This window comes from Hymenobacter sp. HDW8 (assembly GCF_011305775.1).
GTDB classification, from domain to species: Bacteria; Bacteroidota; Bacteroidia; order Cytophagales; family Hymenobacteraceae; genus Hymenobacter; species Hymenobacter radiodurans.
In genome coordinates this window covers 1,153,429-1,211,099 of record NZ_CP049907.1, presented here as the reverse complement: position 1 = coordinate 1,211,099, position 57,671 = coordinate 1,153,429, and the positions used below count along the sequence as shown (strand labels likewise).

Below are 57,671 nucleotides of genomic sequence, written 5' to 3'. Positions count from 1 at the left end.
ACCAGTTTTCATTGGCGTGGTGGCTCCAGACGGGCAGCATGTGCTCCGCACTTTGATTGAAATGGGCCAGCATCGACTGTACCATATCCGCGTTGCGCTTGGGCTGCAAGAGGTTGAACAGTGGGTGCAAGGCCCGGTAGGTATCCCAGAGCGAGAAAGTAGAATAGTTGGTGAAGCCCTCCGCCTTATGCGTGTTCTGGTCGAGGCCGCGGTACTGGCCGTCGGTGTCCTGATAAGTGGTGGGGCTGAGAAAGGTGTGATACAGCGCCGTGTAGAAGTTCTCCTTGTCCGCCCGCTTCGGCGACTGTATCGTCACGCGACTCAGCTCCTGCTGCCACTGCTGCTGCCCTTGGCGCTTCACCTGCTCGAAGTCCCAGCCTGGCGCTTCAGCACGCAGATTTTGCAAGGCCCCGGCCGTGCTCACCGGTGAAATGGCCATTTTGAGCTTAATCTTCTCGTTAGCCTTGGTCTGAAAATCGAAGTAAAGGCGCAACTGCTCGCCGGCTAGTTCGGGGAAGTTTTTAGTCTGGTCAAACCGACCCCAGAAGCCGCGGTACACCTGTTTGGGGGAGTAATTGCGGTGGCCGTACTGCTGGAAGGGCTTGGAAAACTGGAGGGCAAAATACAGCGTGCGGGTGCGGGCCCAGCCGTTGGTTTGGCGGTAGCCGGTCACGAGCGAATCGTTTTCCACCCGCACAAACGTCCAGACGTTTTTATCGGGGTAATTGTAAATGCCCGCCATCATATCCAGAATAATATGGGCCTGATCGGACTGGGGAAAGGTGTACTGGTGGAAGCCTACGCGGTTGGTGGCCGTCATTTCGGCCAGGATGTTATGGTCTTCAAGCTTCACTTTGTAGTAGGCGGGCTCAGCCACCTCCGTCTGGTGCGAGTAGGCGGAGCGGTAGCCACTCTGGGGCTTGTCGGCCGTGCCGGGGTTGAGCTGTAATGGCCCGGTGGTGGGCATCACCAGAAAGTCGCCGAGGTCGGAGTGGCCGGTGCCGCTGAAGTGAGTGTGAGAGAAGCCGACGATGGTTTTGTCGGCGTATTGGTAGCCCGCACAGTACTTGTACACATCGGGGTTGTACTTGCCGTTCTGCTCGTAGCTCAGCGTGTCGGTATCGGGCGAGAGCTGCACCATGCCAAAGGGCACCGTAGCCCCCGGAAACGTATGCCCCATCTTGGCTGTGCCCACCAGCGGCTTAGCATACTGCACCAGGTTTTCGGTGGGCTTAGGCTTTTGGGCGAGGGTTGGAAGGAATGCGAGGAGGAACGCGGCGAGAAGCGGAAGTTTCATGTAGTTATTCGTGGCGGGGGGCAAATATGCTGGAAGGTAAGCAAGGGGCGCAAAGCAGGCATTTGCCCTTATTTCAACTTCCGCGCTTCTACACCTGCGGTAGTAATCTTCACGGGTTGGATACGGCCTTGAGCGTCGAAATACAGGCGGTCGATGCAGGTGACGCGGTGATCCCGGCCGGTGTCGCCCAGCGGGCGGCGGTGGTAAACGATATACCACTCATCCTGGCCCGGCACCTGAATGACGGAGTGATGCCCGGCCCCGGTGGCTACCTGCGGGTCTTGTTGCAGGATTCGGCCCACACGCTCGAACGGGCCCAGGGGCGAGTCGGCCACGGCGTAGGCCACTGAGTAGTCGGGACCGGTCCAGCCGCCCTCCGACCACATGAAGTAGTACTTGCCGTCCTTGCGGAACATGAAAGGACCTTCTACGTAGCCCTGGGGGGTAATTTCTTTGTACACAGTGCCATCGGGGAAGGGCACGAAGCCTGTGAAGTCATCCTTCAGCCGCGCAATATTGCAGTGCGACCAGCCGCCGTAAATGATGTAGTAGGCGCCGTCCGTATCCTGAAACACAAATTGATCAATGGGCTGAGCACCATTGTGGATCTGCCCGATCAGGGGCTTTCCCAGGTGGTCGCGGAAGGGGCCTTCCGGGCGGTCGGCTACGGCCACACCAATACCGCCGATTTCGCCCTCGTGCACGTCGTTGGCGCTAAAGAAAAGGAAGTATTTACTGCCCTTTTTAATCACAGATGGGGCCCACATGGCTTTGCGGGCCCATTTAATGGCGGCAGTGTCGACAATGCGCGGATGCTTGGTCCAGGTGACCAGGTCGGGCGAGGAGAAGGCATCCAGGTGTACCTGCTGCTCGTAGCGGGCCGAATAGGTAGGGTAAATCCAATACTTGTTATCGAAGATGACAGCCTCCGGGTCGGCGTACCAGCCGGGAAACACCGGGTTGCCAGCACGCGCCAAAGCCGCTTTAGTTTTGGGCGCAACTTTGGCTTTAGGGGCGGGCGTGGCAGATTGCGCAAACGCGGTGGGCGCGGCCAAGCTAAGCACAATCGCTAGTGTAAGAAGCTTTTTCATTGCAGGAGAGAGGGATACGCGATATTCTCAGACTAGATTAATTTAAAGAACACTCTATTGCTGGTCATGCAGAGCAGAGCGAAGCATCTCGCGTGTTTAGTGAGAGTACTAACCTTACTACCGCGAGCGAGATGCTTCGCTCTGCTCGGCATGACCGCCTTAGTAAGGAAAGAAAAAGCCCCCAGCTGCGCTTTAGGCTAAGAGCTGCGGCTTTTGCTGGTACACCTGCCAGAGGAATTCCCCAAAAATAGTGTTGGCCCAGGCAAACCAGGCGCGGGTAAACTTGGCGGGATTGTCTTTGTGAAACGACTCGTGCATGTAGCCCGTGCCGGCGTGGGTGCTCTTCAAACTCTGCACGCAAGCCCGGATTTCGGCGTCGTTGGTGCTGGTCAGGCCGCGCATCGTGATAGCAATGGGCCAGATCATGTCCTGGCCTACGTGTGGGCCGCCGATGCCTCCGGCCGCTGTACCCTTAAAGAAAAACGGGTTGGCCTGCGAGAGCAAAAACTTGCGGGTATTCTGGTACACGGCGTCGGTGGCGGGCACGGCGCCGAGGTAGGGCAAAGACAGCAGGCTGGGCACGTTGGCGTCGTCCATGAGCACGTGACTGCCGAAGCCATCCACTTCGTAGGCGTAGAGCTTGCCGTGCTCGGGGTGAGTGACGACGGCGTACTTGCGCAGAGCAATTTCTACTTCATCGGCCAGCGCGTTTAGTTCCGCGGCGGTTGTATGGTCATACGCCAGGCTAGTCATCATCTCGCGGGCCTGGCGCAGGCTGACTACGGCGAAGAAGTTGCTGGGTACTAGGAAGGAATAGAGCGTGGCGTCGTCGGAGGGGCGGAAGGCCGAGCAGATGAGGCCCACCGGCCGCACGGGGTAGCCGTAGCCGCTCATGGATTGCGTATCAGTAGCCACGGCCGTTTCGCGCTGAAACTTGTAGGGGCCCAGTTCAGTCTTGCGCTGCTGCTCCCGAAACGTTTGCAAGGTGGCGCGGATGGCCTGTTGCCACTGCCCGTCGAAGGGCAGTGAGTCATTGGTTTTCTTCCAGTAATGATACGCCAGCCGAATGGGGTAGCACAGGGAGTCGATTTCCCACTTGCGCTCGTGCACGCCGGGCTGCATCTTGGTCAGGTCCGATTTCCATTCCCCCACCTTGGTATCGTCGCCGTAGAAAGCGTTGGCGTAGGGGTCCTTGATGATGCAGCGGGTCTGGCGGTTGATGACGCCTGCCACCAGCTGCCGCAACTCGGCATCCTTGTCAATAAAATTAAGGTAGGGCCACACCTGCGCCGAGGAGTCACGCAGCCACATGGCGTCGATGTCGCCGGTGATGACGTAGGTATCGGGGCGACCCTGGCGGTTGGTATGCGTGACGGTGGTATCGAGTGTGCTCGGAAAGCAGTTATTAAACAGCCAGCCTAACTCCGGGTCTTTCACTTTCTTCTGAAACTCGGCAATAGCCGCCTCCACGGAGCGGCTGGTAAACCGTCGCTGGGCCACTGCCGGGCGCACCAACGGAAAGGCCAGCGCCCCACCAGCGAAGGAGTAGTGCCGAAAGAATACGCTGCCGGTGAGCAGGGAGAAGCTCTGAACAAAGGCTCTACGGTTCATAGACAAGGGAATTGTGGGCGGGAAGCGTCGCTTCGTGGGGGAGTACTTAAGGTGATTTATTCTAAAGACTAGGCGGTCATGCAGAGCGGAGCCGAAGCATCTCACGTGCTGATGTTGTTTCGTTGTCATCCTGACGAAGGAAGGACCTTCTCACCCTTAAACGAGTCGTAGTAATACTAGTCGTTCAACTGCCATAAGGTCCTTCGCAAGCTTAGGATGACAGATGATTTATACAGTTAGCTTGGCAACCTCAGCACGCGAGATGCTTCGGCTCCGCCTCTGCATGACCGCCTTTTGAAGGTTTTGTGCTACTTCGCCTTCGACATAGAAAAAGGCGCGGCGTCGGGCTTGGTGCCGCGGTTTTTGTTGGGTGTGACGCTCATGTCAAAGCCGAGGGTGGCGCCCTGCATCAGCTCCGTGTGGCTGAGCCAGTTTTTCTCGTAGGGCTTACCGTTAAGCGTAAGCTGGCGCACGTAGCGGTTCTGAGCCGAGTTCTGGGGGGCATTTAGGACGATGTCCTTACCCGAGGGCAGGTGCAGTGTGGCCTTGGGGAAGAGCGGCGCGCCGAGCACGTACTGATCGGTGCCGGGGCAGACGGGGTAAAAGCCTAGGGCCGAAAACACGTACCAAGCCGAAGTTTGGCCGTTGTCCTCGTCGCCGCAGTAGCCGTCGGCGGTGGCCTGGTACATGCGGTTCATGGTTTCGCGCACCCAATACTGCGTTTTCCAGGGCTGACCGGCGTAGTTGTAGAGGTAAACCATGTGCTGGATGGGCTGGTTGCCGTGGGCGTAGTTGCCCATGTTGGCGATCTGCATCTCCCGAATTTCGTGGATCACGCTCTTGTAGTACGACTCATCGAAGACCGGCGGCAGGGTAAATACCGTGTCCAGGGTGGCCACGAACTTCTTTTTGCCCCCCATCAGATCCACCAGCCCCTGCACATCATGAAATACCGACCAGGTGTAGTGCCAGCTGTTGCCCTCGGTGAAGGCATCGCCCCACTTGAAGGGATTGAAGGGCGTTTGCCAGCTGCCGTCGGCGTTTTTGCCGCGCATGAGGCCGGTTTTCTTATCGAAGAGCTTGCGGTAATTTTGGCTGCGCTGGGCGTAGAGGTCGATTTCTTGCTTAGGCTTCCCCAGGGCCTTGGCCAGCTGATAAATCGTGAAATCGTCGTAGGCGTATTCCAGAGTGCGGGCGGCGCTTTCGTTGATTTTCACGTCGTAGGGTACGTAGCCTAGCTTGTTATAGTGCTCCACGCCCGCGCGGCCCACGGCCGTAAGCGGTCCGGCGTTGTTAGCGCCATGGGTCAGGGCCTCATACAGCACGTTCATATCCTGGCCCCGAATGCCTTTCAGGTAAGCGTCGGCCACGACGGAGGCCGAGTTGTTGCCCACCATCACGTTGCGCAAGCCGGGGCTGGCCCACTCCGGCAGCCAGCCGCTTTCCCGGAAGTCGTTGGCCAGGCCCTGCTGAATTTCGGCGTTCACGTCGGGGTAGAGCAGGTTCAGGAAGGGAAACAAGGCCCGGAATGTGTCCCAGAAGCCCGTATCGGTGTAGAGGTAGCCGGGCAGCACTTGCCCGTTGAAGGGACTGTAATGCACAATTTTGCCCCCCGCGTCCACCTCATAAAACTTGCGCGGAAACAGCAGGGAGCGGTACAGACAGGAATAAAAAGTGCGTTGTTGATCGGAGGTGCCGCCCTCAATATCGATGCGCCCCAGGGCCTTGTTCCAAGCTGCTCGGCCCTGCTGGCGCACGGTTTCAAAATCGTTGCTACCAATTTCCTTCAGGTTCAGCTCGGCCTGCTCAGCGCTAATAAACGAGGAAGCTACTCGCGCCTGCACCTGCTCGCCCTTGCGGGTTTTAAAGCCCACCACGGCCCCGGCATGATTCACCTGAGCCTCCAGCGCGGCCGCGTCCAGCACTTTGTCTTTATACACGGCCGTGCTCGTGAACGCGTGGTCGAACTCGATGACGAAGTAGTTCTTGAAGTTCTGAGGTACGCCGCCGCTGTTGCGGGTGGTGTAGCCGATGATTCTGCGCTGCTGAGGCAGCACCTTCACGTAGGAACCCTTGTCGAGGGCATCTATTACCACGTAGGCACTATCGGTTTTCGGAAATGTGAAGCGGAACCGAACGGCGCGCTCAGTGGGGGCCATTTCCGTCGTCACGTCGTGGTCGGCTAAGTACACGCGGTAGTAGCTGGGCTCGGCCACCTCGGCCTTGTGCGAAAACCAGCTGGCCCGCTCGTCCTCGTCAAATACGCGCTTGCCCGTAATGGGCATCAGGACAAACTGCCCGTAGTCGTTCATCCAGGGCGAAGGCTGGTGAGTCTGCTTGAACCCCCGGATCTTGTCGGCCGAGTACTGGTAGGCCCAGCCGTTACCCATTTTGCCGGTCTGCGGCATCCAGAAGTTCATGCCCCAAGGCAGCGCAATGGCTGGGTAGGTGTTGCCGTTGGACAGGCTGGGCTTGGAGTCGGTGCCGATGAGCGGGTTCACCCACTGCGCGTAATCTTTCGGGGCGGCTGACTGGGCTAGGGCAGAAGCGGCCGTCAGCAAGAAAGCGGTAAAAGCAGGAAAGAATCTGGGCATTCAGTTGGGGAAAGGAGAGCGAATGGCAGGGGATGTGGGAAAATGTCCGGAAATATTTTTACTTAACCAAAATAAGCTAAAACCTTTTAGCTTATTTGTCTAAGCGGTTTTAATTTGGAGCTTCACCGGCGCCGTAGTAACGGCGCTTGGTGCGAGCTCCGGGCTGAGCAGAGCGCTATCAGCCCCGCTTGCTTCCATGTATACTTCAAGCTATTGTCTTCATGCCTTCATCCTCTACCCATCTGCCCCGCGAAGCCCCGCGGTTTTTGTTGTGGCTGTTTAGCTTGCTCTGGTTTGGGACCGCCACTCTGCCCGCCACAGGCCAGCGCCTGACCTCCCACGTCGACCCGATGATTGGCACGGGCGGGCACGGCCACGTTTTTTTGGGGGCTAATGTGCCCTTTGGGGCAGTGCAGCTCGGCCCGCAAAACATCTTTAAAGGCTGGGACTGGTGCTCGGGCTACCACTACTCCGATAGCTTGATGATCGGCTTTTCGCACACCCACCTGAGCGGCACCGGCGCTTCCGATCTGGGCGACGTGCTGATAATGCCCTACACCGGCCCGATCAAAACGGATAAGGGCCAGCAAAAAGCCCCCCACGGGGGGTACCTGTCGCGCTACTCGCACCAGCGCGAAACTGCCAAGCCCGGCTATTACGCGGTGACCCTGGATGACTATGATATTCGGGCCGAGCTGACCAGCACCGAGCGAGTAGGCTTTCACCGCTACACTTTCCCGACTGGTGGCAAGCAAGCCCACGTTATCATCGACCTGAAAGAAGGCATTGACGACAAAGCCACCGACACCTACATTGAACAGGTTGACCCGCAGACGTTTGTGGGCTACCGCTTCTCCAAGGGCTGGGCCAGCGACCAGCGCGTGTACTTCGCCATCAAGACCTCGGTGCCCATCCCGCAATTTGCCGTGTACGAGGAGGCGCAGCTACTCACCGGCAAAAAAGGGCAGGGGAAGGCGATAAAGGGCCTGTTCAGCTTTGCTAAAGCCCCAGCTACGTTGCAGCTGAAGGTGGGCATCTCACCGGTTAGCTCGCAGAACGCGCTGGCGAATATTGCGGCCGAGATTCCCGGCTGGGATTTCGGGGCAGTGCAGCAGGCGGCCGATGAAAAGTGGAATAAGGAGCTCAGCAAGATGACCATTGAAACCAAGGACCCCGCAATCCGGCGCATCTTCTACACCTCCATGTATCACGCCCTGTTCGCGCCGGCTTTGTTCAACGACGTGAACGGCGACTACCGCGGCACCGATAAGAAAGTGTACCCCAAGGCGCCCTTTGTTAATTACACCACGTTCTCGCTCTGGGATACGTACCGCACGGCTCACTCGCTGTTTTTGCTGGCCCAGCCCGAGCGGGTAAGCGATATGATGCGCTCCATGCTGGCTATTCAGGAGCAGCAGGGCAAGCTGCCTATCTGGCATTTGATGGGCTCCGAAACCAATACGATGGTAGGCTACAGCGCCGTGCCGGCACTGGCCGAAGCCTTTCTGAAGGGTACGCCCGGCCTCGACGGGAAGCGGGTGCTGGCCGCTATGAAAGCCTCCAGCACACGCGATGACCAGGGGGTAAACTATGTCAAAACCTTGGGCTTCATTCCGGCCGATAAGGAAAATGAATCGGTAGCCAAGGCGATGGAGTACGCCATCGATGATTGGAGCATTGCGCAGGTAGCCAAGAAGTTAGACGACAAAGAGGCGTACGCTACTTACAGCAAGCGCGCTAAGTACTACCAGCGCTACTTCGACCCGAAAACCCGGTTTATGCGTGGCGTCACCGCCGATGGCAAATTTCAATTGCCTTTTAACGCGTTTCAGTCCATTCACCGCCAGAATCCTTACACCGAGGGCAACGCCTGGCAGTACACCTGGCTGGTGCCCCACGACGTGCCGGGGCTCATCCAGCTATTTGGCTCCGATGCGGCCTTCACTCAGAAGCTCGACAGCCTGTTTATTGTGCAAGGCAACCTGGGCGAAAGCGCCTCCCCCGACATATCGGGCCTTATTGGGATGTATGCCCACGGCAACGAGCCCAGCCACGCCACCACCTATTTGTATGCCTACGCCGGTCAGCAGTGGAAAACGGCCGAAAAGGTGCGACAAGTGCTGCGGGAGATGTACAAAGACAAGCCCGACGGCATCAGCGGCAATGAGGACTGCGGACAGATGAGCGCCTGGTACATTCTCTCGGCCCTGGGCTTTTACCCCGTTAGCCCCAGCAGCGGCGCCTACGTGCTGGGCAGCCCCATCGTCGACAAGGCTACCTTGCAGCTGCCGGGGGCAAATCTTTCGTGCTGGAGGTCAAGAATAATGCCCCCAGAACCTCTACATTCTGGCAGCCACGCTCAACGGTAAGCCTTACCCCAACAGCTACCTGCTCCACCGCGACATCGTGGCCGGCGGCAAACTCCAGCTAACGATGGGCCCGCAGCCAAACCAGAGCTTCGGCGCGGCGGCGGCTCACCGGCCGAAAGAAGTGTATGAGTAGCGGCTTAGATAATCAACCAGCTTCGGCAAAATTATTTCGCATTGAAAAAGAAAATCCTGATTCACGACATCGCTAAGCACCTGGACGTGTCCATTGCCACCGTGTCGCTGGTCTTGAACGGGAAGGCCAAGGACAACCGCATCAGTGACCAGCTGGCCGAGAAAGTGATGCAATACGTGCAGGAGGTTGGCTACAAGCCCAACCAATTGGCCAAAAGTCTGCGCACGGGCAAAACCCACGTCATTGGCCTGATGGTTGAAGATATTGCCAATCCCTTCTTCGCCACGGTGGCGGGCTTGATCGAGAAAAAAGCGCTGGCACGCGGTTACCGCATCATTTATTGCAGCACCAACAACGACCCAGCCAAGACCCGCGACCTGCTGACCATGTTTCAGGAGCGGCACGTGGATGGCTACGTTCTCGCCCCACCCGCCGGAATTGGGCCCGAAGTAAGCGCCATCGTGCGCAGCGGCAAACCCCTGGTGCTGTTCGACCGCCTGCTGCCGGATGTGACGGCTAATGCCGTGGTGGTAGATGGAGCCACGGGCATGTACGAAGCTACCCGCCACCTGCTCACGCAGGGGTTCACGGCCATTGCGTTGGTTACGCTGGGCTCGGGGCAAATGCAGATGACAGCGCGCCGGGAGGGCTACGCTCAGGCACTGCGGGAGCAGCAGCTACCGGAACTCGTGCTGGAGGTAGAGTTTCAGCAGGAGCCCGAAGCCATTATTACCCAGATGCAGGCTTTTTTTCAGGCACATCCGGCCTGCCACGCCGTGCTGTTTGCCACCAATTATCTGGGCGTGTACGGCCTGGAGGCGCTCAGCCGCCTGAACTACCGCATCCCGGAGAACATGGCCGTGGTTTCCTTTGACGACAACGATTTGTTTCGGCTCTATTCGCCCCCCATCACCGTAGTAGCCCAACCGATGGAGGTGATATCGGAAAACGTGATTGAGACCCTCCTAAAGGCACTGGAAGGCGCCCAGGAAAGCGACCATATGACCCAGCTGCAGCTAGTGCCTCAACTTATTATCCGGCAGTCGTCCATCCGCGCGGCGTCGTCGGACACGGGTCAGTAAGTTGGTTTGATTGACCTGGGGGGGCTTTTTTAACGTAACAGCGCCCGTTCTGTGGTCTACAGAACGGGCGCCGTTTGCTTGTTGCTGGTGGGGGCAAAATTTACGCTGCCTCCACCCGACGACTGCCGCGCAGTCCGTACCACATGATATACACGTAGCAGACCACAGGTAGCAGCAACGCCATGCGCAGCCCACTCTGATCGGCCACGAAGCCGAACAGCATTGGCATCAGGGCCCCGCCTACCACGGCGGTACACAGTAGGCCGGAGCCTTCCTCGGTGTGCCGACCCAGTCCAGCTAGCGCCAGCGGAAAGATGACGGGCCACATAATGGAGTTCATCAGGCCCACCGCCAGCAAACTCCACATAGCCAGTTCGCCTGTGCTATTGATGGAGATAAGCACCAAAATGACCGCGCCCACGGCGTTGAAAGCCAGTAGCTTACTAGGCGAAAATTTATTGAGCAAATAAGCCCCCGCAAATCGGCCCACCATGGCCGCGCCCCCATAAAAAGTTACTCTTTCGCCGGCTTCCTTCGCCGACAATCCCATCACATCAGGCAAGGCAAAATAATTAACCAAATGCGAGCCAATAGCCACTTCAGCACCTACGTAAGCAAAAATACCAACGACGCCGAGTACTAAGTGCCGATGATGCCAAGCGCGCGTTTTGTCTATAATTCCTTTTGTTTCAATTACCTCGTGTTTGATAACTGGGAGATTGATTCTACTAAGCATGAAGCTAATGATCAGTAGAAGACTTCCGATAGCTAAGTAGGGTATTTGAACAGCTTTAACATCAATTTGATTAGCAACAACTGAAGAAGCTTCATCTGGTAAGTGACTCAAAATTAAAGCACTACCCGCGATAGGTGCCAACGTTACCCCCAAGGAATTGAAGGCCTGTGTGAGTGTGAGGCGCGCCGAGGCCGACTTGGGCGGGCCCAGGATAGCTACGTACGGATTGGCTGCTACCTGTAGGATGGTAATGCCCGAGGCCAGCACGAACAGCGCCCCCAGAAATAGCCCGTACACGCGCTGCTCCGCCGCCGGATAAAATAAATAGGCCCCCAGCGCGGCAATGGCGAAGCCAATCAGCATGCCCCGCTTGTAGCCAACCCGTTGTACCAGCTTGCCCGCCGGAATGCTGACGAGAAAATAAGCCCCGAAAAAGCACAGGTTAATCAGGTTGGCCTGAGTGTATGAGAGCTGAAAAATGGCCTTCAAATACGGAATCAGAATGTCATTCAAACAGGTAATGAAGCCCCACAGAAAGAACAAAGTGGTGACGGCGCTTAGGGCCGAGGTGTAGCGTTCGGTCTGGGCCGGCGCGGCCGTGCCAGCGGGCCGGGGCGGAAGAACGGAGGGAGGGGAGGCCATGAGCGGAGTCAAAAAATAGTGAAAGGTGGAATAAGGAGCCGTAGCGGCACCTGTCATCGGCGGAAATTGGAAGCGCTGCCGCTTCAAGAGCTAAGATGACGACAATTTTATAATCTTAAGACGCCTATCAAAGTTAAAGCTTAAAGGTTTTAGCAAATAGGAGATGTTCCATCACTCATAGGGCCGTATGAGTAGTAAGAAACTTCGCTAGAATCGGACCGTGGCCCATACTAGAGCATATGGCGAATTTATTTGTCACCTGAAAAGGCTGTCATGCTTGATCTGTTGTCCGCTTGTCGAAGTATCTCTATTGGTTCCTAATCAACATCATTGCAACGAAGCACGCGAGATGCTTCGCTCCCCTCAGCCTGACAACTACTGTGGCAACGACTATTGGCCCGATGCTACATTCATGCTTGTAAGCAGAATGTCCGGTATGACGATCCTTAAGACGTTACTTGATCAGCAGCTCGACTGGGGGGCTTTTTCGGCCATTGGGAGCAACGGTTACCGCTCGTACGGTGAGCTGCTGGTTGAGCGGCACGGCCAAGGGTTTGGTATAGAGGTCGGTAGTTTCATCGGGCATTTTGCCGTCCAGGGTGTAGCGAATTTGCCCCCCAGGCACCAGGGAGCGCAGCGTCAGTACGGCTTTGCCACCCTGCCGAACTACACTGGCGCTATCGAGACCCAGCGGCTCGGGCACCCGATAGTTTATCCTGCGTGCATCGAGCCGGGCAAACTGCTGACTCATACGCGGCAAAAACTCGGCGTATTTTTTCCGCGCAGCAGGCGTCCAGGCAACCTCCGCCACCGCCAGTAGCCGCGGAAACAGCATATACTCCACCTTGGCCGGCGTCGTGATGTATTCAGTCCACAGGTTGGCTTGCGGACCCAGGATGTGCTTTTGCTGCTCCGGCGTCAGCTCCTGGGGCAGGGGATTGAAGCTGTACACCTTCTCCAGGGGCAGGTAGCCGCCAATCATGAGTGGTTCGTAGGGGCTGTGGGGTTGCGGGTGTTGGCCATAATCTAGGTACAGATGGCTGGTAGGCGTCATCACAACATCGTTGCCGCGCCGGGCGGCCTCAATGCCACCTTTTTCGCCCCGCCAGCTCATGACGGTAGCACTTGGAGAAATACCGCCTTCCAGAATCTCGTCCCAGCCAAGCAGCTTCTTGCCTTTGCTCTGCAAAAACTTTTCGATGCGGCGGTTAAACCAGCCCTGCACTTTCTCCACGTCATCCAGCCCCTCGCGCTTCATAATCTCCTGCACGGCGGCGCTTTCCTTCCAGCGCGTTTTCGGTGCTTCGTCGCCCCCGATGTGGATGTACTGCCCAGGAAACAGGGCGCTCACCTCCGTCAGTACATCCTCGAAAAAGCGGAAGGTTGGCTCCGTGGGGCACACAATGTCCTCATTTACCCCCCACTGCGTCCAGGCTTCATAGGGGCCGGGCCGGCACGCCAGCTCGGGGTAAGCGGCCAGCACGGCCACCGAATGCCCCGGCATCTCTATTTCTGGTACAATAGTAATGTAACGCTTCTGGGCGTAGGCCACCACGTCTTTGATTTGCTCCTGGGTATAGAAGCCGCCGTAGGGCGTGGCGTCGTACTTAAATTCGGCGGGCGTTTTAAACTGCTGCTGGGCGCCAATCAGGGTTTGCTTGCGAAAGGCGCTGATCTGCGTCAGCTTAGGGTGCTTTTTTATCTCAATGCGCCAGCCCTGGTCGTCGGTGAGGTGCCAGTGGAAGGTGTTGAACTTGTAGGCGGCCAGAAAGTCGATGTACTTCTTGACGAACTCCACCGGGAAGAAATGCCGGCTCACGTCGAGCATAGCGCCTCGCCAGCGGAACGCCGGCTCATCCATTATGCGCACGTGCGGCACGCCGGTGGTGGCCGCGGGGCGGGCCGGTAATAATTGCAGAAACGTCTGACAGCCATAGAACAGGCCGGCGCCGGCCGAAGCGGTAATCTGCACACCCGCTTTGTCAACGACCAGCTGATACGCCTCGGCGCCCGGCATAGCTTCCGTCACTAGCCTGATCTGCGCCGTTTGGCTGCTGGTCGTGAGGGCGACGGTCTTGCCCAAAGGCTCCAGCAGGCCCTTCAGCAACTCCGCCACGTTCCGTTCGGCCGGGCTTTTGGCATAGATGCTGATTTTTTGGGGAAGGAAATACGTGCCGGTCTGCACTTGTACTTGGCGGGGCAACGGCACCAGTCCCAAGCCTTGGGACGGTGTTGCCGGTTGTTGGGCCGCCGCCAGTTGGCTGAGCAACAGACCCAGCGCCAGCAGCTTAACAAAACGACCAGACAGGGAAAACGTACCGGGCATAAGCGTTTGATTTATCGTGAAATGACGAAAACAGGATGATCCAAGTTAATCCGCACCATTGGGGGGCAAATTGAGTTGCGCTGCCAGCTCAGCCACAATAGTTGCGTCCGTCTCCAGTAAGGTAGCGTCGAATAAGGTAGGTTCGGCGGCGGGTGATGGCAGGATTGGCCTAGTGGCGCTGGCGTGAAACTCGGTGGCACCGTTACTGGCCGCCAACTCCCGGATATTTTCGGGCGTGAGGCCCGCACCCGGCATGATACTGATCCGCCCGGCAGCCTGCTGAACCAGCGCCGCCAGCTGCGCCTGGCCCTGCATGGCGGTAATTTGCCCCCCAGAAGTGAGAATCCGCTGGCAGCCTAAGGCAATGATGTCTTCCAGAGCTTGCGCTTGGTTGGGGCAGGCATCGAAGGCGCGGTGAAACGTAACCGACATAGAACCCGCCAACTCGATGAGCAACCGACAACGCGCCAGGTCTACGCGGCCTGCCGCGTCCAGAATGCCGAACACGACCCCGGCGCAGCTCAAGGTGCGGCACTGCTCAATATCGGCGGCCATAATGTCCCACTCATCAGCCGTGTAGACGAAATTGCCTGGCCGCGGCCGAATCAGCACGAACACCGGAATCGTCAGCGACGCTTGCACTCGTCTGATCAGGCCAAAGGAAGGCGTGATGCCGCCCTGCTCCAAGTTCTGACACAGCTCAATGCGCTGCGCCCCGCCCGCCTGCGCCGCTAAGGCCGATTGTATGGAATTGGCGCAGATTTCCAGCATGCTACTCAGGCGAGCAAGAAGTCGCTTTGTACGAGCTGTTGCTGGTTTTTGGCGTCGCAGACGGCGTAGCTGAAGCCTTTTTGCAGCGCGTACGCACCGTGCTCGCCCTTGGCGCTGATGGCAATAAAGCACACCTGAATGTCGCGAGCTTGAGCACCTTTAATTTTTGCAATACGCTCGATGGCAGCTTTGCAGGCAGCTTTGGGCGCGAGGCCCTGACGCATAAGCTCTACCACGGTATGAGCGCCGGCAATACGAATCACGTCTTCGCCCTGGCCAGTGGCCGCAGCCGCCCCCACGGCATTATCCACAAAAAGACCCGAGCCGATGAGGGGCGAATCGCCGAGACGGCCCCGCATTTTAAAGCCCATGCCGCTGGTGGTGCAGCTGCCGCTGAGGTTGCCCTGCGCATCTTGGGCCAGCATGGCAATCGTATCGTGGTTATTGGCGCCGCCCACGGGCCCCACAGGTTTTTTGCTGCCCGTGTTCTCGACGTTTATAACCGGCTTGTACTGACTGGTTTTCAGCCACTCCTTGTAGGCTTTGGCCGCGTCGGCGCTGAGCTGCTGCGGTTCCAGCGGGAAGCCCTGCGCCACGGCAAATTGCTGAGCGCCTTCGCCTACCAGCATCACGTGCGGCGTGCGCTCCATTACCCGCCGCGCCACGCTGATGGGGTGCTTGATGCGCTCCAGGGCCGCCACGCTACCGCAGTTAAACTTCTCGTCCATGATGCACGCATCCAAGGTCACGATGCCGTCGCGGTCAGGATTGCCCCCCAGCCCCACGCAGCAGTTCTGCGAGGCTTCCGTCACCATCACGCCGGCCTCTACCGCGTCGAGGGCGCGTCCGCCCGGCCGCAATACCTTCCAGGCGCCTAAGTTGGCAGCCAGGCCAGTATCCCAGGTGGAAATAACCAAGGGCTGCCCCACAGCAGTCACCGGCGACGAGGTGGCGGCCAGCCCGTAGCTGGGAACCGCCAGCCCCGCTAGTCCGGCCGCGGTGGAGGCAATAAACTTTCGGCGAGTACTCATAGAGTAGAAAGGCTGAAGCGTTACGGTTAAATAAGATTTTGCGGATCAATTTTGCCCCCCAGATACTGCCAGGTACTTATTTTCGCCCGGAGTACTGCAATTCCACGGCCACTGGATAATGGTCGGAGGGCGTTTTGCCGCCGCCGTAGGTTTCGGTGAGGATGCCGTATCGGGTGGCTTTAAAAGCGGGACTCAGAAAGATATGGTCAATCCGTGCGTCGGTTTTGCGCTGGGAATTGAAGTCGTTGAACGTGCCGTTGGGCGCATATACTATTTGGGCCAGCTGGAAGGCATCACGTAAGTTGCTGGTCGTGTTGAGAATCGTGTAGCTCTCGTTGCGCTGGTCAATGTTGAAGTCACCCATCAGAATAACTGGCGTGGAGCCTGCCATCTCCTTTACCTTGGTCAGAATCAGCTTGGCGCTTTCTTTCCGGGCTTCTACACCTACGTGGTCGAAGTGGGTATTGAAGAGGTAGAAAGTAAAACCCGTTTTTTTCTCCCGCAGTTGGCCCCAGCTGCACACGCGCGGCAGCGCAGCATCCCAGCCTTTGCTCGGAACGGTGCTGGTGGGCGAAAGCCAGAACGTGCCGTGCTTGAGCAATTCGTATTTGTCCTGCTTGTAAAAAATAGCGGAAAATTCTCCACCCTGCTTGCCGTCGTCGCGACCCACGCCAGTGTAGGCGTAGCCCGGCAGCTGGCGCGTCATGTCCTGAAGCTGGCGATATAGTACTTCCTGGGTGCCAAAGACATCAAAATCCTGAAAGCGAATAAGATTAGCCAGGTATGGTAACCGCCGCGACCAGGCATTGACGGTGTCCTGCGGGTTATCGTAGCGAACATTGTAGGTGGCCACTTTCATGGTTTGGGCGGCTAACTCTACCCTGCTGCCAAGCAGCAAAAGCGCAACGAAGAGAAGCTTCCTGAACACAGACGAATGCATAGGCAGGGCAAAAAGAAGTGTCTTGGCTTACAAGGTAGAGAGATTTGGAAATGACAAGTGGTAAAGGGAAATCTTTCGCGGCTGCGCTCGGCGCCACGGGGCTGTCTACGCTCTTGCTATTGCCCTCCGAGTAGGGGCAAAATAAAAAAGTTTACACCGCCTGTAACCTTTTGGATTTTTTGCGGTGTCCACGTTTGAATTCTCTTCCATTCCCAATCATGCATTTCTGATCCGGCCACGCGCAACCGGACAGGCATCTGATTCCGGGCTGCTACTCGCGGCCTGCCGTCGGCATCATGTCCTACGGGTAGCGAAAGGAGGATTCGTAGCCGGCTGCTTCATTCAACTGGCGGCTAGCTGATCTGACTCTTCTCGCATTGCCATCATTACCATCCTCCGAAGCATCATGCGCACGAACTCTACTTTATTCGTAGCCAGAATCTTACTGGTCCTGTTAGCCTGGCTTATCGCTGCTACCGCTACGGCTCAAACTCCCGGTAGCCTCACCGGAACGGTGCGTACATCGGCCAGCGCCCCCATCGATTATGCCACCATTACCCTGCATCGCGCCGCCGACTCTTCGGTAGTTAAAACCGAGTTTAGTGATGCTCAGGGGGCTTTTCGTTTCGAAGGATTGAGTGAAGGAAGCTACCGCGTATCGGCGGCGCAGCTGGGGTACGTGCGGCACTGGAGTGCGCCCTTTACACTGCCCGCTGGGGGCAAATTTTGCCTGCTATTACGCTGCAAAAAAGCGCCGCTACGCAGTTAAAGGAAGTGCAGGTGGTAGGGCAGAAGCCCTTGTTTGAGCGCCTGGCCGACCGTACCGTGGTGAACGTGGAAGGCTCGACGCTGGCTGCCGGCAATACCACGCTAGATGTGTTGGCTCGGGCTCCCGGCGTAACCGTAGACGGCAACGACAACCTGGCGTTGCGCGGCCGTCAGGGTTTGCTCGTGCTCATTGACGGCAAGCGCCAGCCCATGACCGGCACCGAGCTAGCCGACTATCTGCGCTCCTTGCCGGCTGATCAATTGAAAAGCATTGAGCTGATAACGAATCCGCCGGCCAAGTACGACGCCCAGGGCGGAGCTGGCATTATCGCTATTAACCTCAAAAAGGATCAGCGCCAGGGCACCAACGGCAACGCCAACATCAGCTACGGCCGCGGTGAATACGGCAAGTTCTCCGGTAGCTTGTCAGGCAACCATCGCAACAAAGACGTCAACGTGTTCAGCGCGCTCACGTATGGCCGGCGCCGCAACTTTGGCGTTCGTGACACCTACCGCTACTTCTACGAGTCGCAGGACACGGGAGAGCCAGTCTTGATTGGTACCGCAGATCAGCGCAACCGGGCCGTTTTTGAGGATCATTTTATGATCTATAAGGTCGGAACGGATGTAAACCTGTCGAAAAATACCGTGCTGGGGGGCGTTATTTCGGGCTTTGGGGTGCCAAATCCGAAGCCCGGCGGGACGGGGGTCAATACCAGCACGTTTTACGATGGAGCAGGGCAGGTGAGTGATTATTATACCGCGCTAAGTACTAGCCGGGGCAACAACCCCAACATCACCGGCAACATCAATTTCAAGCATACCTTCGGCGAAGGTACGGGCCGCCCCGAACTGACTGCCGACGTAGATTATGCCCGCTACAACACGCACCGGACCCAAAGCCAAACCACTTTTTTTCAGTTGTCGGGCCAGCCGGATGCTACTTTAGCCAGCGACCAAACCAGCGAGCTAACCATCAAAGCCATAAAGGCCGATTATACCCAACAGTTGAATGCTGATACCCGCCTGGAAGCCGGCGCCAAAGCCAGCCAGGTGTACGCCGATAACGACATCCAATTCGAGAATACCCGCGAAGGCATTACCACACCCGACCTAAACCTGAGCAACCGCTTCCGCTACGATGAAGTCATTACGGCCGCTTACGTCAACCTCAATCATAATTTCAGCAAGCAATTTAATCTGCAAGCTGGCCTTCGGGGTGAGCAAACCAACGCTACCGGCCGCCAGATAGTGACCTCCGAGAACTTCGAGCGCAACTACTACCAGCTGTTCCCGAGTGCCGCCCTGAAATACGCGCCCACTGAGCAAAACGAAATAACGATGTCGTTAAGCCGGCGCATCAACCGTCCTTCTTATGGGCAGCTCAACCCTTTCCGCTTCATCATCGACCCGGCTACCTCCGGCAAAGGCAACCCCAACCTGCGCCCCGAAACCAGCTACAATATGGAGCTGAACTACACCTTCAAGCAGAAGTACACTGCCGGCCTCAGCTACAGCGTCACGAAAGATCCCATCACCGACGTGGCCTACCCCGAAACCGACACTACTACCGTTTCGACCAACGTAAACTTGGATCAGCAACAGTATGTGTCCCTCACGCTCACAGCTCCCATCACGGTAGGCAAGTGGTTGAGTATCTACAACAACGCCGTGTTCTTTTACATCCATTATGATGGCACCCTAGCTGGGACTTCCCTGCGGGCCGGACAGCCGGCTTACACCCTGAGCAGCAACAGTACTTTTACTTTCGGCAAAGGCTGGGGGGCAGAATTGAACGCCCGATACAATTCTCAGCAGCGGGTCGGTTTCTTCGAGTTCAGCGACTATGGGCAAGTCGGAATAGCTGTGAAAAAAGAGGTGATGGACCGCAAAGGCACCATCAAGCTGGCAGCTAACGACATTCTTTACACCTTGCCTTTTAGCGCCGTTTCGCTCTATAACAACTACCGGCAAGACCTTTACATCCGCCGCGACACGCGCGTGGTGACGCTCTCATTTGCTTGGAAATTTGGCAACGACAAGCTCACCACTACCAACCGCAAAACCGGAGCGGAGGAAGAGAAGCGCCGCGCGCAATAGTAATTCCTCTACTCTGGAAGTTCCGAGCATTAGGCGTATCAACACTCCCGGCGCTAAGCGGCAACAGTTGCCTTAGCGCCGGGAGTGTTGCTGTTTTCGGCTGTGGGGGGCTTTTTTAGAGGTATAGCGCGGGTCAGCAGCAAAGTATTTCCACCAATGCTCAATGATCGTGGTCGTAGCTGACGACGCGCGTTACTTTCCACTGCCCGTCTTTTAGCCGCCATACCATCATATTTTTGAAGGTGCCGCAGTCGTCTTTGCCGTTCTCCACGTGGCAGAAGCGGTGCAGGTGGGCATCTACGGCGCCATAGCCCGGAATAGGATACACCTCCAAGCTGCCTGGCACCAACTGCCGATTTAGACCGGTCGTTTTGTTCTGTTCAAAGAGGCTGCGAAAACCATCCATGGTTTTTTTGAAATCAGCCAGGCCGCCTCTGTCGTGGTAGAATTCGAGGTCTTCAGCGAAGTAGGTTTGCAACTGGTCCGCGTCGTGGCGGTTGAAGGCCGCAAACATGGCGCTGTCGAGGCGGGCTATAGTGGCATACAGTTCCTTCGACTCAGGTAATTGTACAGTAGCGGCAGGCGGCGGTGCCGTGGGTTTGCTGGTTGAGCAACTCGCCATTACAAGTAGCGACAATGCGCCAAGTATAGTCCGCAGGTGGACGCTGGATGGAGTATTCGTTTTTAGCATAGTCATTAGGTTAAAAAGATCAACGCTTATCCATGGCTGGCTATTTCCGATCTGAGTTCAACATACTATTGCGTAGGCTTATTACCACCACTCACCCGCGAAATTCGTTAGGGAATTCAGGCTGGCTATGCTTGCCGCCTCCATCACCTCATCCCTTCTCCCGTAGTAATGGCGCTTCACTACTTGCGCGCGTCGAAGCTTGCTGCGCTGTTGCCGCTAAGTTTGCTAGCGTCTCCGGCCGTTAGTCAATCTACTGAGCGGATAATAGACCGCAACGCTATAGGCTGGTTTACTTACAATGGCGACCACAAAATAGCCCCCCAGTGGGCCGTACACACGGAAGTGCAATTGCGCCGCACGCGCTTGGGCCTGGGCCGCCAGCAGCTACTCTCGCGGCTGGGCTTCGTGTATTCACTCGCTGAGAAGGTAACGTTATCGGGGGGCTATACGCAGCTGACCACGTATCCCTACGGCGACTACCCCACGGCCAGTCTCGGGGAAGCAACACCTGAGAACAGAGCGTATGAGGATGTGACGCTGGCCAGCACCTACGGCCGGTTGCAACTTACGCATCGGTTTCGGCTGGAGCAGCGCTGGCTGGGACAACTCGATGAAAGCAACCCGAAGCAAGTAGCCAGCTGGGAATACCAGAACCGCGCCCGCTATCAAGTGGCTGGTGAAATACCGCTGCAAGGCCCCACTATTGATGATGGGGAGCTGTATTTTACCTTCTTCGACGAGCTATTTATCGGTTTTGGGCAGAACGTGGGCCGGAACGTATTTAATCAAAACCGTATTTCGGGCGGCTTAGGCTACCAGATTCGCGACAATTGGAAGTTAGAGCTGAACTATCTAAACCAGTGGACCCAACACGCCGAGCCAGCGCCCAATACGCAGCAATCGGTATTTGAGAACAACAATGGGTTTCGCCTGAATGTGGTTTACAACCTGGATTTTACGTCGGCACCACCATCAAACTAATTCCCGTGCTGGCCCCGAGGAAGTGACCCTAACGCTTAGGAATGTACGCCAGCGGAATGCATAAGCTCAACCGGGTCGCGGTCCAACGCTTTAATCTTCGCTTTATAAGTTGGCGGTAGCAGCGCACTTTTCACCCACTGACTAAGCGACAAATGCTGCGTGCGACGGTACACCGGAACTACCGGCCGTAGCCACGACCTAGTGCCCAAATGAAGCAAGTCGCGCACAGTAGCCGGCACCACCAGGCGTTGCGCGTGGAGCAGCAGCCAGTACCGCACCGGCCCCAGGTGCTTCCGATACTGCTGATACAAATCTTTGGTAAAGCGGCTATACTCCAGGTCGGAAGCCAGATGCTGCTGCCGCACCACTAGCCACTGCGCGTAGGTGGGGGGCAAATCGGGAATACCCATGCGCTGCCCTACGCGAGAAAATACGGTGAATACCTCTTCTTTTTCGGGGCCACTCATGGGCCGCTCCAGTAGCTCGAATGCCCGAATAGAATAGTCAATCAGCAAGAACAGCACGTCGCGGTAGGCCCAGTCGGGAATGGCGGCGCCGCGCTTCGCTTCTACGGCCGCATGAATGGCGGCAATGCTGTCGATGGCGCGCTCGGCGCTGGTCTGGGGGGCAAATACGATCTGGCGGGCATACTCTACTGTTGAGAACAGGCGCGCTAAAGGGTCGGCGGGCAGGCGGCCCGTGAAGTACAGCCAGTCAACAGCCTTATTGAGCGCAAACTCCGCCGCTGCCCCCGCAAAAATGACCAGCACCGTGTCGGCCTTACCCCAGATGGTCCGCACCACGGAGTGCTTCGGCACAAAATATTCCATAGAACAAGAACCGGAAAAGACAGCAAAAGGCTCCCAGAGCCTGTGGTTACAACGGCTGCTGCGCTACCAAAGAGCCAAAGTAGCAGAACGTTAAGCTGCTGCCAACTCATATCCCGTCCAAAAGAAAAATGTACCCTCACTCATCCGGGTACTGCGGCGGCTCTTCGTCATGGGAGGCGTGGGGGGAACTGGGGCTGGGGCCGCAGCCGGCCATAATGGCGCACTCCAGGGGCTGGCCGTGGTGAAAGCGCAAAAAACCAACCGTCGCGAGCCACATAGCTAGGCAAGGCGCTACCCAATAAACCCAAAGTGCATGATAGTGGCCGGCCGCTACAGCGGTGCCCAGCGAACGGGCCGGGTTCAAGCTCATCCCGGAGTAAGGTGTTTCAACGAGAATATACAAGGCCACTAGCGCGCCCAACAGCCACCCAGCCCACTTTTTCAACCGACTCGAATGCAGGGCAATGAGCGTTACCAGCATCATCATAAAACAGATAATAAACTCGGCGGCGAAGGCGATCAGCTCGCCTTGCAAATACAGCGGGTGGGGCTGCGTCACCGTGTATTTTACCGCCGGATGCGCGTAGAATTCGGGCAAACAAAGCTTCAGCAAGTGGGCCGCCCCAATGGCCCCGCATAGTTGCGCCAGTACATACCATACCGCATCAGGAAGGCGTATTTTTCCTAATTGGTAGAAGGCCAGCGTAACGGCGGGGTTGATGTGCGCGCCCGACCGCTTGCCCCAGGGATTATAAATAACAATAACCAGCACAAGGCCCATTCCAAGCCCCAGAAGGCCCCGCCGCAGCAAGTGGCTTTCCGCAAAGCTTTGCCGCACGGGCGAAGCTGGATGCTCAAACAAGATGGTCAGCAAACCGGCGCTTCCCACAAAAAAGGCTAAGCCCAATGCTTCCGCAACGTAGTGGGGCCAGTGCCGACGTAGCGCGGAAAGCAAACGGTAGGCAAAAGGCATAAGCGAAACAGGGCGGGAACAGACTGATACAACGCATCCACCGCCGATGGGTTGTGCCAGCCAACGCACAGGATGGCGCGGGGGGCTTTTCCGAACTGTATGTCTTTGTTGGGATGATCTAGTATTACTTAGGCAGATATGCCTTGCCCAAGCCCAACAAAAGAGTAGCTTTGATTCATCCCCTCACGTTATGCTATGCTGCCTGATATGCGAAAATTTACCGCTTTGGCCCTGGGTGCCACGTTATTGTTTTTCTCTACTTCCTCCACGGCCCCGCGCGACGAGTGGGAGCCGCTACTGGATAAGAAGCTGAGCAAGTGGGAAACCTTCCAAAGCTACCGCCACCAGCTAGGCTACAAAGGAAAAGTACCCACCGACGCTCAAGGGAAGGAAATTACGCCCATCGGTTACGGCAAAAACGAAGCGAATGTATTCTCCGTTGTGATGGAGAAAGGGGAGCCGGTGCTGCGCATCAGCGGCGAGATATACGGCTGCGTATTCACCAAGCAAGACTTCACCAACTACACCCTCAAGCTGAAAGTGAAGTGGGGCGAGAAGAAGTGGGTGCCGCGCCTCAACGAGCCCCGCGACAGTGGCATTCTCTACAACAGCCAAGGCGAGTGCGGAGTAGACTACTGGCATAGCTGGATGCTGAGCCAGGAATTTCAGGTGTCGGAGTACGAGAAGGGCAACGCCATGGGCGACTTCTGGTGCATTGCCAACTCCACGGCCGACATTACCGCCACGCCAAACGAAACCAAAGACGGGCTGAAATACGACCCCACCGCGACGCCCGTCACCTTTGGCCGGGGCGGCCCCGGCTTTTGCCAGGCTTCAACCAATAACGGTGTTCCTAATGGGCAATGGGATGAGCTGGAGCTGATTCACGTGAATGGCAAGAGCGTCCACATTGTGAACGGCAAGGTGGTGCTGGCCGTCAACAACTCCGGCTACGTGGAAAACGGCCAGCGCCGGCCCCTCACGCACGGCAAAATTCAGCTGCAAAGCGAAGCCGCTGAGGTGTACTACAAAGGCATTATGATCAAGCCCCTGAACGCGATGCCCGCGGAGTACGCCCAGTATTTTAGCGACCAGCCAACCAAATAACCTCGAATTTGCCCCCCAGAAAGCCTATAACTCCCGAACCCAAATGTTGCGGAAGCTGAGTGGCTCACTCGGGTCGCCGTGGGATTGCAGCTTAATAGGCGAGGGGCCGTGCTTCTGGTAGCTGGGCTTGCCGATATACACGGTGGGGCCAGCCAACGTGACATTGTTCTGCACCACTACGCCGTTAAAAAGTACCGTCACGCGGGCGGGCGACTGTACCGAGCCATCGGCCTTAAAGGTGGGCGCCGTCCACAGCACGTCGTACGATTGCCACTCACCGGGTTTGCGGGTGGGGTTAGCCAGCGGAATCAGCTGTTTATAAATGCTGCCGGCCATTCCGTTCACGTAGGTTTTGTTCTGGTAAGAGTCCAGGATCTGTAGCTCGTAGCCTAGGTCGCCTTTGCCCAGTGAGGCTAGAAACAGGCCGCTGTTGCCACGTACTTGCCCTGTGCCCGCAATGGTAGCCGGGACGCGCCACTCCAAGTGCAGCTGGTAGTTGGTGAAGGTGCGCTTGGTTTCGATGTTGCCGGTCTTCTTGTCCACGGTAAAAATGCCCCCCGCGACTTTCCATTTGGCAGGCGCATTACGGTCATCAGCCGATACCCATTGGGTTAAGTCTTTGCCATCAAACAGCACAATAGCATCGGAGGGAGGAGGCGTAAATTGCGGATTGGCAGACACCACTTTGGGCACCGGCTCCCACACCTCCGTATCCTCTGGTTTCCCCGTCTGCTGCGCCTGAGCCATCAAAGAAGAACTAAATAGTAGAACGGAAGCGAGGACAGCAAGACGCATAAAATGCTTGGTGAAGTAGGTGAAAAGATGGCAGTTATACGTCGCAAAGCTGCACGGCTTGGCGCAGAGAAGCGAGCTTATCAGCTTTTTGTGGAATAAACTCCTGCGCCACGTAGCCTTTGAAGCCGGTGGCCACAATGGCGCGCATGATGGCCGGGTAGTTCAGTTCCTGGGTGTCGTCCAGCTCGTGGCGGCCCGGTACGCCGGCCGTGTGGTAGTGGGCAATATAGGGATGAAACTCGGTGAGGGTGCGAATGACATCACCCTCGTCAATCTGCATGTGATAGATGTCGTAGAGCAGCTTGAAGTTCTCGGAGCCCAGCCGCTTGGCGAGCTCCACGCCCCAATTGGTGTGGTCGCACTGGTAGTCTTTGTGGTCGATTTTGCTGTTGAGCAGCTCCATGACCAACACCACTTTATGCTGCGCGGCCAGTTTCACCAGTGGCTGGAGTCCTTTTACGCAGTTATTCCAGCCAGCCTCATCGGTGATGCCCCGACGGCTGCCGCTAAAGCAAATCAGGTTGGTGTAGCCGGCTTTGGCTACCTGCGGAATCATGTCGGCGTACTGCTTCTGCAGGCGCGCGTGAAACTGCGGATCGTTGAAGCCGTCGGTGAGGTTGATTTCGGCTCCGTTACACATGGGTGAGTCTAGCCCGTATTTTTTCAGCGTAGGCCAGTCTTTGGGGCCTACTAAATCTATGCCTTGGATACCCATTTCCTTGGCCGCGGCGCACAGCTTATCGAGCGGCAAATCCTGGAAGCACCACCGGCACACCGACTGTTTAATGTTGTTTTTCAACTGAGTATTCGGGCTGGGGGGCTTTTTGTCGGTGGTATAGGCACTGGCCATGCCCAGGGTGCCCACGGCGGCAGTGCTGGTGAGGAGACCTTTCAAGGCAGTTCTTCGGTTCCAGGTGGCCATGCTGTCAGTTATTTAGCTTGAGCTAACTCGGGGGCTGAGTTGTACGTGTCCGACTCCGTAGCCTGAGCTTGGGGCCGGTCCCGGAACAATAATAGGAAAACCAGTACAACTGCCCCAGCAATACCAGCCGGAATCAGCCAGATCATGCGCCAGTCGTGCACCCCTTCCGAGAGTTGGTAGTTATCAAAAATACGCCCCGAAAGCAGCGTGCCGATCAACATGCCTACGCCGTAGGTAGCAAGGGTAATAAAGCCCTGAGCGGAGCTCTTGAACCGCTCCCCGGCCAGGTTATCGGTGTAAATCTGGCCCGTCACGAAGAAGAAATCGTAGCAGATGCCGTGTAGTACGATGCCCGCAATGAGCATCCAGTAGTTGCTTTGGCCGTCGCCGTAAGCGAAGAAGAGGTAGCGCACCACCCAGGCCAGCATACCAATGGCTAGCATCTTTTTCACTCCCAAACGGGTAAAGAAAAACGGAATTAGGAGCATAAACAAAAGCTCGGAAACCTGCCCTAGGCTTTGCACGCCAGCCGCGGCTTTCATGCCTACCTCGTTCAAAAATGGGTTGGTAAAGCCGTAATAAAACGCCAACGGAATACAGATGGCGATGGAAGCCAGAAAGAAGATAAGGTAAGAGCGATTTTTCAGCAACCCAATCGCATCGAGGCCCAGCATATCGCCTAGGGAAGAAGATTGGCCGCGCTTTACGGGCGGCGTGGCGGGCAGCGTAAAGCTAAACACGCCCAGCAAAGCCGACGCACCAGCGGCCATCAGGAAGGTAGCCCGCAGACTGCCGCTTTGCTCCCAGTTCAGCCAACCGATAGTCAGGCCGGCCACAATCCAGCCCAGCGTGCCCAGCACCCGAATGGTAGCAAATTCCTTCTGTGGATTCTGCATCTGCCGAAACGCAATGGAGTTCACCAACGCCAGCGTAGGCATGTACAAAATCATGTAAGTCAGGATGTTGGGATAAAAAGAGCCGAAATCCGGCGACGAAGAAGCGCGCCAGAGCAGCAGCGCCCCAGCCAGATGCAGCACTCCCAAAATCTTCTGCGCCGAGAAAAACCGGTCGGCAATCAGGCCAATGATAAACGGCGCCACAATAGCCCCAATCGACTGCGTCAGAAAGGCTACGCCCACCTGCGTACCCGTCGCGCTGAGGTTGCGCAGCAGGTAGGTGCCTAACGTCACGAACCACGCGCCCCAGATGAAAAACTCCAGGAACATCATGATTGACAGCTTAATCCGAATGGAGGAAGTCATAGCTGGGAAGGGTTTCGGTGTCGTTAAGAAAGGAAGCTGTTTATGATTTATGCGCTCAACTGCATAATACAGGCGGTCATGCAGAGGCGGAGCCGAAGCATCTCGCGTGCTGATGTGAGGTTACTAACCTTACTAAACACGCGAGATGCTTCGCTACGGCTCTGCATGACGGTCGGTTTATTACACATTAGCACTTAAAGCATCAGCGCAGTAGATGTTGCGCTCAGAATGACCGCCTCAATTTTCTCTTACTTCAGCGTGAGAATGTAGCGGGCCATTTCCTCCGCGTCGGCCACCGATATAGCGGGATGGGGCGTCATGGCGATATCGCCCCAGTTGCCTTTGCCGCCGGTAATAATTTTGCCCCCCAGCATCTTAATGTTGGCTTCCGTAGCCGGATACTTCTGGGCAACGGCCTGATAGGAAGGGCCCAGGAGCTTCTCGTTTACGCGGTGGCAGGTGGCGCAGTCGCTGCCTTCCATTAACTTGGCACCCTTGGCCAGCGCCCCACCAGTTGGTGTAGTTCCAATTTTGGTGACATTGGTATCAACCTGAGGCTGACGAGCAACGGCGCTCATATTGGCACCCGTGGTGCTGTCGGCATTCATGGTTTCTTCGGGTTCCGCCAGCGTATATTTCTCCTGGGGGCTTTATTGGACTCGGAGCTACAAGCAGCTAAAAAAGCGAAGGAACTAAGGAGCAGAAGGGCTTTTTTCATAGTGCGAAAGGAGAATATTAAAGGCCTAGAAGGCTTTTGTTGTGAGCTTCATCGGTGCCGGCGGCCGCAAAATCATCGAAGGCTTTGTCGGTGACGTGGATGATATGGTCGCGGATGAAGGTAGCGCCTTCGCGGGCGCCGTCTTCGGAATTTTTCAGCGCGCATTCCCACTCCAGTACGGCCCAGCCGGGGAAGTCGTATTGGGCCATTTTGCTGAAGATAGCCTTGAAGTCCACCTGTCCGTCGCCGAGGGAGCGGAAGCGGCCTGCCCGGTCTACCCAGCTTTGGTAGCCCCCGTACACGCCCTGCCGCCCTGTCGGGTTAAACTCCGCATCTTTCACGTGGAAGGCTCGGATTCGCTCATGGTAGATATCGATGTACTCCAGATAATCAAGGCATTGGATTACAAAGTGGGAAGGGTCGTAGAGCAGGCAGGCGCGCGGATGGTGCTTCACTTTGTCGAGGAACATCTCGTAGCTAATGCCGTCGTGCAGGTCCTCGCCAGGGTGAATTTCGTAGCATACATCGACCCCGCACTCGTCGAAGGTTTGCAAGATGGGCAGCCAGCGGCGGGCCAGCTCGTCGAAGCCAGTATCAACCAAGCCAGCGGGGCGCTGGGGCCAGGGATACACCATCGGCCAGAGCAATGCACCGCTAAACGTGGCGTGAGCCGTCAGGCCCAGATTCTGCGAGGCTTTGGCGGCGTACTTAAGCTGCTGCACTGCCCATTCTTGCCGGGCTTTGGGGTTGCCGCGCACGGATTCGGGCGCGAAACCATCAAACAGTGAGTCGTACACCGGATTCACGGCGACCAGTTGGCCCTGCAAGTGCGTGGATAACTCCGTGATTTCCAGCCCCGCGGCCTGCACCGTGCCTTTCACCTCGTCGGCATAGGTCTGGCTTTCGGCAGCTTTTTGCAGATCGATAAAGCGGCTATCCAGAGTCGGGATCTGTACGCCTTTGTAACCCAGGCCGCTGGCCCATTCACAGATGGAAGTCAGGCTATTAAACGGCGCCTGATCAGAGATGAATTGCGCCAGGAAAATTGCGGGGCCTTTGATGGTTTTCATGCGCAGCTAGACGGTAAACTCAGTCCACTTATGATCGGAGCGGCCCGAGGCAATTACGTTTTCGATAAAAGCCATTCCCCGCACGCCTTCCTCGATACCGGGATAATCGAGGGCTTCAGGGGACGCAGATTTGCCCCCCAGGTCGGCTTGCAGGCTCAGCGCGAAGTTGCGGTAGAGGTTGGCAAATGCTTCGAGGTAGCCTTCCGGGTGTCCGGCGGGCGTGCGGGTGTTGTGGCGGGCGTACGAGCTAACGTAGCTCGCGCCAGTCCGCCGGATTTCCATCGGCTTATCCAGCCATTTCACTTGGAGGGTGTTCGCGTCTACTTGTTGCCATTCCAAGCCGCCTTTGTCGCCATACACGCGCAGGCGCACGTTGTTTTCCTCACCCGCCGCCACCTGCGTAGCCACCAGCACACCGCTGGCCCCACTCGAGAGGCGGAGAAGCACGGCCCCGTCATCGTCGAGCTTGCGGCCGGGTACAACCGTGTTGATGTCGGCACAAAGCTGGGTTACAGACAAGCCCGTCACGTACTCCAGCAGGTTGAAGGCGTGGGTGCCAATGTCGCCCATGGCGCCGGCCACGCCGCTGCGGGTGGGGTCGGTGCGCCAGGCGGCTTGCTTGTTGTCGGAGCCTTCCTCGAAGTTGCTCAGCCAGCCCTGCGGATATTCCACGTAGGCTTTGCGCACGGTGCCCAGGTCGCCAGAAGCTACCAACTGCCGCGCCTCCTTCACCATGGGGTAGCCGGTATAGGTATGCGTGAGGCAGAACCGGCCGTTGCTGGCGGCGGCCACCGCTTGTAAGTCCTTGGCTTCAGCCAAAGAAAAGGTCATGGGCTTGTCCAGGATGACATGGAAGCCGTTTTCCAGCGCTAGCTTGGCTGGGGCAAAGTGCAGGTGGTTGGGCGTCACGATGGACAACACTTGCACGCGCTTGTCGGCGGGCAGGGCTTTCTCCCGCTCAATCAATTCCTCATACGACCCATACACGCGGTCGGCGGACAAGCCCAGGAGCTGGCCGCTGGCTTTGGAGGTGTCGGGGTTGCTGCTGAAGGCGCCGGCTACTAACTCGTAGAGGCCATCCAAGGCGGCGGCGTGCCGGTGCACGGCGCCAATAAAAGCCCCCTGGCCACCGCCAATCATGCCTAGTCGTAGTTTCATGCCGTCCAAGGTCGCAGATTAAGTGGTGGCCCAGGCTTTGTCGCCCTTTTTGTAGGGCACGCAACCTTCGTATTTGCCCGGCACGGGCGAATACCGCAGGGCTTTGGTGCTGCCCACTTCCGAGGTAAAATAGCCGAGCAAGGTCAACTCCTTGATCATGCGGAAGTAATGGTTGGGGTCCTCCGGCGTTTTGGTCTTGGCGTAGTTTTTCTGTTCCGCATCGAGGGCCGTGAGCAGTGCCGTGCGCTGGGCGGCGTCAGATGCCAGAAAGCCTTTGCCGTTCTTCTTTTTGGAAGCTTCTTCCAACTGATCCAGTCCTTTCAGAAAAATCTGCTGATCCTTCGGCTTGTAGCAGTCGCGCACCATAACGGCCATAAAACCGCCCACGTCGGCGGCTTTGGCGCCGGGCGAAGAAGTAGTTGGCAGAATAGTGTCGCCTACCTCATTCAAATAAGCAACTTGCTCCTGATTGAGAACGGGCTTCAGTTCCTTCGCCGCTGGGGGGCTTTTTTTGGCGGTTTTGGCTTCCTTTTCCTGGCTCGGGGAGGAGCAGCCAGTGAGGAAATAATCGGCGCCGATGATGGTGCCACCCATGATGAGGGCTACTCGGCCCAGTGCGTCTCTTCTGTTCATAATGCTGCCGAGTAAGAATTAGATATTCTGCTTTTTCAACTCGCTTACTGCATGATCCACCGCCCGAGCAGTCAGGGCCATATACGTCAGCGACGGGTTCTGACAGGCCGCCGAGGTCATGGCCGCACCGTCGGTCACGTACACGTTGGGGGCGTCCCACACCTGGTTGTGCTGGTTGAGTACGGAGGTTTTGGGGTCGCGACCCATGCGAGCGGTGCCCATCTCGTGGATGCCGCCGCCTAGGGTGTAGCCGTTGTTGTAGGTGTTCACGTTTTTAAGGCCCGCTTTTTCCAGCATCTCCTTGGCATCCTGCATCATATCGATGCGCATTTTCTGCTCATTTTCGCGAATGGTGGCGTCGATGGCTAGCACTGGCAGGCCCCACTTATCTTTTTTGGTTTTGTCGAGGTAGGTGCGGTTGTCGTGGTAGGGAAGGGTTTCGCCGAAACCGGTCAGGCCCATAGTCCACTTGCCGGGCTCGGTGAGAGCATCCTTAAAGTCGCCCCCAATGTTCATTTCCGCAATTTCCCGGCTCCAACCTTCCCGGCCGGCGCCGCCCTGGTATCCAAAGCCGCGGATGTAGTCACGTTTGTCGCCAAACAGGTTGCGGTAGCGCGGAATGTAAATACCATTGGCGCGGCGCCCGTACACGTACTTATCCTCGTAGCCCTCCGCTTCGCCGCTGGCGCCCGCCCGGAAGTGATGGTCCATCAGGTTGTGGCCCAGCTCCCCGCTGCTGCTGCCCAGGCCCTCGGGCCACACGTCGGTGGCCGAGTTCATCAGCACCCAGGCCGAGTTCAGGGCCGAGGCGTTCAGGAAGATGATTTTGGCGAAGTACTCGTAGGTCTCGTTGGTTTCCGCGTCGAGCACTTCTACGCCTTTGGCCCGCTTGGTATCCTTGTCGTAGAGAATTTTGGTGACGATGGAAAACGGCCGCAGCGTGAGGTTGCCGGTGGCCACAGCCGCGGGCAAACTCGCCGACTGCGTGCTGAAATAAGCCCCGAATGGGCAGCCCAGCCAGCACTTATTGCGGTACTGGCAGGCCACGCGGTTGTTGTGCCCCACCGTAATATTGGCCGTGCGGCCAATGACCATATGGCGGTCCTTGAAGTTCTTCTTGATGCGCGCGGCCACGTCCTTCTCCACGCAGTTCATCTCCATGGGGGGCATAAATTCGCCGTCCGGGAGCTGGGGCAGGCCGTCGCGGTTGCCGCTGATGCCGGCAAATTTCTCCACCCGACTGTACCACGGCGCCAGATCCTTGTAGCGAATGGGCCAGTCCACGGCAATGCCATCCTTGGCATTGGCCTCGAAGTCGTAGTCGCTCAGGCGGTACGACTGCCGGCCCCACATCAACGAGCGCCCGCCTACTTGGTAGCCCCGAAACCAGTCGAAGGGCTTCACCTCCACGTAGGGGCTTTCCTTCTCCTTCACCCAGAAGTCTAGATTCTGCTCGTTCAGTGTGTAGTCGCGGCTGAGCACCGGATAGTCCTCGATCATCTGCTGGGTTTTGCCCCCCCGGTGCGGAAATTCCCAGGGGTTTTTGTTGGCGTTCACGTAGTCCTTAATGTGTTCCACGTTGCGGCCGCGCTCCAGCATGATGGTCTTCAGGCCTTTCTCGGTCAACTCTTTGGCGGCCATGCCGCCTGAAATACCTGATCCGATGACGATGGCATCGTAGGTGTTCTTTTCCATAAGGGGTGGGGTAAAAGTAATGGAAGCGAGAGTCCGAGGCGGACTATACTAAAGTGCGCTTGATGTGCGTGATGCTTTTCTGGATGCTGTCGAAGGGTGAGCCGGGCGTTTGGTCCTGCTCTACAAAGTAGTATTTCAGGCCCGACTTACTGGCCTGAGCAAAGATTTTTTTGAAGTCGATAGTGCCGCTGCCTACCTCCGTAAAGTTCTTTTTAGGTGTATTATCCATGTCCTTCACGTGCCAGAGTGGGAACCGGCCGGGGTGCTGCTGAAATAGCGCAACGGGGTCTTTGCCGGCTTTCACGGTCCAGTATAGGTCTAGCTCCATCTTCACCAGTTCCTTGTCCGTGCTGCTCAACAGCAAATCGTAGGGCGTTTTGCCGTTCTGGGGGGCAAATTCGAAGTCGTGGTTGTGGTAGCACATCTGGATGCCCGCTTTCTTGGCCCGTTCACCGGCTTTGTTAAGCTGATCGGCCACGTACTTATACTTATCGAGGCCACCGCGCTCGGCTTCCGATAGGTAAGCGCACACCATATACTTGATACCAACCTGAGCGGCATCGTCCACGGCTTTGTCCCAGCCGTGCAGCATGGTGCCTTGCACCGGCTGACCTTTTTCCTGCTCTTCTCCTAACCGGTAGTGACTGCTGGGCATAATCAGGCCATTCTGCTTGAGTACGCCGGCAAAAGCCGCGGGCGTCATGCCGTAGAATTTCTGGCTACCCGTGTAGGTGGCGCCCTCCATCGAGTTGTAACCCAACTTGGCCACGCGGGCTAGCGTGCCCGCCGGATCCTTTTGCATCGCATCGCGCACGGTGTATAGCTGAAGCCCGATATACGATTTGGGTGCGGCCAGCAATGCAGGTGAAATAAACGCACCAGCTGATAGCAGCGCAGCAGACTTCACAAAGGAACGGCGAGAGGTCATAAAGAGAAGTTGGTGGGAAGGAGAGAAATCGTATGGTCGTGTTTCGGCAATAGGCAACAAGTAACCGGAGACTGATACATCGGTGTCAGGTACTCGCGCTGCTGCTTATTCAGAGCTGATTGGCAAGGAAAAAAGCCTTGCTGTAGAAGTACAGTTCACTAATTTATCCTTCCTTTTTCCGGTAATGCAAGCTTTTTCCAAGGAAAGATAGAACCCTGCTGCTTATTCCTACCCAAGCTAAACCGCTTAGTGCACAACCCTAAAACCTTGTTTCTTCGGATTTGGGGGGCTTTTTGTTGATTTTTAGCTGATAAAAACACACGGATAAAAAACAAGTGAGGAGCTTGCTTCACGGAAAAGGTTTTTGTGCACTCAAGCGCGTTGGCTGGCTTCTAGAGTGTTGTGTTAGGGCCTGGGGTCACTCCTACGGTGGGCTATAAATTCAACCCGAATACAGCCGTTTTCTACCATACCAAGTAGAGGATATTGCGGAGACATATACTGCCGCCGCTACCTTTTGCATAAAGGCCTTGGTCCCACAATAGCGCAGCAAATTGCTGCGCTGTTGTGGGACCAAGGCCGAATTCTGACTAAGGATGCTTATCGACTGCTAGTGCACTGGCTCCGCCATCTGATCAGTGGATACATTCACTTGCTCAGTAATCTGCCGGCGACCGGTGAGCAGCAGCACCAAAGCTACCACCGACGTGACGGCCATGATAGCCACCATGGGCACTGCCGTGCCGTTGCTGAAAACACTCACCGCCATAGAAGCTAACGCGCCCATCGCCATCCGAATAGCGCCCATTAAAGCCGAGGCGCTACCTGCATTTCGCGCGAATGGAGCCAATGAAAGGGCGGCGGTATTGGGGCTGCTAAAGCCGAGGCAGCATAGGAAAATAAACAGCAGGGCAATCGTGCCATAAAGGCCAATCCAGCCACCGCTGATCAGCACCAGAAAAACCACGCCGGTCAGCACCTGACAGATCAGGGCAGCATACACCAGTTGCTCATTCTGATAATGCCGCAGCATGTAGCTATTTACCTGACTGGCGCCAATCAAACCTACCGACAGGAAGGCGAAAATCCAGCCGTACACCTCGCCACTTACCCCAAAAATCTCCATAAACACCAGCGGTGAACCGGCCACGTAAGCGAAGAGGCCGCAGAAGGACATAGCGCCGGTAAACGTGTAGGTATAAAACTGTGGCTCGCGCAGCACCGACCAGAAATTGGCCAGAATAGGCTTGGGCTTCAATGACATAGTCGTGTCGGGCTCATAGCTTTCGGGCAACCAGAGAAAGGTGGCAATCAGCAGCAGCAAGCCCATTGCGCCCAGCACGATAAACACGCCGTGCCACCCGAAGGCTGCCGTTACATAACTACCGGCGGTGGGGGCAATCATGGGCGAAAGGCCAATCACGAGCATTATCAGGGCAAATACTTTCGCACTGTCTTTCACCGGGAATAGGTCGCGTATCATCGCCACGGAAGCAACGCCCGCGGCGCAGCTCCCAATGGCCTGTATCAGGCGCAATACGATAAGCCCATCAATGGTCTGAATCATGGCGCAGCCGATGGAGGCCAGCACATACACGGCCAGCCCCACATATAGCGGCTTTTTGCGTCCAAACCGGTCGAGCAGCGGCCCATACAGCAGCTGGCCCGCCGAGATACCAACGAAGAAGCTGGATAAGGACAAGGTAACGCGGGCAGCCGTGGTATTTAGGTCCTCGGCAATGGCCGGAAAGCCCGGCAGATACATATCGATGGAAAACGGTCCGAGCGCCGAAAGGCTGCCCAAAATCAAAATCAGAAAAAAGTACTGTTGCTTTGACATAAATGCTACTGGGGGGCTTTTTTGCCCTGATGATTTCGCGGAGGAATGCGTGTAGTAAGTAGCCCGGATGGCTTCATGGGGGCCAAAAGTCTTCCTCGCTGGAACGCATGGAAAAGTGCAGGCTAGTTTTCGAGGGTGTTACCACCGACGGATTCGGAATGGCTAAGACGTGTGAACGGCCTGACCGGCCGTATAATTCACCAGAATAAATATTTTAATATAATCTCATTAATTGCTCATCGCCCGACTTCTGGGTTAGAAACTAGATATCGGAGTAGGCGGTGGGGCGCAGAAACAGAATGTCAATCTTCGATACGTTGTTTTGATATTCGGGTGCCGCGGCCAGCTTTTTCCACTCCGGGTCCGCGCCGAAGGCTTTCCAGTGCTCGTCGCGGGCCGCTTGGTTTTCGAACGTGGTGAGATACATCAGGTTGGGCATGCGGCTGCCGGCCACCACGCGGGCGTAGAATACGGCGTTGAAGCCCAGACGCTCGAACAGTGGTATTTCGCCGCCCTGGTCAAACATGTGCACCTTATTGCGGTGTTGTTTCTCGGTGGCGCTTTCGTAGCTGCGCAGCTCATACACGCGTTCGTTCCGCGGCCCTTGCAACTGCGGTTCCCGCAGGCGCAGCTTATCAGTAAAAGCCTCCAGCTGAATGTTTTCTAAGCGTAGGTACGGCGGAGCGGTATGGACGGCATTCCAGTAGGCAGGGCTGGTTTTGGCAAAGTCCGCGTCCTGTTCTAGTCGCTCCGCCACGCGCCCCAGATGAGCAAGGGAAGAGTAAGGAATGAGCACTACCACTCGCCGGTCGGTAGCAGTATCATTGCCGATGGGCTTGAAAACCCCCACCTTCCGAACGCCCAGCTTGTGCAGTGCTGGCAGAAAAGCCCCCCGCAGAAAATTCTCCACCTGCTCTTCCTGCTGCCCGGTTTTCACGTGGTAAATTCGGAGCTGGTACATTTCGCGGTCGGCGGCAGGCCGGTACGCCGACACAGTTAATAGCGTCGCCAGCGCTAATAGCGTCGCGCCAATTCTGCTGATTTGCCGCGCTAGGGATAATTTGTTCATAAGACCAAAGGAATAGAAGATACGGGGAGGTGAGCTAAGTATGGAAAAATACGTTACCCCAAACCGGGCGCCCATTTACCCAGAAACCTACTACGTTAAAAACGAACAACACGCCTCATGCTCCGCTGGATTGACGTCCTGAAATTTGCCAAATACAGTAACCCCGAGCCGCCCAGAAGAGTGGAGCAATCGGAGGCGGCGTGGGAGGCGCAGCTGACGCCCGCGCAGTTTGAAGTGCTGCGGCTGAAAGGCACCGAGCCGCCGTATCGCAACGCCTATTGCCGCTCCTACGAGCCGGGCGTGTACGTCTGTGTTGGCTGCGGTAGCCTGCTATTCAACTCCACGGAGAAGTATCACGCCATATCCGGCTGGCCCAGCTTCACGCAGCCCATTGCCAAAAACGCCATCAAGTACGCCTTCGATACCAGCCACCATATGCAGCGCATCGAAGCCCTCTGCAACGTCTGTGACTGTCATTTGGGCCACGTTTTCCCCGACGGACCCGCGCCCAGCGGCTTGCGCTACTGCATGAATTCGGTAAGCTTAACTCAGACCGGAGAAGTAGCGCTGGGGGGCAAATTTCAGCCTAACGACGAGAGCGGTAATCGGCTATAATGCCCTCGCAGATCCAGTTGGCCAAGGCTTGCCGGTTATCCGGAATAACGAAGCGGCGCTGGTCTTTGTCGTTGCGGATGTTGCCCAGTTCCATGAACACAGTCGGGGCGAGGCTCTTGCGCACCACGTACAGCGAATTGCGCGTCGATACATTGCCGGAGTATGGCCGGTTGGGCTGGGCGCGGCGGTAGCGGGCGGTAAAGGTTTGGTGAATGCGCTGGGCCAACTCCTGACCCGCCTTGCTATTGGAGTTGTGGTAGAAAAACACGTCGATGTTCTGGCCGGCGCTCCGACTGTCCACGTGCAGCGTCAGTAGGCGTTGGTAAGCGCCCTTGTGCCGGGCATGCAGGCTATTCACGGCATTGATGCCCTGGCGCAGACGAGCCAATTGATTAAGCGGAATAGTCTGGCGCGGATACGTTACTTCGTCGTAGTCAATGGGCAGCACAGCCTGGTCGCGGATGCCGTCGTTGGGGTCCTGGATGATCATATACACCTGTGCGCCGTGCTCCATCAAAGCCCTAGCCAGCCGCAGCGTTACGTCATAAGCATATTCGTCTTCGGCCAACGCGGCGCTACCATACTGCCCAATAGCCCCCGGATCGGGCCCGCCGTGGCCGGCAGATACGTACAGTACAGCCCCTCGTAGTTGCTGGGTGCGAACAGTTACGCCCCCGTAAGTGGGGCCAAACAAGCTGGCCGGCGGAATGGGACCCACCGTTTTGGCAGTGGCCACCGTTCTTTTTACCTCCTTGGGGCTGGGTGGGGGCGAGGCCACGGGTAGGCGGTATTTATGGCCCACAATCAGACTCTGATTCTTGCCCAGCTTCGCCTGATTCAGTGCTAGAAAAGGACGTAAGTGCCTCGTCGGATTCAGGCCGTAGCGCCGCAGCAAGGTGTGGGTGCCGTCGCCGGCACGGGCCGTAACCAGGCGGTAGGTACCCTGACTAAATGCCTGAAACGAAGTCAGCAGCAGTACCAGGAAAAGAGAAATAGAACGCAAAAGCAGCAAGCAGTAGGTAGGGAGAAAATTTGTGTATACCGATATGGGCGTAAAAGTACCGCTGACATGCTTATAAACATGCGCTATTTCAGTACTTGTGGCATAACCTTTCGTTTCTGCCGGGAGTACGAGGCGTTTATAAGGGGTTAAGTACCAGGTATAAATAAAGCTATTGCGGCAAGCAGATATATACTTCCACATCGAATACGTATCTGCACACTGCTTTACCTGCCGTTTTTATTTCGCACTGCTGCTATATGGCCAAATCTTCTTCCGAGCCTGCTACTACTCCTTTTACTGGTTTTGTACACGTGCGCGGTGCCCGCGAGCACAACCTCAAAAACGTTGATGTAGAAATTCCGCGCGACGCTTTGGTCGTATTCACGGGCGTGTCGGGTTCGGGCAAGTCAAGTCTGGCGTTTGGGACGCTTTACGCAGAGGCGCAGCGCCGCTATCTGGAGTCGGTGTCGCCGTATGCGCGGCGCCTGTTTCATCAGATGGCAGTGCCCGAAGTCGATTCCATCGAAGGTTTGCCCCCCGCCGTGGCTTTGCAGCAGCAGCGCGGCACGCCCACCACGCGCTCGTCCGTAGGCAGCGTCACCACTCTCTCCAACCTGGTGCGCATGCTGTACTCGCGGGCCGGCGACTACCCGGCGGGGCAAAGCATTATTTACGCCGAAGCCTTTTCGCCGAATACGCCCGAGGGTGCCTGTCCCACCTGTCACGGTTTGGGCCGCATTTATGAGGTAACCGAGCGCTCCATGGTGCCCGACGACTCGCTCACCATCAGGGAGCGAGCCATTGCCGCGTGGCCTCAGGCCTGGGGGGGGCAAAATCAGCGCGATATTCTGGTCACGCTCGGCTACGACGTGGATCGGCCCTGGCGCGAGCTTTCCCAGAAAGACCGCGACTGGATTCTGTTCACGGAGGAGCAGCCGGTCGTGCCGGTATACCCTGGGTATTCGCCCGCCGAAACTCAACGCGCCCTGAAGCGCCGGGAGCCCCCAAACTACATGGGCACCTTCAGCAGCGCCAAGCGCCACGTGCTGCATACTTTCGCCACCACGCATAGCCCACTGATGAAAAAGCGGGCCTTGCAGTACATGCTCAGCACTGAGTGCCCGCTCTGCCACGGCAAGCGCCTCCGGCCTGAGTCGCTGTCGGTGAAGTTTGCGGGGCTGGATATTGCGGAGCTTTCGCATTTGCCCCTGAAGCGCGTAGCCAACCTGCTGCGCCCTTACGCCGACGGCACGCACACCGGCCGCAAAAAGCACGATGCCGCCCACCCCGAGCAGGTTATCGTGGCCCAGCGCATTGCCGCCGACTTAGTTGCACGCCTCGCCGTGCTGCTCGATCTGGGGCTGGGTTATCTGTCTTTGGAGCGCAGTACGCCCACCTTGTCGCCGGGGGAGCTGCAGCGGCTACGACTGGCTACTCAGCTGTATTCCAATCTGTTTGGCGTGGTGTATGTGTTGGACGAGCCCTCCGCCGGCCTGCACCCTTCTGATACCGAGGCATTGCTGGCCGCTCTGGCGAGCTTGAAGCAAAGCGGCAATTCTCTGTTTGTGGTCGAGCATAATCTGGACGTCATTCGGCAGGCTGATTGGCTGGTGGATGTGGGGCCGGCGGCCGGTGAACAGGGCGGGGAAGTACTGTATAGCGGCTCACCAGCTGGTTTGGCAAAAGTCCCGGCTTCGCAAACACGCCGTTATTTGTTTGGCCAGGAAAAGCCCCCCACGCGTCCACCGCGCACACCTAGCGGCTGGCTGCGGCTGGCGGGCGTCACGCGCAACAACCTGAATGAGCTGGATATAGCGTTTCCACTCGGCGTGCTTACCACGGTTACCGGCGTGTCGGGGTCAGGCAAATCGAGCTTGGTTAGTCAGGTGCTGGTGGAGTTGGTAGCCGAACATTTGGGCCAACCCATAGAAGCCGAAGATGAGCAGGAAGGTGACGAGCTAGCGCGGGCCGCACCCATTGCTACTGGGGGGCAAATTGTGAGCGGTATGGAAAATATTAAGCGCTTGGTACGCGTCGACCAGAAGCCAATTGGCCGCACGCCGCGCTCCAATATGGCCACCTACACCGGCCTCTTCGACCATGTGCGCAAGCTGTTTGCCGCCACCAAAATGGCCAAAGGCCGCCGCTACGATGCCGGCCGCTTTTCCTTCAACGTAGCCAAAGGGCGCTGCGAAAACTGCCAGGGCGAAGGCTTCGTGATGGTAGAATTGCTGTTTCTACCCAGCGTGTACGCGCCTTGCCCCGTTTGCCACGGTGCCCGCTACAACGCCAAAACGTTGGAAGTCACCTATCAGGACAAAAACATAGCGGAGGTACTGGGCATGACCGTGGATACGGCCTGGGAGTTTTTCGCTGCCGAGCCCACCGTGCAGCGTGCCCTCACCGTACTGCGGGAAGTAGGTCTGGGCTATCTGCGGCTGGGACAACCCGCCACCGAGTTGTCGGGCGGTGAGGCTCAGCGCATTAAGCTTGCTACCGAGCTCCAGCGTACGCAGCGCGGTACCTCGCTTTATGTGCTAGATGAGCCTACAACTGGCCTGCACCCCTCCGACGTAGAAAAGCTCATGGCCCAGCTCGACGGTTTGGTAGAAGCCGGCAACACCGTCATTGTAGTGGAGCACGATATGCGCGTTGTAGCTGGCAGCGACTGGGTTATCGATATGGGTCCCGGTGCCGGCGATGAAGGAGGCCAGGTAGTTGCCGCCGATTCGCCTGCCAAAGTCGCTAGAAGTAAGGCCAGCCGCACCGCTCCGTATTTGGCGCGCTTTCTTAGCGATGGGCAGGAAGTTAATAGATAAATAATTCATTAACGAGAACGTCATGCAGAGCGCAGCGAAGCATCTTGCGTGCTGAGTTGCTAAGCTAAACAACGAAGCGAGCGAGATGCTTCGCTGCGCTCTGCATGACGGTCAGACTTAATTCATTCCTTTTCAGGCCACGCATAGCGTAGTTCTCAATTCTAGTTCAAATAAACTCCCCGCATTGTGCGTCCTTTGCAGGCCTCATTTTTCAGTTTCGTGTGCTTATGCCGGCTAATCTTTCTTTGAGAACCGTTGATGTAACGCGCTATGTGACGCCACTGCGAGAAGGTGGCTCCCTACCGGCGTTAGCAGAGGCAGACGACGGATTTCTGTACGTTTTAAAATTCAGAGGAGCAGGGCAGGGCATTAAAGCTCTCATTGCCGAACTCATTGTGGGCGAAATAGCGCGCGTGATGGGGCTGCGCGTGCCGGAACTGGTATTTTGTCAGCTCGATGAAGCCTTTGGGCGCACCGAGCCCGACGAGGAAATTCAGGATTTGCTGCGCGCCAGTACCGGCGTCAACCTAGGGCTGCATTACCTGTCGGGCGCTATCACCTTCGACCCGCTGGTAACTGCTATCGAGCCCTATCTGGCCTCCCAGATTGTGTGGCTCGACTCCCTAACCTTGAACGTCGACCGCACTGCCCGCAACACTAATATGCTGATGTGGCACAAGGAGTTATGGTTGATTGACCACGGCGCGGCCCTCTATGTGCACCACGCCGGTTCTGGCTGGGCTCAGCCGGAACGCCAGCGCTCCTTTGCCCAGGTGAAAGACCATGTGTTGTTGCCCAAAGCCGCTGAGTTGGAAGCCGTGAATGCCGAAAGCCGAGCATTGCTTTCAGGTGATGTTATCCGAGATATTGTGGCTTTGGTGCCTGACGAATGGCTATTGGAAGCATTTTCCGCGGATACCACGGCCCAGGAGCAGCGCACGGCCTATGTGGAGTTTTTGGAAGCTCGCCTCGCCGCATCAGATACTTTTGTTCAAGAAGCGCAGCATGCCCGACAAGCACTTATTTGAGTATGCCGTTCTGCGCGTGGTGCCGCGCGTGGAGCGAGAGGAGTTCCTGAACGTGGGCGTCATTGTGTACTGTCGGGCGCAGGGCTTTTTGCAAACGCAGTTTGAGGTGCCCGAAGCGCGCCTGCGCGCTTTTGCCGGCGACCAACTGGATATGCAGGAGCTAACCGAGCGCTTACGGGCTTTTGAGCGAATCTGTCAGGGTCGCCCTGAGGGTGGCCCCATTGGTCAATTGCCTATTGCTGAGCGGTTTCGTTGGCTTACGGCCACGCGTAGCACGGTGGTGCAAACCTCGCCCGTACACCCCGGACTCTGCGAAGATGCCGCCGCGACGCTGGCGCGTTTGCACGCACAGCTTGTGCAGTGAATTTGCTGGCGTTAGCATCTGAAGCCCTGTCCTTATTAGAGAATCAATTGGAATTGGAGCTAAAAAAGCCCCCCAGAAAAGTTATAGTTAATCTTCGGGCAAGCTAAAATTATACTAGTCAGTCGATTATCTCCCTTTCAGCGGTAATAGAGAACGCGAAAGTTAAATTTATAAAAGTCAGCCGTTGGTATGGTAGTTGGGGCTACAGCCACTGCGCCAAGGTTCAGAGGCGGCACTTAGCAAATTTTGGGGAAGGGAGGTCAGGTTGAGTATGTCGAATAACTACCACATTTATTATGAGAATCCCATTGGGCGAGCCGTGGAGGATCCGATGGGTTTCGCCCGCCTCACCTATCAGCCCGGCTTACGCTCCTTTGACGAATTCAAAGACCTCTTAAGGCACGTCATGAAGCTGCTGATTCGGCAGCAAGATGGCTGCCTGCTTATCGATCAGAGGGTAATGACTCCTTTCACGCCCGAAGAGCAGGAGTACGTGATTCAGCAGTGGCTCCCGCGCCTGGTGGAAGAAGGTGGCTATCGATATGGGGCTGTGCTGGTAGCGCAAAATGTATTTGCGCGTCTGGCTACGGCCACCGTGATATCTGCCGTGCGCGACTTATCCATCACGTACCAATATTTTGAGCAGGAAGCTGAAGCCATCACCTGGCTTATGAGTCAGCAACGCCAGGCAGTAAGGGCTTAGTGTAGAACCTAGTATCTCGGCAGTAAGTAGCTAAAACCGCGGCGCAACCGCAGAGAGGGGTGGTCGTTTAGTTTTTCTTCGCGTATGAGGGGGCTTATTTACGTGCCGCCTATCCGTTTGCCATGAGTCAGGTATTGACTGCCGTGCCCCCCGCGTCTCCCACGCGGGCGCGAATTGCCATTGCACTATTCTTCTTTGTCTCAGGGTTTGGGTTTGCTACCTGGGCCTCCCGCATTCCCCTGATTCAACACCAGCTTGGGCTCAATGAGGCGCAGCTGGGGGGCGTTTTGCTGGCCCTGCCGGCTGGCCTGATGCTCACGCTGCCCGTTACCGGTCAGTTATTACAGCATTTTAGTAGCCGCCATGTGATGATGGCGGGCGCTATTCTCTACAATGGTGCACTAGCACTTCTGGGTTTTGCCACCCACACCTGGCAGTTGGTAGCGCTACTATTCTGCTTTGGCTCCTCGCGCAATCTGCTCAACCTGAGCATGAACGCGCAGTCGGTGGGCGTGCAGGCTTTGTATAAGCGCTCCATTATTGCTTCGTTTCATGGCGTCTGGAGCGTGGCGGGGTTTGCGGCTGCGGGAGTTGGCACCTTGCTGATTCGAGGCTCGGTGCCCATTAGCTATCACTTTTTGGGCGTAGCGGTGCTGCTCACGGCGCTGTCATTGGCGTTTTTCCCAAATGCGTTGGCGCTGCCGCCGTCACCACCCGCTACCAAGTCGCGCTTTTCGTGGCCCGACAAACACCTGTTGAAATACGGCCTTATCACGTTCGCCTCTATGGCCTGCGAAGGCACGCTGTATGACTGGACGGGCGTGTACTTGGTGCAGGCCGTGCACGCACCCAAGGAATTAGCAACACTAGGATTTACGGCCTACCTAGTTGCCATGACTACGGGCCGCTTCCTCGGCGACTGGGCAGTAAGCCGTTTTGGCACCAAACCCATGTTACAAGCCAGCGGCATCCTAATGACAACCGGCTTACTGCTGGCGGCCGCTTTTCCGACGCCTCTGTTGGCTGGCGTGGGGTTCGTGCTGGGCGGGCTGGGCGTGTCATGCGTGGTGCCGCTGGTGTTTGGGCTCGTTGGCAAAGCTAGTCCTGAGCGCGCTGGGGCAGCTATTGCCTCTGTTTCAACGGTGAGCTATTTCGGTTTTCTGATCGTGCCGCCGCTGGTAGGGTTCGTGGCGAAAGCTTCTAATCTACGCTGGTCGTTTGCGCTGGTGGCGCTTCTGGGTGGGGTGGTGGTGTGGCTGGTACCCAAGCTGCGGGAAGAAGCATAAAAAAGCCCCCCGGCAAGTAACGTCATTCGTATTTGGCCCTGACCTAAACATCGGCCTTTGCCGCTTTCTGAGCGTATACAGTAGCCAGCACTTCAGCACGACAGCATGGACTACATCCGTTTAGGGGCCTCTGGCCTTCAGGTTTCTAGAATTTGCCTAGGTACGATGACCTACGGCACCCCCACCGACCGCTGGCCGTGGGCTCTAAACGAGGAGCAGAGCCGGCCTTTCATTCAGAAAGCGTTGGAACTGGGAATCAACTTTTTCGATACGGCCGACGTGTATTCCAACGGCGCCAGCGAGGAAGTAGTCGGGCGGGCCCTGCGCGACTTTGCCTCGCGCGACGACGTGGTTATTGCCACCAAAGTATATAATGCGATGGGGGCGGGCCCTAACGATAAAGGGCTGTCGCGCAAGCATATAATGAAGGCTATCGATGCCAGCCTTAAGCGCCTCGGTACCGACTACGTCGACCTCTATCAGATTCACCGCTGGGACTACGATACGCCCATTGAGGAAACGCTGGAGGCCCTGCACGACGTGGTGAAAGCGGGTAAGGCGCGCTACATTGGCGCATCCTCAATGTTTTCGTGGCAGTTCGCGCAGGCGCTGTATTTATCGGATCTGCACGGCTGGACGCGCTTTGTGAGTATGCAACCCCACTACAACCTCGTGTACCGGGAGGAAGAACGCGAAATGCTGCCGCTGTGTCAGGATCAGAAGATCGGCGTCATTCCGTGGTCGCCGCTGGCGCGCGGGCTGCTCACGGGCAAGCGCAGCAAAGCCCGCAACGAAACCGAACGCGCCCGCACCGATATCTTTGGCCAAGCGCTGTATTCCCGCGACGATGACTTCGACGTGGCGGCCCGCGTGACGGAAGTAGCCGAAGCCCGCGGTCTGCCCAATGCGCAGGTGGCATTGGCCTGGATGCTGTCGAAGCCCGTGGTGACGGCGCCCATCATCGGGGCCAGCAAAACTGGCCATCTTGAGGATGCCGTAGCCGCGCTGGATGTGCAGCTTTCTGAGGATGAAATTACCCGTCTGGAAGAGCTGTATTTACCTCACCCGGTGCTTGGCTTCGCCTAAATCAGTAGTTCTATCTCTGTGTTCATAGCTATGAAAACGTTTCTTCTACTGCTCTTGCTGAGCCTGGCAGCCTGTGCGCCTGAGCAGGTAAAAGATATCACGCAGCAATCAGGCGTCGACTTTACGACCTATAAAACCTATAACTTCATGGATGTGAATGCCCGCAACGAGGCCGCATTCGAGGGCCCCGGCACCGGTATCGAAACCCTGAAGCAAGCCGTGAGCCGGGAGATGACGCGGCGCGGCTATCAGCAATCGGACTCGCCGGATCTGTTGGTGAATATTGGGGTCGTTATCAAGGACAAAACCCAAACCCGCCAGACTACTATTCAGGAAGCCCCCTTGTATATCGGGCAGCGCAACTACCGTTGGCAAAGCCAAGAGGTGGCAACGGGCACCTACGAAGAAGGTACCGCCACCATAGAAGTGGTGGACGCGGCCCGCAACGAACTGATTTGGGAAGGGTCGGTGGCCAGCATTCTGACACCCAAACCCGACAAGCTTACCAAGCGCATCAACGACGCCATCAGAACGCTGTTTGACAAATATCCGGTGCCACCCCGAGGGTAGTGCTGCTTAATACAGTCGAAAAAAGCCCCCGAACATTCCAGAATGTTTGGGGGGCTTTTTTCGACTGTATGGTAGCCAATTTCATATTTGATACGCTGGTCACAGCCTTCCAAAGCTACCTTTGCCGGATGCATACGCTTGATCAATTGCGCGCTGGAAAGCTGGCCGGTACCACTCGCCTCGATTTATCTGAAGGCCTCACGGAGTTTCCCACTGAGATTTTTGAACTGGCCGACACGCTCGAAATTCTCAATCTTTCCGGCAATAAGTTATCCGCTTTGCCATCCGATTTCGGGCGGCTGCACAAGCTGCGCATTCTGTTCTGTTCCGACAATCGGTTTGCCAGCGTGCCCGAAGTTTTGGGTCAATGCCCGCAGCTGAGCATGGTTGGGTTTAAGGCAAATCAAATTCAAACTCTGCCGGCAGCGGCGCTTACGCCCGCGTTGCGCTGGCTCATTCTCACCGATAACCAGCTCCGCGAACTCCCGCCCGAGTTGGGCAACTGCCAATACTTGCAAAAGCTAATGCTGGCCGGCAACCAGCTCACAGAACTGCCCGCGAGCATGGTGGCCTGTACGCGGTTGGAATTGGTGCGCATTGCTGCCAATCGGTTTGAGGAATTGCCGCAGTGGCTTTTAACGCTGCCGCGCCTGTCGTGGCTGGCATATGCCGGCAACCCTTTTAGCGAGGAAGCTGAACAGAAGGCCGTGGCCCAACACCCCATCACCACCATCGATTGGGCTACCCTAACCTTGCAGCAGCAGCTAGGCGAGGGAGCATCGGGGGTTATTTACCAGGGGCAATGGCAGCGCGAAAATGCGGCTTCGCAGGCCGTGGCAGTGAAGCTTTTCAAAGGTGCCGTGACCAGCGACGGACTGCCGCGCAGCGAAATGGCGGCCTGTATCAGCGCCGGCGCTCATCCTAATCTGGTGGCCGTGGGGGGCAAAATAGGCGGTCATCCCAACGGAGTTGAAGGGTTAGTGCTGGACTTGATTGACCCAGAATTTCGCAATCTGGCCGGCCCGCCCAGCTTTGCGTCGTGCACCCGCGACGTGTACGCGGATGGTACGAGCTTTAGCTTAAAAGCTGCCTTGCAAATTGCCCACGGCATTGCTGCCGCCGCTGAGCACCTGCACGCGGGCGGCATCATGCATGGCGACTTATACGCCCATAATATTCTGACTACGGAAGCCGGCGCCAGCTTGCTCAGCGACTTTGGCGCCGCCTGCTTCTTCGACCCCGAAAAACTGGAATGCGCTCATGCTTTGCAGCGCTTGGAAGTACGGGCCTTCGGTTGCTTGCTGGAAGAACTTGTAGTTCCTTGCCAAGACTCACTGGTTTTTCCCGACGCCTTACATACGATGCGGGACTTACAGGCGCAATGCACACAACCTACAGCTTCGGCCAGGCCACTATTTGCCGAAATCCGACAGACATTGGCAGATGTGCAAACTATGGGTCAACCCTTGTAATCGGCATTAAACGCATTCAATTTACTGCCTTTTAAAAAAAGCCTCCACTACATCAGTAGCGGAGGCTTTTTTTAAATTAATCGGGCAGGTAATCCTTGCCGAAAAGTGCAAGAGATTAGCTTTTTTTCTTGCTAGGGGCCTTTTTATCCGTTGGTTTGGTTGCTTTGGCCTCTGTTACCGGGAAGCCACGCTCGCGCATCAGGGCCTCCGTTTTGGGGTCGCGGCCCCGGAAGGAGCGGTAGGCTTCGGCAGGGTCAACGGTGTTACCCACGGAGAAAATCTGCTGGGTAAGGCGCTTGCCCACGGCTTTGTCGTACGGGCCGCCAGCCTCAGTAAAGGCACCATACGCATCGGCCGCAATTACCACCGACCAGAGGTAACTGTAGTAGCCAGCTGAGTAGCCATCAGACGAGAAAACGTGCGAGAACTGTGGCGTGCGGTGACGCATCACAATCTCGCTCGGCATGCCTAGCTGCGCCAGGGTTTCACGCTCAAATTTGTCGGGGTCAATCTTCTGGTCGCCGGCTAGGTGCAGCTTCATATCAATCAGAGCGCTGGCCAAAAACTCGGTGGTCTCGAAACCCTGATTGAATGTAGCGGCCTTCTCAATGCGGTCAACTAGTGCTTGCGGAATGGGCTTACCGGTTTGGTAATGCACGGCAAAGCGCTGAAGCACTTGCGGCGTAGAAAGCCAGTTTTCCAGCACCTGCGAGGGGAACTCAACATAGTCGCGCACTACGCTAGTGCCGGATAGTGTGGGATAAGTGACGTTGGAAGAAAGCCCGTGCAAGGCATGACCAAACTCGTGGAAAAGGGTAGTGGCGTCGGTCCAGGAAATCAAGGTTGGCGCACCGTCTTTGCCCTTCACGAAGTTGGAGTTATTCGACACAATGGTCGTAACGGGCTTGCCGTCCATGCGCTCCTGCTTACGATAGGCATTCATCCAGGCCCCAGAGCGTTTGCCGGGGCGCGCATACGGGTCAAAATACCAGAGGCCTACCTGCTTGCCGGAGGTCTTGTCTTTCACTTCCCACACCTTCACATCGGGGTGGTACACGGGTACATTGGTGACGGGGCTAAAAGTGAAATTAAACAGCTCACCAGCGACCCAAAACATGCCTTCGCGCATTTTATCCAGCTGCAAATACTGCTTTACCTCATTCTGGTCGAGGTCATAACGGTCTTTGCGGACTTTCTCGGCGTAATAGCGGTAGTCCCAGGGCTCAATCTTGAAGGTGGCGCCTTCTTTCTTGGCCAAGGCCTGCATATCGGCCACTTCTTCTTTCACGCGCGCCACGGCCGGCTTCCACACTTCTTCCATCAGCGCCATTGCCTTTTCGGGCGTCTTGGCCATAGTGTTGTCGAGGCGCAGGTGTGCGTGGGTGGCGTATCCCAATAGCTTGGCGCGCTCAGCGCGTAGCTGTAGAATCTGAGTAATCAGGGCGTTGTTGTCGTGGGCGCCGCCATTGTCGCCGCGGCTGTAGAACATGCGCCAGGCCTTTTCGCGCAGTTTGCGCTGGTCGGAGTAGGTCAGGAAAGGGTCGATGGAAGAGCGCGTATTGGTAATCACGCCAGCAGCCGACAGTTTGCGGTCAGCGGCAGCCTTGGCTGCATCTTCGCGTAGCGAAGCTGACAAACCACCAAGGTCAGCGGGCGTTTTTAGCACCAGCACGGAATCCGTCTCATCGGCCAATACGTTTTGGCTGAAGCGCGTGAAGTGCCCAGCCAGCTCTTGGTTGATGGCCGACAAACGCGTCTTCGCTTTGGCATCAAGCTTAGCACCCGCCCGCACGAAGTTGTTGTAATACACAAACGCCAAGCGCTGCTGCTCAGGCGTCAGCTTCTTTTTGTCAGGTGAGTTATATACCGCCTCAATGCGGCGGAAAAGGGGCTCATTCTGCGTAATCTGGTCGGAGAAGGCCGCCATCTTGGGAGCCATTTCCCGCTGCACCAACTGCACCTCCGGGTTGCTCATTGTCCCCGTCCAGACGCCATACACGGTCTGCACCTGGTCGAGGGATTGACCAGCCCGCTCCAAGGCAGCAATAGTATTCTCGAAATTGGGAGCTTGCTTGTTACTGGCAATGGCCTGAATTTCCTTCAAGTTTTCGGCCATGGCAGATTCCAAGGCCGGCTTAAACTGCGCCACTTCCACCTTATCGAAAGCCGGTACGCCGCCGTAAGGCCCGGCCCAAGGAGCTAATACTGCATTGTTGTCGGGGCGGGTGGCCGTAGCCGTAAACGTTGGGGCTGTCGTTTGGGCGTGGCTGGAAGTCGGATTCACAGTGGCAGCAAAACTGAAGGTGAAAAGCGTATTTGCTAATAAAAGCCTACCAGGAGAAAAGAGTAGTTTGGGCATGAGGAAAGTGGTGGTTGAGGTAGCAATATGAGCCTGAAAGGTAAGAAGGAACGCTTCGGTTCCCTTTAGCCGGTCGAAGGCGACGTGAACAATAAAGGACTCAAGCCAAATCATGAATGGCAAGTAAAAGCAAAGTCTGTCCACACAGCTTAGGCATGTCAAGTGGCTTGACCCCAATAAGATGAGGTAGAATGAAGGCTGTGACACCCAGTTATTCCGCGCCGATAATATTTTTTGATCGGGCTGTAACCTTCCTGAAATCGCGGAGTTACCAGCGCCGAATACGGTCGTTACTCCTCTCACCCAAAGCGTTGAAAAAATAATTGAATCCGGCTGTAACGTTTAGACTTAACTCTGGTAATCGCCTCGTTCACCATCCCGAATCTGGTTTTTTGCCCCCCGCCAGCTTCGTATTTGCACTACAAATTTCTGCTAGCGGCAATCTGTTTTATTAGCTGATCCCGGCCGTACTACGCGGCTCTCCACGTTTCAATTTCATCTCCTTTTCGCGCTGCGTTTTGCTGCTGCCAGCCACTGGTACGCCCATATTTCTCGGGCACTTTTCTGCCGCTGTTTTCCACTTCACCACCATACGTTTCTTTTCTAATTCACCCGCGCTATGTCTTTCAATTTTACCCTGCGTTTTTGTCTTTTACTGGCCGGATTCGTGGCTGGGGGGCATTTTGCGGTAGCCCAGCAAACTCCGGCCCCCATCAGTTCCGCCACAGCCGCTCCCAAGCGCCAGCTCCAGGCGCTACGCATCACCGAGCCGATCAAGCTCGACGGCGAGCTAAGTGAGGCTATGTGGCAGCAGGCGACGGTAGCCACCGATTTTATTCAGCAGCGGCCCAACCCCGGCGTACCGGAAAAGCAGAAAACGGAGGTGCGCATACTCTATGATGACGCCAACCTCTACATCGGTGCCATCATGCACGATATTAGCCCCGATTCCATTTTGCGAGAAATGACTCAGCGTGACCAGTTTGGCAACACTGATCTGTTTTCCATTTTTCTGGACACGTACAACGACAAGCTCAACGGCTACAACTTCACCGTAACCACTTCGGGAGTTCAGCTAGATGCGCGCTACTCGCCGGCCAGCGGCGAAGACTGGAACTGGAACGCCGTGTGGGACGCCCAAACCAGCCAGCGCGGCACCGACTGGATTGCCGAAATGCGCATTCCGTACTCGGCCATTCGCTTCAGTAAGGCGCCCGAGCAACTTTGGGGGCTAAATTTTGCCCGCCAACGCAAGCGCGATAATGCGCAGTTTTTTTGGAACGAAGTGAAGCCCGAAGTCGATGGTTTTGTGAACCAATGGGGCGAGCTGCGCGGTATCCAAAACGTGGAGCCGCCACTGCGCTTGTCGCTCACGCCTTACGTGTCTACTTACGTGAACCACAACCCATTGAACGCCGACGGCACGCGCCGCACTACCACCAGCTTCAACGGTGGCGCTGACCTGAAATGGGGCATCAACGAAAGCTTCACCTTGGACGCCACGTTGGTCCCTGACTTTGGGCAGGTGCAGAGCGATAATCAAGTGCTCAACTTGTCGCCTTTCGAGGTGCAATTCAACGAGAACCGGCCGTTTTTCACCGAAGGCACCGAGCTATTTAACAAAGGCAATCTGTTCTACTCCCGCCGCGTGGGCGCCACGCCCATCGGCTTTTATGATGTAGCCACGGAGGAAGACGAAAAGATCGTGCGCAACCCCTCCGAAACCCGGCTGCTGAACGCCACCAAAGTATCGGGCCGCACGAGCAAAGGCTTGGGAATCGGGTTGTTCAATGCACTAAGTAACGATGTGTACGCCACCGTGCGCAACACCGAAACGGGGGAGGAGCGTGAGGTGCAAACCCAGCCTTTCAGCAACTACAATATTGCCGTGCTCGACCAGAGCCTGAAGAACAATTCCTACGTGAGCCTGATCAATACCAACGTCACGCGCTGGGGCAAAACTTACGATGCAAACGTAACTGGGGGGCTTTTTCGCTTCGCTGACAAGAAAAACGCCTATGCCTTCGATGGCAGCGTAGTGTACTCACGCCGCCGCGGCACCTCCTTCGGCTCCGATGATCAAGTGAGTGACCAGGATGGCTACAAATACCGGGTAGGCGTGGGCAAAATCAGCGGCAAATTTACCTGGGGACTGAACCACGGCATCGAGTCGGATACCTATAACCCGAACGACCTGGGAATTCTGTTCGGCAACAACAAAATCACCCAGTCGCTAGACATGGGCTACTGGAAATACAAGCCGTTTTGGAAGGTGAATAACTTCTACCTGTTTGGGCAGGCAAGGCACACCTTGTTGTATAAGCCCACGCGCTATCAAAGCACGAGCTTTTATCTGGGCGCTAACACCACGTTCACCAAGAACTTTCTGCAAGTGGGCTTCGACTTCAACGTGGACCCGCGCAACCACGACTACTTTGAGCCGCGCGTGTTCCCGTTGGGCGAATATTACGTGCGCGTGCCCGGCAGCACCAGCCTGATCGTGTTTTTTAATTCGGATACGCGCAAGAAGTTCGCGCTGGGCATGAACGCCGGTAACAGCACGTACGCCCTCGACAACCGCTTCGCCCGCGACCGGCGGGTAAGCTACCGTTTCGGCGCTTATCCACGCTACCGCGTGAATGATCACCTCACCTTCCGCTACAGCCTCGATTGGAGCTTTGATGGCAACCAGATTGGGTACGTAAACGGCGGTATGTCGCGCGACGAGCCGATGGATGAGCCCTTTATGGGGCAGGTTATTCTGGGTCGCCGCGACGTAGCTACGGTTTCCAACGTCTTGTCGGTGGCCTACACGTTCACCAATCGTATGTCGTTCACGCTACGTACGCGCCACTATACTAGCAACGTACGGTACGCCGACTTCTCGATGCTGTCGCCGGGCGGCAATGAGCAACTCGTGGACTACCGCCGCAACCGCGACAATACCTACAACGCCTTCAACGTAGACGCTGTGTACTCGTGGTGGTTTGCGCCCGGCTCCCAGATTAGCGTCGTGTGGAAGAACGCGGGTACGTCGTTTTTGCAGGCCAACGAAGCCACCCCACTTTACTTCGACAACCTGAGCAACACCATCAACACGCCGCACAATAACTCCGTCTCCGTGAAGATCCTGTACTACCTCGACTATCTCGCGTTTAGAAAAAAATAAGGAGCTACTCTACGTCGCTAAAAAGCCCCCCAGTACTGCTATCTACAGTTGATAGTGGTACTGGGGGGCTTTTCTCTTGCGGCTAATCAGGCAGAACTTGTGTACTCATGGCCGGAAACTGTCGTACAAGTTGCGGCGGGTACGGCCTGCTCCAACACCAGATTCTAGCTTCATGATGTCGTCTTTTTTAGGAGAATTTCTGCGTAATCCTGCTGTGGTAGGTTCTATGGTGCCCAGCTCGCGCGAGCTAACCGAGAAAGTAATGGCGCCCATCAACTTTGCCAACGCCCGCTGCATAGTGGAGTACGGCCCTGGAACGGGCGTTTTCACCGATATTCTCGTTCAGCGCCGCAAAGCCGAAACAGCTATTGTGCTGATAGAAGTAAACCGGCGTTTTAGCCAGATGCTGAAGGAGCGCTACTCGGGCCAACCCAATGTGTACATCATCCACGGCTCGGCCGACAAAACCAGCGAATATTTGAAGAAATTGGGTCTGGATACCGTCGATTATGTGGTTTGTGGCTTGCCATTTTCTTCGCTGCCGCGCCGTCTGGGTTGGCGTATCATGCAGCAAACTCAGCAGGCACTACTTCCTGATGGTAAGCTCATTCTGTTTCAATATTCTCTGCAAAACAAACGTCTGTTCGAGCGCTTCTTCCGCCTGCTCGATGACACGTATGTATTACTAAATATCCCTCCGGCCCACGTGCTAGTATATACCCCCGAAACCACCGTTTCTGCAGACGCTACGGCGGCCGAAGTAGCGCAGAAGAACCCAGCCAAAGTGCCTGCTTAGTTGATAATAGGGTATGAATACCACGTTGTGCAAGCTGCACGAAGCGTCGGTTTCTATGTGCTTACTTTTGCTCATGCCTAAGCCGGCCGCTCCACACTCTTTTTCGCTAGTATGAGTTTGTTAACAGTATCAGGAATTACACTGCAAGAAGAGAAATACATTCTAAAGGACGTCAGCTTTACGCAGCAGAAACTACAGAAAATTGCTTTGGCTGGCGAAACTGGAGCGGGCAAAAGCACCCTCCTTCAAACCATCGCTGGCCTAGTGCAGCCCACTGCCGGTGAAGTATGGTTTGATGGCCGAAGAGCCAAAGGGCCGGCCGAACAATTAATGCCTGGCAATCCGGGTATTTCGTACCTGTCGCAACAGTTTGAGCTGCCTAAGTTTTTGCGGGTAGAACAGGTGCTAAAATACGCTAATAAGCTGACAGGAGCGGAAGCCCAGACGCTGTTCGAAGTGTGTCGAATAGACCACTTAGGTGAGCGCCGCACCGACCAGTTATCCGGTGGTGAAAGGCAGCGGATTGCTTTGGCAAAACTGCTACTTTCTTCGCCCAAATTGCTCCTGCTGGACGAGCCGTTTTCTAACCTGGATATGGTGCATAAAAACATCCTGAAATCAGTGATTCAGGATATCGGCGAGCGGCTGCAAATTACCTGTATTCTCATCTCCCACGATCCGCTGGATACGCTTTCGTGGGCCGATGAGATAGTGGTGATGTATGGGGGGCAAATCGTGCAAAAAGGCCCCCCAGCCCAGATTTATAACCAACCTGCTAATGAATATGTAGCGGGTCTTTTTGGAACATATAATCTAATAACAAGCGCTGGGCAAGCGAAGGCTTTCGTAGCGGCGGCCGGGGCGAAAAGCAAGCGTAAAACCATGCTGATTCGGCCGGAAAAATTCATGCTAAACCCAGTCGGTTTAAGCGCCCTTTCAGGTGAGGTAAAAACGGTGCGTTTCTTCGGCTCTTATTCCGAACTTGATGTGCAAGTAGCCGGTAGTATTGTTAGGGTGCGCACCAACGTAGGCAGCGCCACTGCTGGTGATACAGTTAACGTTTCGCTGGCCGCTGATGCAGTCTGGTATATCTAGCCTTAATAAGTAAAAGTTTAAGGTAAAGCAGCGGTGTGTTAGTAGAAACGAAACGCCTTATTTACCTGCTGGTGTATGAATAGAAAAAATGCCGCTTTTCTGGCTCATCAAGTGAGGACAACAGGCTGCCTGCTGGCCCTGCTGACGCTTGCTGCTTTTGCCCCGCCCCAAACGACGCCCAAAGTGCTAAATACGTACCGCAACAAAGCGATAGTGATAAGCAGTGCAGCGCCTATTAGTACACCGCTCGGCACCAAAGCACCAAATGGGTTTCTGGGGCGTACCACTGCCTTTCGCAAGCGGGAAATGTCGGTGATGGTGACACTGGTCCGACCACTCTCTGAGGCGGAAGTCCTGCGTTTTACCGAAACCAAATCGTCGGTGCAAGTTACCTGCGCCACTATCACCGTGTATGACGCCAATGGTACGCTGATGGCGATGGGTGAAAAATGTGCTTTGGCTTCCACCAAAAAGAAGTAGTAACTGAAGTTCGTTCACCCTTTGAGCACAGACCACCAAAAAGGCCCGGTAGTAACCGGGCCTTTTTAGTGGTCTAATACGCGCTTCAGAATTACTTCAAAATACGAGTGTGCGTCTCGTTCTCTCTATTTGCGATCTTTGTCTCGAAGCTTATTCACCACAAAACTTGGAAATGCTTGGCCTTGGTCGTGGCTAGATAAGGCTAGATATAACTTTTCATCACTGAAACGAGCTAATTTGCCAATGCCGACGCCACCAAACAGACCTACCAGTATCCCGTAGCCTAGAGGCTTAACTTCGAAGGTAGTCGTGACACCTGAGTCATTTGTTTTGGTGCCGGTTTGGGTGGTAATAAATCCAATGGTGGCAGCCCCAGCGGTAAGCCATAAAAAGCCACCACGCTGTTTGCGACTAAATAAGTGGATAACGGCACGCGCCTCCTTATCATTAGGGTAACGCTTAATTAGATAGTCTCTGTACTTTCCTTCCTTATACCTCGCTTCCTGCAGTTGTTTAGGAGCTAACAATGGTGCTAGCGTAGCAGCTACTTCAGCCGAAGCAGGAGGTGTGGTGGGCGTGACAACGGGAGCTTCTGATTGGGCATGGCTAGTAAAAACTACATTACTAACTAGCGCACCAACTAGAGAAATGCGAAGTAAAAAGGTCATAGAGTTGATAATATCGGTATTAATTGTGAGAATATGAACCATCAAATATAGGTGCTTTATATACACAGTGCAATTTTTTTGTCATTAGCCTACGTTGTCTTTTTCTAACTTTTTGATATTCGATTTTTCATAAAACAAGAAGGATATTGTAAAAAACAAGAGCTTAATAATTACTGGACTATTGCTTGAATTTATTTGATAATAATTATTTTAGCATAATTCAAAATCCGCCTTGTTTCCAATTAGATATGTGTATGCAAGAATCATCTACTCCGCATTTTAAAGCTCGTACTCCTTTATTGAGAGCTCTGCAAAAGGCTTTTGGATTAGCTACAGTCGCCAATGAATCTGGCGCGCCATCCGCCGACGAGTTGGCTCAGATGGCTACTAGCCAAAGTCGCCGGGATTTTTTGGCCAATACCGCCAAGCTTGGTTTGCTCATTGGGGCTGGTGGTTTGCTCACGGCCTGCGAGGCTGAGGTGGTAGAACCAACTCTGTCACTGGGCGGCACCGCCACTACCGATGCGAAAGACACGCAGCCGCGCATTGTGGTAGTAGGAGCCGGAATAGCCGGACTCAACTGCGCGTATCAACTGCGCAAAAATGGTTTGCGTGCGGATATATACGAGGCTAGCAACCGCGCTGGGGGGCGAATTTTTACCGCTCGCGACCTAATGGCTCCTGGCCTGACTACGGAGCTAGGCGGCGAGTTTATCGACAGTGGCCACCGCGACATGCTGCAGCTGGCTAGGGAGTTTGCTTTGCCGCTTTATGATGTGCAAGGTCCGAGTGAAACGATGCTTCAAAAGGATGCCTATTTTTTCAACGGACAGCACTATTCCGTCGCGCAGGTAATTGAGGCTTTCCAGCCTTACGCTCGCCAAATTGCGGCCGATATTCGTGCTCTGCCCGGCACTATTACCTACGACAAACTTACGCCGGCCGTGGTGCGCTTTGATCAGCTTTCCATTGCCCAATATTTTGACTCTTTAGGCATGACGGGCCTGATCAGGGAGTTGCTGGATGTGGCCTACCTCACGGAGTATGGTCGCGAGGTGAACGACCAGTCGGCCATTAATTTTCTGTATCTGTTTTCGGCCGATACGCATAAGGGCAGCTTCGACATCTTTGGGGAGAGTGACGAGCGCTACAAGATTCAGGGCGGCAATCAGCGCCTCACCGACGCCCTAGCCGAGCAACTCAACGGCCAAATCACGCTGCAGCACAAGCTAGTGAAGCTGGCTCAGAACACCACCGGGCAGTATGTGCTCAGCTTTGAGCGCCCACAGGCCAGTATCCTCAATGTCGTGGCCGACTATGTTGTGCTCACGCTTCCCTTCACTGTGCTGCGCAACATTGATATTCAGGTAGCGCTGCCGGCCTGGAAAACGAACGCCATTCAACACCTGGGCTACGGTACCAACGCCAAACTGATTCTCGGTTTCAAAAGCCGCCCTTGGCGCACCGACGGCTACACGGGCTACATCTTTACGGACAGCACCGTGCAAACCGGCTGGGACTCGGGGCAATTGCAGCCTACTACCCAATCGGCTTATACGGTGTACTTGGGTGGCAACGAAGGCATACAAATAGGCACCGGCACGCCCGAATCACAGGTAAGTCGCTACTTGCCAGTGCTGGAGCAGGCTTGGCCTTCCGCCAGCGGGCAGTATAATGGGCGGGTGGAGCGCATGCACTGGCCCACACATAAATACACGCTGGCTAGCTACGCCTGCTACCGGCCAGGGCAGTACAGCACCATTGCCGGCGCAGAGCGCAAGCCAGTAGGCAATATGTTCTTCGCCGGTGAGCACTGCAGCGCCTGGTATCAGGGCTATATGAATGGCGCCGCCGAAACTGGCCGCATGGCTGCCGAAGACGTACAAGCGGCCTTGCGCGGTAATCGTCGGACGGCCCTGCACCGCCGCATGCAGCAGCGAGAATCTATGTTGGCTTAGAAAAAATAATCAGCAACCAAAAAGCCCCCCGTGATCA

General features: G+C 56.1%; 47 protein-coding genes (1 of these 47 running past the window's edge). 21 read left to right on the top strand and 26 right to left on the bottom strand.

What is annotated here, in order from left to right:
- From G7064_RS04955 to G7064_RS04940, 4 genes are all read right to left on the bottom strand, one after another.
- Positions 1 to 1,297: the 5' portion of a GH92 family glycosyl hydrolase gene (locus G7064_RS04955; protein WP_166072710.1), read on the bottom strand. The gene continues 998 nt to the left of window position 1, outside the view; the window shows 1,297 of its 2,295 coding nt (coding positions 1-1,297); it begins with the start codon at positions 1,295 to 1,297; the stop codon falls past the left edge of the window.
- A 68-nt stretch (positions 1,298 to 1,365) separates the two neighbouring features.
- The gene (locus G7064_RS04950; protein ID WP_166072709.1) at positions 1,366 to 2,388 is read right to left on the bottom strand and encodes a glycoside hydrolase family 43 protein; all 1,023 of its coding nucleotides are present in this window, start codon (positions 2,386 to 2,388) and stop codon (positions 1,366 to 1,368) included.
- 192 nt (positions 2,389 to 2,580) lie between these two features.
- Entirely contained in the window at positions 2,581 to 3,999 is a 1,419-nt protein-coding gene (locus G7064_RS04945) for a glycoside hydrolase family 125 protein (RefSeq protein ID WP_166072708.1), read from the bottom strand.
- Between the two features lie 308 nt (positions 4,000 to 4,307).
- Entirely contained in the window at positions 4,308 to 6,593 is a 2,286-nt protein-coding gene (locus G7064_RS04940) for a GH92 family glycosyl hydrolase (RefSeq protein ID WP_166072707.1), read from the bottom strand.
- A gap of 221 nt (positions 6,594 to 6,814) precedes the next feature.
- Here G7064_RS04940 and G7064_RS04935 point away from each other — a divergent pair, with 221 nt between their 5' ends.
- The 3 genes from G7064_RS04935 to G7064_RS04930 are packed head-to-tail and all read left to right on the top strand — an operon-like array spanning position 6,815 to position 10,177.
- Entirely contained in the window at positions 6,815 to 8,962 is a 2,148-nt protein-coding gene (locus G7064_RS04935; RefSeq protein ID WP_205711178.1) for a GH92 family glycosyl hydrolase, read from the top strand.
- Positions 8,937 to 9,095 carry a hypothetical protein gene (locus G7064_RS22710; protein ID WP_205711213.1) on the top strand — a complete coding sequence of 53 codons (159 nt, stop codon included), beginning with the start codon at positions 8,937 to 8,939 and terminating at the stop codon, positions 9,093 to 9,095. Before G7064_RS04935 ends, G7064_RS22710 begins: the two co-directional genes overlap by 26 nt.
- Before the next feature lie 41 nt (positions 9,096 to 9,136).
- Complete coding sequence (locus tag G7064_RS04930; RefSeq protein ID WP_166072706.1) at positions 9,137 to 10,177, top strand: LacI family DNA-binding transcriptional regulator; 1,041 nt, start codon at positions 9,137 to 9,139, stop codon at positions 10,175 to 10,177.
- A 100-nt stretch (positions 10,178 to 10,277) separates the two neighbouring features.
- Here the strand turns inward: G7064_RS04930 and G7064_RS04925 are convergent, their stop codons facing one another.
- The 5 genes from G7064_RS04925 to G7064_RS04905 form a co-directional block, all read right to left on the bottom strand.
- Positions 10,278 to 11,555 carry a sugar MFS transporter gene (locus G7064_RS04925; RefSeq protein WP_166072705.1) on the bottom strand — a complete coding sequence of 426 codons (1,278 nt, stop codon included), beginning with the start codon at positions 11,553 to 11,555 and terminating at the stop codon, positions 10,278 to 10,280.
- Positions 11,556 to 12,009: 454 nt separating this feature from the next.
- Complete coding sequence (locus G7064_RS04920; protein ID WP_166072704.1) at positions 12,010 to 13,881, bottom strand: beta-N-acetylhexosaminidase; 1,872 nt, start codon at positions 13,879 to 13,881, stop codon at positions 12,010 to 12,012.
- Positions 13,882 to 13,926: 45 nt separating this feature from the next.
- Complete coding sequence (locus G7064_RS04915) at positions 13,927 to 14,652, bottom strand: copper homeostasis protein CutC (protein WP_166072703.1); 726 nt, start codon at positions 14,650 to 14,652, stop codon at positions 13,927 to 13,929.
- Positions 14,653 to 14,657: 5 nt separating this feature from the next.
- Entirely contained in the window at positions 14,658 to 15,683 is a 1,026-nt protein-coding gene (locus G7064_RS04910) for a N(4)-(beta-N-acetylglucosaminyl)-L-asparaginase (protein WP_166072702.1), read from the bottom strand.
- 76 nt (positions 15,684 to 15,759) lie between these two features.
- Entirely contained in the window at positions 15,760 to 16,623 is an 864-nt protein-coding gene (locus G7064_RS04905; RefSeq protein ID WP_166072701.1) for an endonuclease/exonuclease/phosphatase family protein, read from the bottom strand.
- Positions 16,624 to 17,029: 406 nt separating this feature from the next.
- On the opposite strand from G7064_RS04905, the gene G7064_RS04900 reads away from it, so the two are divergent.
- Positions 17,030 to 17,392, top strand: coding sequence for a carboxypeptidase-like regulatory domain-containing protein (locus G7064_RS04900; protein WP_166072700.1), 363 nt, complete (start codon positions 17,030 to 17,032; stop codon positions 17,390 to 17,392).
- Complete coding sequence (locus G7064_RS04895; protein ID WP_166072699.1) at positions 17,350 to 19,491, top strand: TonB-dependent receptor domain-containing protein; 2,142 nt, start codon at positions 17,350 to 17,352, stop codon at positions 19,489 to 19,491. The genes G7064_RS04900 and G7064_RS04895 overlap by 43 nt, the downstream gene beginning before the upstream one ends.
- 160 nt (positions 19,492 to 19,651) lie before the next feature.
- Here the strand turns inward: G7064_RS04895 and G7064_RS04890 are convergent, their stop codons facing one another.
- A complete protein-coding gene (locus tag G7064_RS04890) occupies positions 19,652 to 20,182 on the bottom strand; it encodes a nuclear transport factor 2 family protein (RefSeq protein WP_240935741.1) in 531 nt (176 codons plus the stop codon).
- Positions 20,183 to 20,350: 168 nt separating this feature from the next.
- Between G7064_RS04890 and G7064_RS04885 the strand changes: the two genes are divergently transcribed.
- Entirely contained in the window at positions 20,351 to 21,163 is an 813-nt protein-coding gene (locus tag G7064_RS04885) for a DUF2490 domain-containing protein (RefSeq protein WP_166072697.1), read from the top strand.
- A 35-nt stretch (positions 21,164 to 21,198) separates the two neighbouring features.
- On the opposite strand, the gene G7064_RS04880 is transcribed toward G7064_RS04885, so the two are convergent.
- Entirely contained in the window at positions 21,199 to 21,993 is a 795-nt protein-coding gene (locus G7064_RS04880) for an oxygenase MpaB family protein (RefSeq protein WP_166072696.1), read from the bottom strand.
- Positions 21,994 to 22,129: 136 nt separating this feature from the next.
- On the bottom strand, positions 22,130 to 22,966 hold the full coding sequence (locus G7064_RS04875) for an MIP/aquaporin family protein (protein ID WP_166072695.1): 837 nt from the start codon (positions 22,964 to 22,966) through the stop codon (positions 22,130 to 22,132).
- A 207-nt stretch (positions 22,967 to 23,173) separates the two neighbouring features.
- On the opposite strand from G7064_RS04875, the gene G7064_RS04870 reads away from it, so the two are divergent.
- Complete coding sequence (locus tag G7064_RS04870; RefSeq protein WP_205711177.1) at positions 23,174 to 24,073, top strand: DUF1080 domain-containing protein; 900 nt, start codon at positions 23,174 to 23,176, stop codon at positions 24,071 to 24,073.
- A gap of 24 nt (positions 24,074 to 24,097) precedes the next feature.
- Here G7064_RS04870 and G7064_RS04865 read toward each other — a convergent pair whose 3' ends face one another.
- The 11 genes from G7064_RS04865 to G7064_RS04815 form a co-directional block, all read right to left on the bottom strand.
- Positions 24,098 to 24,868, bottom strand: a complete 771-nt coding sequence (locus tag G7064_RS04865) for a DUF1080 domain-containing protein (protein ID WP_133272320.1) — start codon at positions 24,866 to 24,868, stop codon at positions 24,098 to 24,100.
- A 34-nt stretch (positions 24,869 to 24,902) separates the two neighbouring features.
- A complete protein-coding gene (locus G7064_RS04860) occupies positions 24,903 to 25,790 on the bottom strand; it encodes a hydroxypyruvate isomerase family protein (RefSeq protein ID WP_166072693.1) in 888 nt (295 codons plus the stop codon).
- Between the two features lie 8 nt (positions 25,791 to 25,798).
- A complete protein-coding gene (locus G7064_RS04855) occupies positions 25,799 to 27,052 on the bottom strand; it encodes a nucleoside permease (RefSeq protein WP_133272322.1) in 1,254 nt (417 codons plus the stop codon).
- Between the two features lie 248 nt (positions 27,053 to 27,300).
- Entirely contained in the window at positions 27,301 to 27,660 is a 360-nt protein-coding gene (locus tag G7064_RS04850; protein ID WP_205711176.1) for a c-type cytochrome, read from the bottom strand.
- A gap of 127 nt (positions 27,661 to 27,787) precedes the next feature.
- Positions 27,788 to 28,840, bottom strand: a complete 1,053-nt coding sequence (locus tag G7064_RS04845) for a sugar phosphate isomerase/epimerase family protein (RefSeq protein ID WP_166072692.1) — start codon at positions 28,838 to 28,840, stop codon at positions 27,788 to 27,790.
- A gap of 6 nt (positions 28,841 to 28,846) precedes the next feature.
- A complete protein-coding gene (locus G7064_RS04840; protein WP_205711175.1) occupies positions 28,847 to 29,998 on the bottom strand; it encodes a Gfo/Idh/MocA family protein in 1,152 nt (383 codons plus the stop codon).
- Between the two features lie 18 nt (positions 29,999 to 30,016).
- The gene (locus G7064_RS04835) at positions 30,017 to 30,631 is read right to left on the bottom strand and encodes a gluconate 2-dehydrogenase subunit 3 family protein (RefSeq protein WP_166072691.1); all 615 of its coding nucleotides are present in this window, start codon (positions 30,629 to 30,631) and stop codon (positions 30,017 to 30,019) included.
- A gap of 18 nt (positions 30,632 to 30,649) precedes the next feature.
- On the bottom strand, positions 30,650 to 32,326 hold the full coding sequence (locus tag G7064_RS04830; protein ID WP_166072690.1) for a GMC oxidoreductase: 1,677 nt from the start codon (positions 32,324 to 32,326) through the stop codon (positions 30,650 to 30,652).
- A 43-nt stretch (positions 32,327 to 32,369) separates the two neighbouring features.
- A complete protein-coding gene (locus G7064_RS04825; RefSeq protein ID WP_166072689.1) occupies positions 32,370 to 33,254 on the bottom strand; it encodes a sugar phosphate isomerase/epimerase family protein in 885 nt (294 codons plus the stop codon).
- Positions 33,255 to 33,864: 610 nt separating this feature from the next.
- Positions 33,865 to 35,094, bottom strand: coding sequence for a multidrug effflux MFS transporter (locus tag G7064_RS04820; protein ID WP_166072688.1), 1,230 nt, complete (start codon positions 35,092 to 35,094; stop codon positions 33,865 to 33,867).
- A gap of 262 nt (positions 35,095 to 35,356) precedes the next feature.
- Positions 35,357 to 36,163, bottom strand: a complete 807-nt coding sequence (locus G7064_RS04815) for an NIPSNAP family protein (RefSeq protein WP_166072687.1) — start codon at positions 36,161 to 36,163, stop codon at positions 35,357 to 35,359.
- 117 nt (positions 36,164 to 36,280) lie between these two features.
- On the opposite strand from G7064_RS04815, the gene msrB reads away from it, so the two are divergent.
- Positions 36,281 to 36,778 carry a peptide-methionine (R)-S-oxide reductase MsrB gene (gene msrB / locus G7064_RS04810; RefSeq protein ID WP_166072686.1) on the top strand — a complete coding sequence of 166 codons (498 nt, stop codon included), beginning with the start codon at positions 36,281 to 36,283 and terminating at the stop codon, positions 36,776 to 36,778.
- Here msrB and G7064_RS04805 read toward each other — a convergent pair.
- The gene (locus tag G7064_RS04805; RefSeq protein ID WP_240935740.1) at positions 36,750 to 37,781 is read right to left on the bottom strand and encodes an N-acetylmuramoyl-L-alanine amidase; all 1,032 of its coding nucleotides are present in this window, start codon (positions 37,779 to 37,781) and stop codon (positions 36,750 to 36,752) included. The genes msrB and G7064_RS04805 overlap by 29 nt on opposite strands.
- Before the next feature lie 257 nt (positions 37,782 to 38,038).
- Here G7064_RS04805 and uvrA point away from each other — a divergent pair, with 257 nt between their 5' ends.
- From uvrA to G7064_RS04765, 8 genes are all read left to right on the top strand, one after another.
- Positions 38,039 to 40,600: an excinuclease ABC subunit UvrA gene (uvrA, locus tag G7064_RS04800; RefSeq protein WP_166072684.1), complete on the top strand. Its 2,562-nt coding sequence runs from the start codon at positions 38,039 to 38,041 to the stop codon at positions 40,598 to 40,600.
- Between the two features lie 227 nt (positions 40,601 to 40,827).
- Positions 40,828 to 41,628, top strand: coding sequence for a HipA family kinase (locus G7064_RS04795; protein WP_166072683.1), 801 nt, complete (start codon positions 40,828 to 40,830; stop codon positions 41,626 to 41,628).
- Entirely contained in the window at positions 41,606 to 41,992 is a 387-nt protein-coding gene (locus G7064_RS04790; protein ID WP_166072682.1) for a DUF3037 domain-containing protein, read from the top strand. The genes G7064_RS04795 and G7064_RS04790 overlap by 23 nt, the downstream gene beginning before the upstream one ends.
- A gap of 271 nt (positions 41,993 to 42,263) precedes the next feature.
- Positions 42,264 to 42,695, top strand: coding sequence for a hypothetical protein (locus tag G7064_RS04785; protein WP_166072681.1), 432 nt, complete (start codon positions 42,264 to 42,266; stop codon positions 42,693 to 42,695).
- 122 nt (positions 42,696 to 42,817) lie between these two features.
- Positions 42,818 to 43,981: an MFS transporter gene (locus G7064_RS04780; protein ID WP_166072680.1), complete on the top strand. Its 1,164-nt coding sequence runs from the start codon at positions 42,818 to 42,820 to the stop codon at positions 43,979 to 43,981.
- Positions 43,982 to 44,146: 165 nt separating this feature from the next.
- Positions 44,147 to 45,067: an aldo/keto reductase gene (locus G7064_RS04775; protein ID WP_317172824.1), complete on the top strand. Its 921-nt coding sequence runs from the start codon at positions 44,147 to 44,149 to the stop codon at positions 45,065 to 45,067.
- A 30-nt stretch (positions 45,068 to 45,097) separates the two neighbouring features.
- On the top strand, positions 45,098 to 45,637 hold the full coding sequence (locus G7064_RS04770; RefSeq protein WP_166072678.1) for a DUF4136 domain-containing protein: 540 nt from the start codon (positions 45,098 to 45,100) through the stop codon (positions 45,635 to 45,637).
- A 128-nt stretch (positions 45,638 to 45,765) separates the two neighbouring features.
- A complete protein-coding gene (locus G7064_RS04765; protein ID WP_166072677.1) occupies positions 45,766 to 47,109 on the top strand; it encodes a leucine-rich repeat-containing protein kinase family protein in 1,344 nt (447 codons plus the stop codon).
- A gap of 115 nt (positions 47,110 to 47,224) precedes the next feature.
- Here G7064_RS04765 and G7064_RS04760 read toward each other — a convergent pair whose 3' ends face one another.
- Entirely contained in the window at positions 47,225 to 49,582 is a 2,358-nt protein-coding gene (locus G7064_RS04760) for a M3 family metallopeptidase (RefSeq protein WP_240935739.1), read from the bottom strand.
- A gap of 505 nt (positions 49,583 to 50,087) precedes the next feature.
- Here G7064_RS04760 and G7064_RS04755 point away from each other — a divergent pair.
- The 4 genes from G7064_RS04755 to G7064_RS04740 all read left to right on the top strand — a co-directional run bounded on the left by G7064_RS04755 (position 50,088) and on the right by G7064_RS04740 (position 55,008).
- Positions 50,088 to 52,637 carry a DUF5916 domain-containing protein gene (locus G7064_RS04755; protein ID WP_166072676.1) on the top strand — a complete coding sequence of 850 codons (2,550 nt, stop codon included), beginning with the start codon at positions 50,088 to 50,090 and terminating at the stop codon, positions 52,635 to 52,637.
- Positions 52,638 to 52,809: 172 nt separating this feature from the next.
- Positions 52,810 to 53,433 (top strand): class I SAM-dependent methyltransferase, encoded by a 624-nt coding sequence (locus G7064_RS04750; protein WP_166072675.1) that lies wholly within the window; start codon positions 52,810 to 52,812, stop codon positions 53,431 to 53,433.
- 111 nt (positions 53,434 to 53,544) lie between these two features.
- Positions 53,545 to 54,528 carry an ABC transporter ATP-binding protein gene (locus G7064_RS04745; protein WP_166072674.1) on the top strand — a complete coding sequence of 328 codons (984 nt, stop codon included), beginning with the start codon at positions 53,545 to 53,547 and terminating at the stop codon, positions 54,526 to 54,528.
- Positions 54,529 to 54,603: 75 nt separating this feature from the next.
- Complete coding sequence (locus tag G7064_RS04740) at positions 54,604 to 55,008, top strand: hypothetical protein (RefSeq protein WP_166072673.1); 405 nt, start codon at positions 54,604 to 54,606, stop codon at positions 55,006 to 55,008.
- Positions 55,009 to 55,133: 125 nt separating this feature from the next.
- Here G7064_RS04740 and G7064_RS04735 read toward each other — a convergent pair whose 3' ends face one another.
- Entirely contained in the window at positions 55,134 to 55,718 is a 585-nt protein-coding gene (locus G7064_RS04735) for a hypothetical protein (protein WP_166072672.1), read from the bottom strand.
- A gap of 212 nt (positions 55,719 to 55,930) precedes the next feature.
- Between G7064_RS04735 and G7064_RS04730 the strand changes: the two genes are divergently transcribed.
- Positions 55,931 to 57,634: a flavin monoamine oxidase family protein gene (locus G7064_RS04730; RefSeq protein ID WP_166072671.1), complete on the top strand. Its 1,704-nt coding sequence runs from the start codon at positions 55,931 to 55,933 to the stop codon at positions 57,632 to 57,634.
- The last annotated feature ends 37 nt before the right edge of the window (positions 57,635 to 57,671 follow it).

Excerpts from the sequence above, each read along its gene's own strand:
- G7064_RS04775 (WP_317172824.1), top strand. The coding sequence starts at position 44,147 with ATGACCTACGGCACCCCCACCGACCGCTGGCCGTGGGCTCTAAACGAG.
- G7064_RS04770 (WP_166072678.1), top strand. The coding sequence starts at position 45,098 with ATGAAAACGTTTCTTCTACTGCTCTTGCTGAGCCTGGCAGCCTGTGCG.
- G7064_RS04755 (WP_166072676.1), top strand. The coding sequence starts at position 50,088 with ATGTCTTTCAATTTTACCCTGCGTTTTTGTCTTTTACTGGCCGGATTC.
- G7064_RS04745 (WP_166072674.1), top strand. The coding sequence starts at position 53,545 with ATGAGTTTGTTAACAGTATCAGGAATTACACTGCAAGAAGAGAAATAC.
- G7064_RS04920 (WP_166072704.1), bottom strand. The coding sequence starts at position 13,881 with ATGCCCGGTACGTTTTCCCTGTCTGGTCGTTTTGTTAAGCTGCTGGCG.
- G7064_RS04750 (WP_166072675.1), top strand. The coding sequence starts at position 52,810 with ATGATGTCGTCTTTTTTAGGAGAATTTCTGCGTAATCCTGCTGTGGTA.
- G7064_RS04875 (WP_166072695.1), bottom strand. The coding sequence starts at position 22,966 with ATGCCTTTTGCCTACCGTTTGCTTTCCGCGCTACGTCGGCACTGGCCC.
- G7064_RS04905 (WP_166072701.1), bottom strand. The coding sequence starts at position 16,623 with ATGCATTCGTCTGTGTTCAGGAAGCTTCTCTTCGTTGCGCTTTTGCTG.
- G7064_RS04880 (WP_166072696.1), bottom strand. The coding sequence starts at position 21,993 with ATGGAATATTTTGTGCCGAAGCACTCCGTGGTGCGGACCATCTGGGGT.
- G7064_RS04860 (WP_166072693.1), bottom strand. The coding sequence starts at position 25,790 with ATGGCCACCTGGAACCGAAGAACTGCCTTGAAAGGTCTCCTCACCAGC.
- G7064_RS04940 (WP_166072707.1), bottom strand. The coding sequence starts at position 6,593 with ATGCCCAGATTCTTTCCTGCTTTTACCGCTTTCTTGCTGACGGCCGCT.
- G7064_RS04815 (WP_166072687.1), bottom strand. The coding sequence starts at position 36,163 with ATGAACAAATTATCCCTAGCGCGGCAAATCAGCAGAATTGGCGCGACG.
- G7064_RS04925 (WP_166072705.1), bottom strand. The coding sequence starts at position 11,555 with ATGGCCTCCCCTCCCTCCGTTCTTCCGCCCCGGCCCGCTGGCACGGCC.
- G7064_RS04765 (WP_166072677.1), top strand. The coding sequence starts at position 45,766 with ATGCATACGCTTGATCAATTGCGCGCTGGAAAGCTGGCCGGTACCACT.
- G7064_RS04830 (WP_166072690.1), bottom strand. The coding sequence starts at position 32,326 with ATGGAAAAGAACACCTACGATGCCATCGTCATCGGATCAGGTATTTCA.
- G7064_RS04890 (WP_240935741.1), bottom strand. The coding sequence starts at position 20,182 with ATGCTAAAAACGAATACTCCATCCAGCGTCCACCTGCGGACTATACTT.
- G7064_RS04785 (WP_166072681.1), top strand. The coding sequence starts at position 42,264 with ATGTCGAATAACTACCACATTTATTATGAGAATCCCATTGGGCGAGCC.
- G7064_RS04910 (WP_166072702.1), bottom strand. The coding sequence starts at position 15,683 with ATGAGTACTCGCCGAAAGTTTATTGCCTCCACCGCGGCCGGACTAGCG.
- G7064_RS04820 (WP_166072688.1), bottom strand. The coding sequence starts at position 35,094 with ATGTCAAAGCAACAGTACTTTTTTCTGATTTTGATTTTGGGCAGCCTT.
- G7064_RS04730 (WP_166072671.1), top strand. The coding sequence starts at position 55,931 with ATGCAAGAATCATCTACTCCGCATTTTAAAGCTCGTACTCCTTTATTG.
- G7064_RS04855 (WP_133272322.1), bottom strand. The coding sequence starts at position 27,052 with ATGACTTCCTCCATTCGGATTAAGCTGTCAATCATGATGTTCCTGGAG.
- G7064_RS04740 (WP_166072673.1), top strand. The coding sequence starts at position 54,604 with ATGAATAGAAAAAATGCCGCTTTTCTGGCTCATCAAGTGAGGACAACA.
- G7064_RS04865 (WP_133272320.1), bottom strand. The coding sequence starts at position 24,868 with ATGCGTCTTGCTGTCCTCGCTTCCGTTCTACTATTTAGTTCTTCTTTG.
- G7064_RS04915 (WP_166072703.1), bottom strand. The coding sequence starts at position 14,652 with ATGCTGGAAATCTGCGCCAATTCCATACAATCGGCCTTAGCGGCGCAG.
- G7064_RS04885 (WP_166072697.1), top strand. The coding sequence starts at position 20,351 with ATGGCGCTTCACTACTTGCGCGCGTCGAAGCTTGCTGCGCTGTTGCCG.
- G7064_RS04845 (WP_166072692.1), bottom strand. The coding sequence starts at position 28,840 with ATGAAAACCATCAAAGGCCCCGCAATTTTCCTGGCGCAATTCATCTCT.
- G7064_RS04795 (WP_166072683.1), top strand. The coding sequence starts at position 40,828 with ATGCCGGCTAATCTTTCTTTGAGAACCGTTGATGTAACGCGCTATGTG.
- G7064_RS04870 (WP_205711177.1), top strand. The coding sequence starts at position 23,174 with ATGCGAAAATTTACCGCTTTGGCCCTGGGTGCCACGTTATTGTTTTTC.
- G7064_RS04950 (WP_166072709.1), bottom strand. The coding sequence starts at position 2,388 with ATGAAAAAGCTTCTTACACTAGCGATTGTGCTTAGCTTGGCCGCGCCC.
- G7064_RS04825 (WP_166072689.1), bottom strand. The coding sequence starts at position 33,254 with ATGACCTCTCGCCGTTCCTTTGTGAAGTCTGCTGCGCTGCTATCAGCT.
- G7064_RS04790 (WP_166072682.1), top strand. The coding sequence starts at position 41,606 with ATGCCCGACAAGCACTTATTTGAGTATGCCGTTCTGCGCGTGGTGCCG.
- msrB (WP_166072686.1), top strand. The coding sequence starts at position 36,281 with ATGCTCCGCTGGATTGACGTCCTGAAATTTGCCAAATACAGTAACCCC.
- G7064_RS04840 (WP_205711175.1), bottom strand. The coding sequence starts at position 29,998 with ATGAAACTACGACTAGGCATGATTGGCGGTGGCCAGGGGGCTTTTATT.
- G7064_RS04835 (WP_166072691.1), bottom strand. The coding sequence starts at position 30,631 with ATGAACAGAAGAGACGCACTGGGCCGAGTAGCCCTCATCATGGGTGGC.
- G7064_RS04780 (WP_166072680.1), top strand. The coding sequence starts at position 42,818 with ATGAGTCAGGTATTGACTGCCGTGCCCCCCGCGTCTCCCACGCGGGCG.
- G7064_RS04850 (WP_205711176.1), bottom strand. The coding sequence starts at position 27,660 with ATGAATGCCGACAGCACCACGGGTGCCAATATGAGCGCCGTTGCTCGT.
- G7064_RS04760 (WP_240935739.1), bottom strand. The coding sequence starts at position 49,582 with ATGATTTGGCTTGAGTCCTTTATTGTTCACGTCGCCTTCGACCGGCTA.
- G7064_RS04935 (WP_205711178.1), top strand. The coding sequence starts at position 6,815 with ATGCCTTCATCCTCTACCCATCTGCCCCGCGAAGCCCCGCGGTTTTTG.
- G7064_RS04945 (WP_166072708.1), bottom strand. The coding sequence starts at position 3,999 with ATGAACCGTAGAGCCTTTGTTCAGAGCTTCTCCCTGCTCACCGGCAGC.
- G7064_RS04900 (WP_166072700.1), top strand. The coding sequence starts at position 17,030 with ATGCGCACGAACTCTACTTTATTCGTAGCCAGAATCTTACTGGTCCTG.
- uvrA (WP_166072684.1), top strand. The coding sequence starts at position 38,039 with ATGGCCAAATCTTCTTCCGAGCCTGCTACTACTCCTTTTACTGGTTTT.
- G7064_RS04735 (WP_166072672.1), bottom strand. The coding sequence starts at position 55,718 with ATGGTTCATATTCTCACAATTAATACCGATATTATCAACTCTATGACC.